This is a genomic window from Streptomyces silaceus (genome assembly GCF_001419745.1).
Taxonomy (GTDB): domain Bacteria; phylum Actinomycetota; class Actinomycetes; order Streptomycetales; family Streptomycetaceae; genus Streptomyces; species Streptomyces silaceus.
In genome coordinates this window covers 1-43,300 of sequence record NZ_LIRJ01000283.1, presented here as the reverse complement: position 1 = coordinate 43,300, position 43,300 = coordinate 1, and the positions used below count along the sequence as shown (strand labels likewise).

Genomic DNA, 43,300 nt, shown 5'->3' with positions numbered 1-43,300 from the left:
CGACGGGCCCGTCGCCCAGGCCGATCTCGACGTGCGGATCGCCGCCGTGACGTCCCGCGTCTTCCTCCACCAGCTACGTCTGGCGGGCGAGGAGCACTGCGAGTTGTGGTGCACGACCTTCGACGGCGAGCCCCTGACCCCGGACGAGATCTCCGGACTCACGTCGGCCGTCGGCGACCTCACCGGCCGCACCTGCCATGTCGAGCACCGCGCGCACGTGCCGATCGGGCGCTCCGGCAAGTACGCCTGGCTGACCACGCCCTAGCGACGCCCGCCCCCGACCGGACTTCCCGACAGGACTTCCCATGCACACCACCGCACCGCCCGCCGACACCCACGCCGCTCCCACCGCCGAGGAACTCCTCGGCCCCGCCCTGCACGACGAGGTGGTCCGGCACTTCGCGGCGAAGCCGGACGCCCCGGATCCGGCGTACGTCACCCACCAGGTCCGCGAGTGCCTGCGCTACCTCTACCTGGTCTCCCGCCACTCCGACCGGCTCGCGGGGCTCTTCCTCCCCGTCGAGCAGGACATCGACGAGATCTGGCACTACCTCATCCTGCAGACCCGCGAGTACCGCGAGCTGTGCGAACAGCGGCTCCCCGGCGGGCACTTCATCCACCACCGGAGCATCAGCTACGACGCCTACCAGGAGGACCCGGGGCGCGAGCGGGCGGCCGAGGAGGCGCTGCGGTGGATCCCGCTGTACACCGCCGCGTTCGGGCCGTTCGACGAGGACGCCCTGCCGCACTGGACCGTGGTGCGGTTCCTCCACGACGAGCTGGGCCTGTCCCTCGCGGAACTGGCCGACATGGCCGCCGAGTCAGCCGGCTGAACGGGCCTCGTCCGCGAGGCCGGCCGTCCGGTCGCGCAGCCACGCCACCAGCCGGCCGACCCGCGCGTCCTGCCCGGACGGCCGGCGGCCGAGCAGGTGGTAGGCGGTCCCGTCGGGGACGAAGCCGAAGGGGGCGACGAGCTGCCCCCGTTCCAGGTCGTCGCGGGCGACGGCGTAGGGCGCGATGGCGACCCCGACGCCGGCCGCGGCGGCCTGGAGCGTCAAGTAGAAGTGCTCCAGGGTCTGTTCGGAGGCGGGCCGGGCCGTCAGGCCGGTGATGCCGCGCCAGTCGTCCCAGGCCCGGGGGCGCGTCGCGGTGTGCAGCAGGACGGCGTCCCGTATCCCGTCCGCGGTGGCGAGCCCGGACGCCAGATCGGGACGGCACACCGGTCCGATCCGTTCGCCGAACAGCCGGGTGCGGTCGGCCTCTTCGGGCAGCGGGAAGTCGTCCCTGCGGATCGCCAGGTCGATCCCGTCCCGTTCGAAGTGGACGGGACCGCCGCCCGCCGACAGATGGACGGTCACGTCCGGCACGCTCGCCGTCAGGTCGGGCAGGCGCGGGATGAGCCAGCGCATCAGGAGCGTGGGCTCGCACGACAGCGTGAGCGGTCCGGCGGGCGCGCGCCGCGAGATCTGCCCCGCCGCGCCGTCGATCTGGTCGAGTGCGTCCCTGACGACGGCGGCCAGTTGGCGTGCCTGCGGGGTCGGGCGCAGGGTGCGCGCGCCGCGCTCGAACAGCCGGGTGCCGAGGGTGCGCTCCAGGTTCTGGATCTGCCGGCTCACCGCGCCGTGCGTCACGTGCAGTTCCCGTGCCGCCGCGGTCATGCTCGCGTGCCGGACGGTCGCCTCGAAGGGCAGCAGGGTGTTCAGCGGGGGAAGGGCCGGCCAGCGCATCCGTGAACTCTAGTCACAGCTTCCGTGACAAGGAATCGTTTGTCCTGCGCATTTGACCGCCTCACCATTGATTCCGTCACAGCACGAGCCGACTGACGGAGAGATGGAGCATGACGCTGCTCGACGGTCCCGGGCCGGACATCGCCATCCTGGCGGACGACCTGACCAGCGCCGGTGACGGCGCCGCGCCCTTCCGCCGCGGCGGACTGCCCGCGCGGATCCTGTTCTCCGCCCCCGCCCTCGCACGGGATCAGGGCGTGACCGCGGTCGACCTCGGCAGCCGCGTGCTGGACGAGGCGGCGGCCGCCACGCGCACCGAGCGGGCCGCGCGCCTGTGCGCCGCATCCACCATGCTGTTCAAGACCGTGGACTCCACGCTGCGCGGCCATGTGGCGGCGGAGGTCGGTGCCGCGTGGACCGGCTCGCGGCGGCGCGCCGTCGTCATCGCCCCGGCCTTCCCCGCGGAGGGCCGGGAGACGGTGGACGCGGTGCAGTACGTCCACGGCGTCCCGGTCCACGAGAGCGACTACGCCCACGACCCGGTGCACCCCGTGCGGTGCGCGGATCTGGCCGCGCTGTTCCCGGACGCCGCGCTCGCCGGCCCGGGGCGGGCGACCGAACTGCCCCGGCTCGTGGGCGCGGGCGGCCTGATCGTCTGGTCCGCCCGCACCGACGCCGACCTCGACCGTCTCGTGGCGTCGGTGCCGCGCCCGGACGACGTGCTGTGGGTCGGCTCGCCGGGACTGGCCGCCGCCCTCGCCCGCAGGTACGCGCACCCCGCCGGACACACCGCGCCCGACATCCCCCGGGCCCTGCGTCCGCTCGTCGTCGTGGGCAGCGCCAACCCCGCGACACGGCGGCAGTTGGCGGCGCTCCACGCCCGCGAGGACGTCCAGGGCCTCGCCGTCGGCGACGATCCGGCCCGGACCGCCGAGGCGCTGCGCGGTCTGACGGCCCCGGTCCTCACCTTGCGGACACCCGACGCGCGCCGCCCGCAACGGGACGCCCAGGACCTGGTCCGCTCACTGGCCGCGCACGTGCGGACCCTGATCACGGAGCGCCGCGCCGACGCGCTGGTCGTCACCGGCGGCGAGACCGCGACGACCGTGCTGCGCGCCCTCGACGTCACCGGCATGGACCTTCTCGACGAGCCCGAACCCGGCGTCGCCCGCGGTACTCCGCTCGACCGGCCCGCCCTGCCGGTCCTCGTCAAAGCGGGCGGCTTCGGCGACGACGACCTGCTCCTGCGGCTCTGCCGCCTCGTACGGACCCCCGCCGACCAAGGAGAGCCCGCGTGACCCCGATCGCCCTCACCATGGGTGACCCCTGCGGCATCGGCCCTGAGATCACGCTCAAGGCGTGCGCCGACCCGGGCCGCACGATGCCCGTCGTCGTCATCGGCGACCCGGGCGTGCTCGCCCGCGCCGACGCGGTCGCCGGAACGCGCCTCGCGCTGCGCCCGATCGGCTCGCTCGACGAGGCGGCGTACGCGCCGGGCACCGTGGACGTCCTCGCCGAGACCGGCCTGCCCGCCGATCTGCCCTGGGGCACGGTCGACGCCCGCGCGGGCGACGCGTCCTTCCGCTATGTCCGCCGCGGCATACGACTGGCCCTGGACGGTGCCGTCCGCGCGCTGGTGACCGCCCCGATCAACAAGGAGGCGCTGCGGCTCGGCGGTGTCCCCCACCCCGGGCACACCGAGATCCTGGCCGAGCTGTCCGGCACGGCCGACTACGCGATGATGATGGACAACGGCGAGCTGCGGGTGGTCCTGGTGACCGTCCACCAGTCCCTGCGCACCGCCCTCGACGCGCTGAGCGTCGCACGCGAACTGCGCGTCCTCCGGCTCACCGACCGCACGCTGCGGCGCGGCGGGCTGTCCGCGCCGCGCATCGCGGTCGCCGGACTCAATCCGCACGCGGGCGAGAACGGCCTGTTCGGCCGCGAGGACCTGGACGTCATCGCCCCCGCCGTCCGGGCCGCGCGCGACGAGGGAATCCTCGCCGACGGCCCCTGGCCGGCCGACACGGTCTTCATGCGGGCCCGCGCCGGGGAGTTCGACGCCGTGGTCGCGCAATACCACGACCAGGGCCTCATCCCGGTCAAGTACCTGGGCCTGGAGCACGGCGTGAACATCACCATCGGCCTGCCGTTCGTGCGCACCAGCGTGGACCACGGCACGGCCTTCGACATCGCGGGCCGGGGCACCGCCGACCACACCAGCCTGCTCACCGCCCTGCGGCACGCCGACCGCCTGTCCGCCGCCCGCTGACCGAGAGCCGAACACCGAAAGCCGAGGAACGACCGTGGACTTCATCTTCATGCTGACCCGCGACGACCGGACCGTGACCGACTGCCTCGACGTCCTCGACGCCGTCGGGGACCTCGGCGTCACGCACATCGGGTTCAAGGACGTCGGCGTCGACACCGCCACCCTCGCCCGGCTGCACGCCGCCATCAAGGAGAGGGGGGCCGTTTCCTGCCTCGAAGTGGTGAGCACCGGGCGGGAGCAGGCCCTCGCCTCGGTGCGCACCGCCGTCGGCCTCGGTGTCGACTGGGTCATGGGCGGCACCTGGATCGAGGAGACCCTCGCCCTGCTGGCGGGGACGGGCACGCGCTATCTGCCGTTCGCCGGGGAGCCGTTCGGGCACCCCACGCGGCTCGCCGGTGATCCGGCGCGGATCGCGGACGACTGCCGGCGGGCCGAGGCGGCGGGCTGCGCGGGCGTCGACCTGCTCGCGTACCGCGCCGTCGACGCCGACCCCCTCGATCTGGTGCGCGCCGCGCGGGCCGCCACCTCGGGCCTGCTGGTCGTCGCCGGGTCGATCACCGGCGGCGACCAGATACGGGACCTGGCGGCGGCGGGAGCCGACGCGTTCACGATCGGCTCCGCCGCCTTCGACGGCTCGCTGCGGCCCCGGGCCGGCACCCTCGGGTCCCAGCTGGCCGCGGTGGCCGCCTGGCAGGGCTAGTCCTGGTAGACCCGGTTGGTGCCGGGGCCGCCGGACAGGAAGTCCTGGCCCGCGCCGCCGTGCAGCAGGTCGTCGCCGCTGTTGCCGTAGATCGTGTCGTCGCCGGCGCCGCCGTACAGCTTGTCATTGCCGCGGCCACCGAGGATCTTCTCGCCGTCGGCGCTGCCGTGCACCGTGTCGTCGCCGTCGCCGCCGGTCAGGGTGTGGCCGTCGCCGCCCGCGTCGCCGTAGAGGGTGTCGTTGCCCGCGCCGCCGTCGCAGTCGTAGACGCAGTGGGTGAGGGTGTCGTCGCCGGCGCCGCCGAAGGAGCCCTCGCCGTACACGCCGCCGCCGTTGTCCAGGCGGTCGTCGCCGTCCTCGCCGTACTGCGCGGTGGAGCCGTCGCCCTTGAGGGTGTCGTTGCCCGCGCCGCCGTGGATCTGCAGGTAGGCGTGGTTGTCCGGCGCGATGGTGGCCTTGTCGTTCTTGTCGCCGAGGTAGAGGCCGAGGGTGATCAGGTCGGAGGCCCGGTCACCGGGGTCGGCGATCGTGCAGGTCACACGGGTGCGGTCGGCGCTGTCCGGGTGGGTGCAGCCGGACCCCTGCTTGGCGGTGATGGCGACGCGGTCGTCGAGGGTGACGTCGTAGACGCCCTCCCACTCGTCGACCTGGCGGTAGCGGGTGGTGACGGTGACGTCGTTGACCTGGCCGGGGGCGGCCTCGTAGCTCAGCCGCGAGCCGGAGACGGCGTCCACGGTCGCGGTGGGGGCGGCGGCCACGGCGGGCGTGCCGGTGAGGCCGGTGACGGCGGCCGTGCAGGCGAGCGCGGCGGCGACGCCGAGCGGCCGGATGACGCGCGGCCGTAACGTACGAGCGAACATGCGTGGTTCTCCAGGGAGTTCGGTGATGCGGTCGGCACGTCGTGTGCCGCGGGTGGCGTTCCCACCTCACTCAGGTCAGACGTCCCTCAGCAGACGTCGTTGTGCCCACGCACCACTTGTTCACCAGGGGTTCATCGCTGTCATCACGGGTGGAATCCGGAAGAACCGGTCACCGGAGAGTGGCGGCCCGGTCGTCGAGGGTGCCGTGGTCGACCTTGCCGTTGGGCAGACGCGGCAGCGCGGACACGGCGACGACGCGGGCGGGCAGCGCGGTGGTGGGCAGGCTGCGCAGGAGCTGCGTACGGATCCGGTGGACGTCGAGGGTCTCCTCGGAGGTGACCACGAAGCCGACCGGGCGCGGCCGGGGCGACGCGGTGACGCCGACGCCCGCCTCGACGACGCCCTCGCACGCGGTGAGCGCCTGCTCGATCTCGGCCCGCTCTACGCGCAGACCGCCGAGTTTGAGCTGGTGGTCGCGGCGGCCGTGGAAGAGCAGTGCGCCGTCGTCGCGGACCGTCACCAGGTCGCCGGTGCGAAAGCAGCGGGTGCCGTCGACGGTGACGAACCGGTCGCGCGCGCTCGCGGCGTCGGCCAGCCCCGGGCCGGCGACGCACAGCTCGCCGGGACCGCCGTCCGCCGCCGGGGCCAGGTGCACGGAGACGCCGCTGACGGGCCGTCCGATGGGGACGGTCCGCGCTCGGGCGTCGGCGGCGGTGCAGGTGTGGACGGTGGACCACACGGTGCACTCGGTGGGCCCGTATTCGTTGTGCAGCGCCGCCTGCGGCAGCGCTGCGAGGTGGCGTTCGACCAGGGCGGGCGGACAGGTCTCGCCCGCGACGATCACGGTGGTGAGGGTACGCAGCCGGGGCGCGAGGCCGCCGCGCAGCGCCGCCCCGTACAGCGAGGGGACCAGCAGCAGATGGCTGGCACCGTGCCGTTCGGCCGCGCGGGCCAGGGCCAGCAGGTCGCCGGGGCGCCCCTCGGGGACGACGAGCAGTCCGCCGGTGGCGAGGGTCCACCAGATGCCCGCCATGGAACTGTCGAAGGAGATCGACGAGCAGAGCAGGAAGGCGCCGACCGGTTCCGCGTAGTGCCGCAGGCGCGCGGCGGTGGACCAGCCGAGCGCCGTCGCGGGGACGGTCACGGGCTCGGGCAGTCCGGTCGAGCCGCTGGTGAAGCACGTGTAGGCGAGGGCGCCGCGGCGGGTGGGGAACCCGTTGTCACGCGAGGTGTCGAGGTCGGCGGGGCCGCAGGGCACGCGCTCCAGGTCACCGGTGGCCCGCGCCGCGTCCCGCGGGTCCGTCCCCTGCGGCGGATCGGGTACGAGGGCCAGGCGGGCGCCGCTGCGCCGTGCCATCCGGAGCTGGCGGTCCTCGGGGAATCCGGCGTCGACGGGGACGTAGCGGCAGCCTGCGCGCAGCACGCCGAGCAGGGCGGCGATCGTCCAGCGGGAGGCGGTGGCGTGCACCACGACCGGTTCGTCGCGCCCGGTGCCGCGCGCGAGCAGCAGGCGGGCGACCGCGCGGGACGCCTCGTCGAGCGCGCGGTAGCCGAACAGGCCCTCGGCGTCGGCGACGGCGGGCGCGTCGCGTCCGAGGTGCGGCTCGACGAGATCCAGGATGTGGGGCGGCCGGCCGCCGAAGGGCGGCCCGGTCAACCACCTTCCAGCCGAGGGGAGTTCGGCGCCGGAGGCCGCGTCCGCCCCCTCGTCCGCCTCCGTCATGTCAACGGACCAGTTCCGTCAGGGCGTCGAGGTAGGTCGCGACGGCCCGCTCCATCCAGGCGGCGCCGAACAGGTGGGCGTCGTAGGTGACGTACCCACCCGGCTCGTCGTCCCAGCGCATCGTCCAGAGGAAGGGCAGCGGGATCGGCAGCGGCGGCTGGGTGTCCAGCGGCATCCGGTCCAGGGCGAGGGCGGAGGGTTCCCGGGAGGCGCGGGCCGGCGGGCGGACGATCATCTGGAACGCCGGGGCGACGCGGTCGCGCGCGGTCATGCGGCCCAGCAGCTGCGGGTTCTGGCGCAGTACGGGGATCAGCGGGATGTCGTTGGCGTACGCCTCGCGGCACCGGCTGTCGACGCGCGGGCGCAGCTCGGCGAGGCCGCCGGGGCCCGGGTTGTCGACGCGGATCTGCAGGACGTTGAGGAGGAATCCGACGGTGTGCCATTCGGAGGGGATGCGGCCCGCGGTGATCACCGGCACCATCGCGTCGCCCGGCGGCAGGAGCGCGCCGACGAAGGCGGTCAGGAGCAGCGTGAACGGCGTGGTGCGCCCGCGTCGGGCGGTGTTCCGCACGGCGTCGCGGAGTCCGTCGTCGATGCGGAAGGGGTGCACGGCGGTCGGCCCCGGGGCGGCGTCGGGGTGCTCGGCGGGCAGTCCGAGGCCTTCGGCGCCGGTGAGCCGGTCGCGCCAGTACGGCAGGGCCTCGCCGATGCGGGCCTGCCACTTGTCGCTGCGGTCCTCCACCGCGATGTCGGCGTACTGCATGACGTCGACGGGCAGCGCCCCTCGGCCGTGGAGCCGCGCGGTGTAGGCGGCGGCGAGATCGCGTTCCAGCACGTCCTGCGACCAGGCGTCGGCGGCGATGTGGTGGGCTACGAGGACGAGCACCGCCTCTTCCCGGGCGCCCTGCGCGCCGTCGCGGCGGCCCAGGTAGGCCCAGAGCAGCGGTGGTTCGTCGCTGGGGTGGGGTCGGGTGGTGACCTCGGCGATCCAGTCGTCGACCGATTCGCCGGGGGCGAGGAGGTCGACGGTCAGCCGGGCGGGCATCGGCGGCAGCACGCGCTGGCGCAGGGCGCCGTCCTCGTGCACCAGCTGGGTGCGCAGCGCGCCGTGGCGGGCGACGACGTCGTCGAGGGCCTGCCGCAGGATCCGCTCGTCCACCGGCCCCGGCACGTGGTACGCCGCGCGGACCAGGAAGCCCGGTTGGTGGACGGTGCCGGGCAGCAGGGTCTCCACGAGGTCGAGGAGGTCCTGCGCGTAGGTCGCCTCGTGGGTCTCGTACGCGGCCGGGGCGTCCGCTCCCGGTGCGGCGGGGGCCCCTCCGGCGCGCGGCCCTGGGCCGTGCGTGCTCTTTGATCCCCCTGGCGTGGCTGCCGTCACCGCGCCGCCTCCTTCCGCCTCGGCCGAACGCGTACGGGCAGGTGGGTGATGCCGCTGAGGAAGGTCGACCGGGCCCGTCGTGGCGCGCCGGTCACCTCGATCTCCGCGTACCGGGCGAACAGTTCCGCGAAGAACAGCCGGAGCGTGACCCGGGCGATGCCCGCTCCGGCGCAGTAGTGCGGGCCCGCGCCGAACGCCAGGTGCCGGTTGGGGCGGCGGGCCGGGTCGAAGTCGCCGGGCCGGTCGAAGACCGCGGCGTCGTGGTTGGCGGAGCCGAGCCACGCCACGACGGCCTCCCCCTGCGCGACGCGTACGCCCGCGAGGTCGAGGGGGCGGCGTGCGTGCCGCATGAAGTGGCTCGCGGGCGACGCCCAGCGCAGCGCCTCCTCCACCCCGCTGTCCAGGAGTTCGGGGCGGGTCGCCCAGTGCGCGTACCGGCCGGTGCGGGTGAGTTCGAGGACGGCGGCGGGCGGGACGTGGGCGAGGGTCACGCTCGCCCCGAGGAGCAGGCTGTAGCAGTTGGACAGGACCTCGCCGGGCGTCAGTCGCTCACCGTCGACCTCCATGGTCAGGAGGAGGTCGACGAGGTCGCCGGAGTCGTGCGGGGGCCGCTCGCGGTGGGTACGGCGCCGGTCGCGGACCAGGTCGGCGAAGTACGCGAAGAGTTCGCGGTGTCCGCGTTCCAGGGTCGCCTCGGGGCCGCCGGGGAGCTGGTGCTCCGGGTCGTCCTCGGCGGCGCACATCATCGCGAGCCCGACCAGTCGCGGCCGGTCGGCGGCGGGCAGTCCGAGCAGGGGCCCGAGCACCACCAGCGGGAGCTGCGCGCAGGCCGCGGAGAGGTCGAGGTCCAGGCCCTCGGGCGGGGCCTCGGGCAGCAGGTCGCGGATCCCGGCGCGGATCGGCTCCGCGTGCGCCTCGGCCGAGCGCAGGCGCAGGGCGCGGTGCAGCGGGGCCCGCATCCGGTCGTGGCGGGGCGGGTCGGTGACGGCCATCTGGCGGCCCGCGGCGGGGTCGTCGCGGCCGAGGATGCTGAGCAGGGTGCCGCGTTCGGAGGTGAAGTGGGCGTGGTCCTCCAGGACGCGTTCGACGTCGGCGTACCGGGTCACGGACCAGAATCCGAGGGTGCCCGAGACCGACTGCCAGTGCACGGGGGCGTGTTCGCGCAGGGCGCGCCAGGCCGCGTGCGGGTCTCCTTCGGCGTACAGGGCCGGATCGGCGAGGTCGACCTCCGGGGCCCGGCTGCTCACCGGGCCGGCTCCGGTCCCGGCGCCGCGCCGTTCTTTTCCGCGGCCTCGACGGCCTCGGCGAGGGCGGCGATGGTGGGCGTCAGGAACAGCGCCGCGGCGGGCACCTCGACGCCGAACTCCTGGTCGATGGCGAGTTGGAGCTCGGCGGCGAGCAGCGAGTCGCCGCCGAGCTCGAAGAAGTCGTCCTCGACACCGACCGGTGAGACGCCGAGGCCGGTGTCCCAGAGGACGGCGAGTCTGTGTTCCGTGGTGGTGCGCGGCGCGACGTACCCGGAGCTCATGCCGAGCGCGTCGCGTGCGCTCGCTCCGTCGACCGTTGGACGGTGGTCCACCGGCATCAGCCTCCCCCAAGGCAGAGCAACGCGGCGTCCGTCGATGCTGACATCAGCGCAAGGGGGCGGCAACGATGCTTTCCGGCCAAAGAGTGATCAACCGGACGAGCGCATCACTGGGGCTCGTCGAAGGTCCACACGGCCGAGGACCCCGGGCCGACGGTGAGCGTGGAGCGGCCGATCCGTTCCACATGGCGCTTGACGGACTTGTTGAGCGAGAACGACACCTCCTTCAGACCCGCGTCCGCACGCGAGGTCGCGTCGAGCTTGATCGTGGTGCCGCCCCGCGTCGCCACGAGGCCGTCGCCCGCGGTCCGTACGGTGAATCCGCCGGCCCGCAGCACCGGTTCCGTGCTCGCCACGTCACGCGCGGACATCGCGAGCCGGATCGAGGTCACGTCGCGCATGAGACGGGTGCTGTAGTCGTCGTTGAGGTAGCGCTCCCGGCCCACGTCACCGGGGTGGTTGGGCGGCTCCGTCTTGCCGCGCGGGTCGGCGAAGTACTCCTTCCGGTACTCCATCGTCCAGGCACCGAAGGAGTCGTACTCGTTGGCGGGGAAGGAGAAGAAGCCGTCGAACCACGGGACGGGGACGCCGTCGCCGAAGTCGCGGGTCTGGAGGAACCCGGTCGGGGTGATCCCGAGGTCCCGCACCCGCTTGTCCACCGTCGCGAGGTCGCCCTCTCGCTCGACGGACAGGCCCATTCCGGTGGAGCCGAACTCCCCGTCCTTGCCCGCCACATCACCGACACCGAACAGTTCGAGGTAGGTCTCGCGGCCCATCAGATAGCGGCCGGTCCACACGTTCCCGTCCGATCCGGTGGTGGTGCGGACCTGGAAATTGGCGAATTCGGGCAGGTACGTGGAGTGCTCGATGGCGTCGGCCGTCTCGCGGTCGAGCACGCCGTAGGCATGGTTGTAGAAGAGCAACTGCCGCCCTGAGGGCGGTCTTTCGTTGTCGTCGGGTGCCGCCGACGCGCTGCTCCCCACCGCCCAGACCAGGGCGGCGGCGAGCGCCACGACGAGGGACATGACCATCCGTAACTTCCGGCGCAGCAGCATGCGGGCGATCGTAGGGCGTACGGCGTCGCGGACGCCGTCAGTCCGGGCAGGACACCGGAAAGAACGGCAGAACCAGGAGGGGAAGCTGTCCGTCCGCGTGACTCCTGTGACACATGGGGTCCATGGAATGTGTGCGACGGGTGGTGTCTAGGGTCGCCGTCATGACGAGAACCACGCCGCCCCGCCCGCTCGACGTCGAGGCCCTCTTCCCGGAACTGGCCGCGCACCGCGGGACGACGACCCGGCTGCACCCGAGGCCGGGCAGCCCGACCGCCGCGGACAGCCACGTGGGCGGGCCCCTGCTGTGGCCGGCCGGCGAGCCCTGGCCGGTGTGCACCGAGCCGCACCACCGCGGGCGCGGGCGCCGCGTCGAGGACATCCACCGTGCGCGGCGGATCCTCACCGGGGCACGGGCGGGGGAAGCGCCCCGCGGCCTGACGGACGAGGAGCGCGAACTGCTGGACGAACTCGACAAGGAGCACCGCGTCCCGGGGCTCGCCGACACCGACGCGATCCCGATGATCGGCGTCGCGCAGCTCTACCGGCGGGACGTCCCCGACCTGCGCGCGGGCCCGGACGGCGGCGACCTGCTCCAGGTCTTCTGGTGCCCCTTCGACCGGCACGGCAGGACCGGCCACGGCATGTCCGTGGAGCTGCGCTGGCACCGCTCGTGGGAGATCACCGAGCCGCTGGCGACGGCTCCCCTGCCCGCCGTCGTGGGCTATCCGGGCTATGTGGCGGAGCCGTGCGTGCTGCACCCCGAGCAGGTCACCACGTACCCGTTCGCGGGGCTGCTGCCGGAGGACCTGCGCGCCCGCATCGACGCCTGGGAGGAGGAGCTGGAGGAGGAGGCCGAGGCGGCGCGTGAGGAGTCCGGGGACGAGGAGGGTCCCGAACCGCCCGCCTATCAGTACGACTTGTCGATCCCGCCGGGCTGGCGCGCCGGCGGATTCGCCTCCTGGCACCTGACCGACCCGTCGCGCATGGACTGCCGCTCCTGCGCGACACCGATGGAACTGCTCCTGACGATCGACAGCTCCGAGTGGGACGGCGGCAGCAGGAGCTGGGTCCCGCGCGAGGAGGGGCGGCCGGTCGCCTTCGGGACGGCCACACCCACGGAGGTCGTGGTGGGGCGGGCGGGCGAGCTCAACATCTTCTCCTGCCCCGCCGACCCCGGCCATCCGCACCGCTGGAGCATCCAGTGACCGCCCGTGGGACGCCCTTCGCCCGCCGATTTCCGCCGGGCCCGCCCCCTGGGGTACAGTCGATCATGTGCTCGCCGCCGAACTGACGGTGCCGGGCCCGGCGTTGGTCGTCCAAGGAAAGACGCCCCGCTTCCTGCGGGGAAATGCAGGTGCAAGGCCTGCCCAGCGCTCGTGACGCGAAGGCCCCGGATTCCGATGGGATCCGGGGCCTTCCGCCGTTGTGCCGGTGCGCCTGTGCACGCGAGTACTCCCGCGTGGTGTTCCGGACTTCAAAGGGTGTGGGCCCCACGACACGGGTAGGCGTAGACAACGACGGGGGCTTTCGAACGAGGTCCTCACATGAGGGGCGTCGACCGAATGCTCCTATTGCCCTCGGTGAACTCCCGCGCGCCGAGGCGGTAGTTGAGGCGGGTCGGCCGCGCCATCTGGGGGGAGCCGCGCGGCCGCACCTGCATGTCCGGGCTCCCGGTACGGAGCGCCTCCCGGGCGTCAGCGCAAAAGACCCGGCCGCCCCGCCCGAGCCGTGGAGACGAGTTCGGCGACCGTGGCCAGTTTGACGCGCGGGCGTCCCGCGTCGCGGCCCCGGGCGGTCTCGGCCCGCTCGATCGCGGCGAGCCCCTTGGCGTCGACCACCTGGCGGTTGCGGCGGCGGGCCAGGCGGTGGAAGGCCCGCGGCGGGTGCGCGGGAGCGGGCAGCGCGCCCGCGACGGCGTCGGCCAGCAGCGTGGAGACCGTCTCGGCGGCGCAGGTGCGGTTGGCCCCGATACCGCCGCTGGGACCGCGCTTGATCCACCCCACGACGTAGGTCCCGGGCAGCCCCTGGACGCGGCCGCCCTCGTGCGGGACGGTGCCGGTCGTCTCGTCGAAGGGCAGCCCCGCGACGGGCCGTCCGCGGTAGCCGATGGCGCGCAGCACCAGGCCCGCGGGGATCGTCCGCTCCCCCGACCCGGCCCTCACGCGCACGGCGTCGACCCGGTCCTCGCCGAGCACCTCGACGGGTTCGGAGTGGAAGCGCAGGACGATGCGGCGGCCCGGCGCGGGCGGCCTCTCGCCGTCGATCCGTTCGCGTGCGACGCCCTTGAGGACGCCCGCCTTGTTCCGGGGGCCCGCGGCGTCGACGGCGGACGCGATGCGGGGGTCGTGGTCGTCGACGACCAGCTCCACGTCCGGCAGATGCTTCAGGGCGAGCAGTTCGGACCTGGTGTACGCGGCGTCCTCGGGGCCGCGCCGGGCGAGCAGGACCACCTCGCGCACCGTGCTGTCGCGCAGGGCACGCAGCGCGTGGTCGGCGATGTCGGTGCGGGCGAGGGTGTCGGGGTCGGCGAGCAGGATCCGGGCGACGTCCAGGGCGACGTTGCCGTTCCCGACGACGACCGCGCGCTCCGCGGACAGGTCGATCGCGTCCTGGGCGGCGTCCGGGTGGGCGTTGTACCAGGCGACGAACCCGGTCGCGGAGATGCTGCCGGGAAGCTCCTCGCCGGGGATGGAGAGCCGACGGTCGGCGGAGGCGCCCACGGCGTAGATCACCGCGTCGTGATGGGCCGCGATCTCCTCCGGGGTGACGTCGGTGCCCACGTCCAGGCCCAGGTGCATGCGCACCCTGGGGTGGGCGTGGAAGCGCGCGAAGGTCTCGCCGACCTTCTTGGTGGCGGGGTGGTCGGGCGCCACACCGTAGCGGACCAGACCGCCGGCCACCGGCAGCCGGTCGATGAGCGTCACCTCGGCGCTGGTGTGCAGGAGCAGGTCCTGCGCGGCGTACATGCCCGCGGGTCCGGTGCCGACGACGGCGACCTTCAGCGGCGCGAAGTCCGCGGGCAGGACGCGCGGGAAGGACGGCTCGCCCCAGGCATGGAAGTTCGGCCCGTCGGGGGCGGCTTCGGGGGCAGTCTCGGCCCCCTCCCCCGCGAAGTACGCCGCGTTGATCTCGGCGTACTCCCGCTGCTCGGCGGGCAGCCGGTCCACCGGGAAGATCGCGTCGACCGGGCAGGCGTCGGCGCAGGCGCCGCAGGCGATGCAGGTCGCGGGGTCGATGTGCAGCATCTCCGTGCTGCCGAACGCCCGCTCCTCCGGCGTGGGGTGGATGCAGTTGACCGGGCAGACGGCGACGCAGGTGGCGTCGCTGCAGCAGGTCTGGGTGATGGCGTAGGTCATGGTCGTCGACTCTGCTCGGCTCGGATCCGTCGGCTCAGATGAGGTGGGCGCGCTTGTAGAAGACGAGGGCCGGCCTGGTGAGCAGGCCGCAGGAGGACAGGAACTCCATGAGGCCCGAACAGCTCGACCGCATCATGGACTTGTGGTGCTCGTTGGCCTTCGCCTCGGCGACCGCGCGCTCCTCGTCCAGGCCCGCGTTCACGTACACCTTGCGGTTCACCATGCTGGTGACGATGACGTACGACGCGATGGCGATGATGAGGGCGTTGATCTGGCGCCGGGCCCTTCCCGCGCCCGCCAGCTGCTTGCGCGTCTGGTCGCGGGCGAACTTCATGTGCCGCGACTCCTCGACGACATGGATGTTGTTGATGGTGCGGACGAAGGGCACCACCCGCTCGTCGCGCATCCAGTCGCGCTGCATGACGTCGAGGACCTCTTCGGCCACCAGGATCGCGGCGTACGCGGCCTCGCCGAAGGCGACGGACTTGAAGACCCTGCCCAGTTCGGTGGCGAACCGGTGCGGGCGGTAGGCGGGGGCGCCGAGCTTCTGGGCGCCGCGCGCGAACATGATGGAGTGGCGGCACTCCTCGGCGATCTCGGTGAGCGCCCACTGGACCTCGGCGCTGGTGGGGTCCTTGGCGTAGACGTCGCGCAGGACCATCTGCTGCAGGATCATCTCGAACCAGATGCCCGTGCTGGCCACCGACGCGGCTTCCTGCCGGGTCAGTTCCTTGCGCTGTTCCTCGGTCATCTCCCGCCAGTAGGCGGTGCCGTAGAGCGTGCTCCACTCGGGGCTCGCGCCGTGGCAGTCGCGGTCCAGCGGCGTCTCCCAGTCGACCTCGGTCGCCGGGTCGTACGCCAGCACGGCGGCCGAATCCAGCAGCCGACGCGCCACGTCGCCTTCCGGGGAGCTGTCCTTGGTACTCGGCCGAACAGTGCTGCTTGCCATGCTTCGGCTCCTTGACTCAGAGGTCCGGGCAGCGGGGCACGGCGCTTCGTCGCACGGCAGGCCGCGACCCCCTTGTTAGACAGAACGTATAACAAGGGGGTCGGGTACGCCTACCCTCGGGTAAGTACGAGATGGAACCCGGCTCACTCCGAGAGGGCCGACTCCGCGACGGGCTCGGCGGTCCGTCCGGCCGGGGCCGGCCACCGGATCTGCGTGCTGCACGCGGACACGACGAGCGCCGACGCGGCGACCGCGCCGAGCCCCCACACCAGGGTGCTCGCGTGCGCGATGAAGCCGATGAGCGGCGGCCCGGCCAGCAGGCCCGTCGTCCCCATGGCCGCGACCAGGGTCAGCGAGTCCGAGCCCTGGCCCGCCGCGGCCACATAGACGCACGGGGTGACGGCCGCGATGCCGAGGCCGACGCAGGCGAAGCCGAGCAGCGCCGGCACCAGGCCGCCGACGGCCAGCGCGAGGGCCAGGCCCGCGCCCGCCAGCACGCTGCCGTAGAGCACGACACGGCCGTCGCCCCAGCGGCTGCGCCAGCCGTCGGCGAAGAGCCGGGCGATGACCATCATTCCCGAGACGACGGCGATGCCCAGGGGCGCCATCTCCGCGGAGGCCTCGGCGATCTCCTCCAGATAGAGGGCGGACCAGTCGTTCATGGCGCCCTCGGTGACGGTGCCGAACGCCATGGCGACGCACATCCACAGCGTCAGGCGGGACGGCAGGGTCCAGGAGCGGGGCTTCTTCTCCGCCGTCGCGTCCTGGCCCTTCTCCGTCTCCTTCTGTGCGGCCTGGTCGTCCGCCAGGAGCCCGGTCCGCGCCACCGCCACGAGCACGACCATGATCAGGGCCGCCGCGCCGAAGTGCACGAGGACCGTCGAGGTCACCGCGTTCATGCCGGAGGCCACCAGCGCGGCGAGCAGCGAGCCGGCGCTGAACGTCGCGTGCAGCCGGGCCATGGCGTTGCGTTCGTGGCGGCTTTCGAGCGCGGCCCCCTGGGCGTTCATGGCGACGTTCAGGCAGCCCACGAGGACACCGTCGACGCACATCACGAGGAGCGCCACGGGGTAGTTGGGCGCCACGGCCAGGGCCGGCAGGACCAGGGCGAGGCAGAGCGCCGACAGCAGCGAGAGCCGCTGCGAGCCGAGACGCCGCATCAGCACCGCCACCACCGGGAACGACACGGCCGCGCCGACGCCTGCGGCCATCAGGAGGACACCGACCTCCGCCGCGCTCAGGTCGAGGTCCTCCTTGATGGCGGGGATCCGCGCGGCCCAGGTGGCGTACTGGAAACCGAGCGAACAGAACAGGGCGGCGATCGCCAACTGGCCCCGGTGGAAGGGGTCACGCACGCGGAGCACCGGCATCAGCCCACATTTCTGGTTCTTCCGGCGACGGCGCCTCCGCCGTCACCGCCTTGGACATGTACACGGCTGTCGGGCCGTAGCCGGCCGGAGGAACGCCCCCGCGGCGGGCCGTGAAGCCGCGGGCCGACCAGAACGTCTCGCTGCCGCCGACGGCGACCAGGGACAACTTCTCGTACCCGTGCTTGAGGGCCGTCCCGGTGAGCTGCCGCAGCAGGTGCCGCGCCAGGCCCCGGTGCCGCAGATGCTCGGCGACGACGATGTCGTGCAGATGCAGGTTGCGCGTCGGCAGCGGGGCGGGCCCGCTCTGCCGCTCGCGCTCGCCGAGGTCGGGGTAGGCGGACTCCGGGTAGGGCAGCGCCAGCAGGTAGCCCGCCAGCTCGCCGTCCAGATCGAGCGCGAAGCAGGTGGCGGGCGAGGCGCGCATCCTGGACTCCAGGGCGGCCCTGCCCTCCGACAGGCCGAGGGGGGCGTAGGCGCGGGACTCCAGCGCCACGATGCCGTCCCAGTCGCCGTCGGCGATGCGGCGCACCCGTATGTCGTCGGTCATGCGCCCTCTCCGTCGATCCAGGTGTACGGCAGCGGGCTGAAACCGTTGAAGCCCTGCGTCATGTAGCTCGTCGCGTACGCGCCGCTGGAGAGCACCCACACCGGGTCGCCCGACGCGAGGTCCTTGGGGACCGGCACCAGGCCGTCCTCGTGGGAGAACGCGTCGTCGCTGTCGCAGCTCGGTCCCGCCACCACGGCGGGCACGGACTCGGCGCCGGGGTGCGAGGGGAAGACCAGGCGGTACTGCAACTGGTCCATCTCGTAGAGGCCGTTGAACTTCCCGCAGCTCAGGTAGAGCCAGTGCTGGCGCTCGCCGTTCGGCCTGCGGCGCGCGGCCAGCCGGGAGACGTGCGCGCGGATCGCCCCGTGGTCGGCGACGAGATGGCGCCCCGGCTCGATGACGAAGCCGAGCCGGTGGCCGGGGATCCCGCCCAGGCGTGCCATGCCCTCGCGGATGACGGTGAAGATCTTGTCCAGGGGCGGGTCGAGCGGGGTGCCGTGCTTGTCGCGGTAGCCGAGCGCGGGCAGACCGCCGCCGAGATTGACGTGGTCCAGGGCGATGCCGCGCGGGGCCAGTGCGGACAGGACGTCGGCGATGCGGTCGAACGCGCCCTGCCAGGCGTCGGCGGTCATCTGCTGGGAGCCGACGTGCACGGAGAGTCCGGCGGGGACGAGTCCCAGGTCGCGGGCCGTCTCCAGGATGGTCACGGCGTCCTCGGGCGAGCAGCCGTACTTGTTGCTGAGCCCCCACAGCGCGCCCTCGCCGGTGGTCGCGAGCCGGCAGAACACGCGGCTGCCCGGGGCGTGCGCGGCCAGGGCCCGCACGTCCTCCAGGCTGTCGGTCGCGTAGTCGCGGATGCCAAGCCGGAACGCGTCGGCGATGTTCCGGTCGGACTTGACGGTGTTGCCGTAGTGCATCCGGCCGACCGGGACACCCGCCGCCAGCGCCTGCTCGACCTCCCGGGGGCTCGCCGCGTCGACCCCGCAGCCGCGCGCGGCGAGCCGGCCGAGGACCTCGTCCACCGGGCAGGCCTTCAGGGCGAAGCGGACCGCGACGCCCGGGAGTTCGCGGCAGAGCGTGTCGTAGCGCGCCTCGATGCCGGGCAGGTCGAAGACGATCTGGTCCTCGTCGGCGGCGGCCAGGGCGTCGAGCAGCAGTGCGGAGTCGTGCGCGGGAGTGGTCATCGTGGCGCTCATGCGGAACTCTCCGCCGCCGCGCGCAGGCCCTCATCAGCGCTCGCGGCCACCAGGGACGCCCACGCCTCGGTCAGCAGGGCGAAGTCCTCGATGTCGCCGCGCGCCTCGTCGAGCAGGCGCTCGCGGCGCGTGGCCAGGTGGTCGGCGAAGTCGGCGTACCGCCCGCCGAGCGTGCGGTACGCGGTGTCGAGCCGGTCGAGGCGGTCCACGTTCTCGGCCTGGTCGAGCACGGCGCTCTCGCGCGCGAAGTCGGCGACGACGGACGCGCGGACGTCGCCCCGCTCGTCGGCCAGCGCCTCGCCGGCCGCGGTCATGCGGTCGTAGATGTGGTTGAAGTAGAGCATCGACAGGAAGAACTTGGCGAAGCGCGTCTGGTACGCGACGAAGCCGGCGTCGGTCCGGCGTTCGCCGGTGTAATAGTTGACGATGTTGCGGTTGTGCAGCACGCCCGGCAGCGCGGCGTCGTGGACCAGGTGGATGAGGAAGTAGTCGCTGCCGATGGTGTCCTTGGCGGGCGGCAGCGGGACGCGCTCGTGCACGCCGTGGAAGGCGATGTTGCACATGTCGACGCGCATCGGGTCGACGAGCGTGAGCTTCGCGTGGTCGCGCGCGAAGGGCTCGGTGCCCGCGCCCCGGAAGGAGTCGTCGACGAGTTCCCGCTTCTGTTCGTCGGACCAGTGGGTGGGCGCCCACAGGCTGACGACGTCGTAGTACACGTCCGGGTCGAGGCGGCTGATCTCGCCGATGTCGACCGAGAGTTCGCCCACGAAGGAGCTGCCGACCATCGCCACGCGCTTGTGCGTGTGCCGTGCGTCCAGGGCCGTCTCGGTGACGCCGTCCGCCGCTTCCGCCGCGGGCTTGCCCAGCGACATCAGCTCGTGGTGGACGGGGAAGACGGGCCGGCCGTCGACGCTCTGGTAGCGGCTGTCGGAGTCCCTGCGGTGGACGGACTCGCAGCCGAGCGCGCTCGCGATGAGGAACGCGCGGTTGGTGCAGGCGCCGTAGGAGAGGCCGTCCGGGAGCATCAGCTCCAGGGTCAGCTCGGGCTTGGCGACCTCGGCGCGGGCGATCACCCGGCGCAGGAAGTCGCGCTGCGCCGCCTCGTCGAGGTGGTGCACGGCGACGCGCGGCAGGACCGGGAGCGCGTGGACGGCCCGGGTGTGCGCGGCGAAGGTGGCGGGGTCGGAGGAGTCGAGGATCAGCAGGTGCACCTCGACGTCGAAGTGCCCGGCCGCGTACGCGGCCTCCTCGCCGATCGCCGCGATGGTCTCGGGGCAGGCCCGGTTGGTCGGCAGCGTCAGGCAGATTCGGCGCACGCGGCATCCCCGTTCCAGGACTTGAGGCCGAGCAGCTTGGCCCCCAGGTCGTTCAGCGCGGCGGTGCCGTAGCGGAGCGACTCGTGCTTGTGGGCGTCCCCGAGGAGGGTGGCGTTCCACTCCGGCGTGCTCAGGTCGCTCCAGGAGTCGACGCGGGAGCGGCGCAGCGCGTCGTGGGACTCCAGCGCGGGCATCATCGACAGGTACTGGACGGCCCGTACGCCCTGCTCGGAGGTGTTGGGGGCCACGCCGTGGGCCAGCATGCCGTTCCAGATCAGCAGGTCGCCCGCCGCCAGTTCGGGGCGGACCACCGGCATGTCGTCACGGTCGATCACGGGGCGTATGGGGTCGCGGTCGTCAGGCTGGGCGACCTTCCACCGGTCGAACCTGCGGAACAGCTCGGGGCAGCACTGGAAGCCGCCGTGGTCCTCTTGGGTGTCGTCCAGGGCGATGATGCCCTGGACCCGCTGGGGCAGCACGCCGAGGGTGGAGTCGACGTCCCAGTGGAGGTTGATGTCGAAGCCGCGCTCGGTGGGCGCGATCAGGGAGCGGGAACGGTTCTTGATGTTGGGCGGGTTGAGGTTGAGCCGGTCGAGGGTGACCCAGAGCTCCTCGCAGTCCCAGACGTCGACGAACGCGTCGTAGACCCGCTGGGTCTGGCGGCTGTCCCAGATGAGCTGGTGGTGGTACGCCTCGACGAAGCCGTAGATGTGCAGCTCACGGTCCAGGTCGGAGCGGAACTCGCGCTCCTCGTACCAGGTGTCGGGGCGGCCGCGGTCCAGGCCCTGGAACTCCCAGGCGAAGTCCAGCAGGTCCTTGGCCGCCTCGGCGGGGATGGCCTGCTTCACGACGACGTAGCCGTACGTCTGCCAGTGCGCGAAGTCCTCCTCGGAGAGGACGCGCAGCTCCCGGGTCTTCTTGAGGTCCCTCAGCGGGGTCTGCGCCAGGTACGTGTCGGCGTCCGCGCTGAAGTACGGGATGTCGGAGGCGGCTCGATGGAGGTAGCGGTCACTCGCTGCCATGTGGTGCTCCAAGGTTCGGTTCTCTCTTCCGGCGGCAGGTCTCCACGCCGGGTTGGGCCGGGACCACTTCAGGTCCGCCGGGGCAGCGCGTGTCGCACCAGCCCCCTGTCGAACTTGCGTACCACCAAAATGGACTAGACCAACTCTCGCTGTCAACAATTGAATTGGGTGCCTTCACGTCCAAAAAGGCGATATTTACGACCAGTTCACTTTGCCGTCACGCGATGCCCACGCAAAGATTCGCCCGGCAACTTCCCTTGGGGCGACGGCAGTTGGTCCAGACCATTCCGGCTCGGGCCGGTCGGCGTCCATGGCCCGTACGGGCCAGACCGAACGGGCGAAATGCGACATGCCCCGCCGCCCTCGAAGGCGCTCAGGGCTGCCCCCATGACTGCCCTCCCGGACCTCTCGGCCCCGCGATGCCGCTCCGCCCCGAGGGATCGGCCCCTCGGCGGGCGGCGAAATGCGCACGCGCGTGCATTGACGCCTTCCCGCGTCCGGTTCAGGGTGTTGCGCACCTCAGGACAGCACCCATCACGCACCGTGAACGCACGCATCCGACGAGGGAAGGCTCTCCCATGCGAAGACGCGACGTATTACGAGGACTGACGGCGACCGGAGCGGGACTGGCCCTGCCGCTCGGCCCGGCCGGTGCCGCCGCCGCCCGCACGCCCGCCGCGACCGCCGCAGGCACCTGGCAGGAGGTCCCCGCGCCCACCGGGCAGCCGGCCGCCCACCTCGTGGCCGTGGCCGCCGCCGGCCCCGACCTCGCCTGGGCCGTGGGCGAGCACCACCGCTACGGCGCGACCGACGGCACGCCGATCTCCCTGAGCTGGAACGGCACCGCCTGGAAGACGGACGACGTCTCCCACCTCGCGTACAAGGGCGCCCTGCGCGCCGTGGCCGTCGACGCGCAGGGCTCGGCCGCCTGGGCCCTCGGCACCGACACCGCCGGGCACCACCAGCTCCTCGCCTGGGACGGCACCACCTGGCGGGAGGCCGGCTTCCCCGGGCGCGGCGAGACGGGAACGGAGCTCACCGACGTGGCGGCCGGTCCCGGCGGCGTGTTCTGGGTGGCGGGGCGGCACGGCGGCCGCGCCGGGCTGCTGCGCGGCAACGGCGGGACGTGGCGCTGGTGCAGGCCGCTGCCGGACGCGGCGGCGCCGACGCCGTACGGGGTCATGGTCACGCCCGGCGGCGAGGTGTGGGTGTTCGGCGACGTCATCGCCCGCTGGGACGGCGCCTGGACGGTGGTGCCCCACACGGTCGGGCTCCGTGCCTCGGTGACCGGCCTGCTGCCGGTCGCGCACGACGACATCTGGCTGACCGGCTTCGCCTACGGTCCGGGCGGACCGCCCGGAAAGCCGCCCGGCATCCGGCTGGAGCACTGGAACGGCACGGAGTGGACCAGCCCGGGAGCACCGTTCGGCGTCGGTCTCCTCGGCGGCATCGCGGGCGACGCGCAGGGGCGCCCCGACCGGATCTGCGGCTGGGACTTCTGGGACCAGAAGCGCGCCCACTACCTGCGCTGGGACGGCACGACGTGGGTCAGCGAGCGAGGGCCCGAGACCTCGGCGTACCTGCCGGAGGCCATCGCCCGGATCCCCGGGACGACCGGCTTCTGGTCGGTGGGCACGACGTCGTTCTCGCCGTACCCACCGGCCCAGCTCCGCGTGGAACGCTTCGGCTAGCGTCCGGCCGCGCGGCGCGCCCCGCTACCTCCCGTCGACGCCGCGCGGCACGACGCCGAAGTCGAACGCGACCGTGCCCGGGTCGACCGCCGTCACTCCGCCGTCGACGGTCAGCGCCGCGCCGTTGACGAACGAGGCGGCGGGCGAGAGCAGCCAGACGATCGCCTCCGCGACCTCCTCCGGCTGCCCCGGGCGGCCCGTCGGGACCAGCCGCGTCGCCTCCTCGTACGCCGCGTCGGCGCCGCCGTCGCCGAGCCCGGCCTCCTCGGCGAACCGGGTCATCCGCCGGTCGGCCATCTCGGTCCGCACCCAGCTGGGGCAGACCGTGTTGGCGCGCAGCCCCGCCTTGCCGTAGTCGACGGCGACCGACCGGCACAGCTGGAGGAGCGCCGCCTTGGACGTCGCGTACGCGGCGTTGGCGACGCCGTTGCGCAGCGCGGCCACCGAGGCGACCGCCACGACCGCGCCGCGCGTCTCCAGCAGGTGCGGGAGCGCGGCGCGCAGCAGCAGGAAGGGGCCGGTGAGGTTGGTGCGCAGCACCGTGTCCCAGTCCTCGTCGGACAGGTCGCCGACGGCGCCGCCGCGCCCGATCCCGGCGTTGAGCACGAGGCCGTCGACGCGGCCGTACGCCGCCACGGCCGCGTCGACGAGTCCGGCGACCGCCGCCGGGTCGCCCGCGTCGGCGGGGTGGGCCAGCGCCCCGGTCTCCTCGGCGATCCTCTCCAGCGGTCCGGGCCTGCGCCCCGAGATCACCACGCGGTGTCCGGCGGCCCGCAGCTGCCGCGCGGTGGCGGCACCGATGCCGGTTCCGCCGCCCGTGACGATGACGACTCGGCTCTCTGTCATGTCTGTTCAACCTCCTAACGCGGTCGTCAGCACATGCCGCGATCATACGGAGCGGCCCGCCCACGACCGCGTTCGGATGCGGTGGAGGGCCTGCGGCTACTCGTCGATCGCCGCGCCGAACGCCGCGCCCGTGCCGGGCGCGCCCAGCGAGGCGGCGCCGTACGTCCAGGACCCGGAGGCGGTCACGCCGCCGGAGCCCGCGGACAGGACCCACACCACGCCGTCACCGGCGTTCTCGCCGGGCGCGGCGGCCAGCAGGCCGAAGCGGCCGTCGCGGTTGGGGTCCGTGAGCCGCACCTGCGCGCCCCACTTGTCGCCCTTCTCGGGCACGCCGGGGATGTTCGCGGAGTCCTGGTCGAAGGACTTCGCGCCGGTCGCCGTGAGCCCGTACTCCCCGCCGCGCAGCACCCAGACGGCGCCCGCGTCGGCGATCGTGCCGATGTCCTCGCCCGGCGCGCCGATCGCGACGTCCGCGTAGCCGTCGCCGTTGGTGTCCGCGACGGACAGGTCCGCGCCCCAGCCGTCGCCGCGCTCGGCGGTGCCGGGCACGCCGGCGGAGTCCTGGGTCCACCACTTGGCCTCGTCGACGAGGCCGTCCGGGGTGCCGTAGCGCACGCCGACCAGGCCGCCGGTCATCGTCTCGCCGCCGTCGTCGGGCGAGTTCGGCTCGCCGGTCACCAGGTCGTCGTAGCCGTCGTGGTTGATGTCCCCGGAGGCCGCCGCGGGGCCGCCGCGCAGGTCGTTCTTGTACGTGAGGCCGTCGGCGCCGCCCGCGAACTGCACGGACCAGCCGTGACCGGGCTCGTCCCCCTCCGTCACGCCTGAGGCGACGAGGTCGGCGTAGCCGTTGTCGTCGTAGTCGCCGGTGGTCAGCGACTTGGACACGATCTGGCTGGCGTCGGCCGACCTGCCGAGCCGCTCGGTGGCCTGACGTCGCAGCGGCGCCTCGCCGCGGGCCTGCGGAGCGGGGTCGTACACGAAGAGCTCGACGTTGTCCCGGTCGAGCACGGCGAGGAGGTCGCCGGGAGTGTCCGCGGTGAAGTGCGCCGCGGCGAGGCTGAGTCCGAACTGCTGGCCCGCGGCGGCCTGCTCGCTCTGCAGCCAGCTGCTGGCGGATCCGGTGAGTCCCGACTTCGAGCCCCAGAGGACGGCGACGCCACCGGCGTCCGCCCCGGCGTCGAGGTCCTCGCCCGGGATGCCGATGATCGCGTCGTCGTAGCCGTCGCCGTCGAGGTCGCCGGTGGCGACGGCCTTGCCGAAGGCGTCGCCCGCCTCCGCGGCACCCGCGACACCGGCCGTCGACTGGCTGAATCTGGCGACGTCGCTGGTGCCGATGCCTCTGGTGGACCCGTACTGGACCGTGACGAGTCCCGCGCCCTTCTTGCCGCTGACCGTCGCGCCGGGGGCGCCGACCAGGACGTCTTCGTATCCGTCGCCGTTGAAGTCGCTGTTGCGGTCGTCGGCATGGGTCCCCCCAGGGGTGCCGGCGTAGGCGGAGGGGGCGGCGGCGATACCGGCCCCGGTCAGCAGGAGGAACGATGCCGCGGCGAGGGCGGCCGAACGGTTCTTGCGCACGAGCGGCTCCTGTGAAGGAAAGGTGGCCGGGCAGCGCGGGGGGTGTCCGGAAAGGGCCCGTTCCTTGTCCGGCGCCCTGTTCGACACGGGATGGGGCGCGAGGGTTGTACGGGGTTCACGAATCGGCGCGGGAGCGCGAACTCGCAGGTGTCGTGCTCCACTTGTGGCCGAGGTGGCGGGCGCCTCGCCGAGGGTGCGTGCCGGGCGTCACTTCCAGCCGTACGCGTACGCGGCGACCCACGTGATCTCCAGCTGGGCGCTGCTGCCGGGCGCCGCGCCCGGCCCCTCCAGGGCGCTCTCGTTCTGCAGGACCCAGGACAGCGGCCGGTCCGGCACGCCCCGCGTGTCGTGGCCCGTCTCCCGTCCGTCGACGAAGAAGCGCACATGGCCGGGGGTCCACTCGGTGGACACGGTGTGCCACTCGGTCCAGTCGTCGGCGCCTTCGTACGAACCCTGTTCGCCGCCGCCGCAGGGGTGGTGGAAGGCGTTCAGGGTGCCGGTCCACTCGCCCTCGGGGTGGTCCATCTCGCAGCCGCCGCCGTAGTGCAGCCACGCCGACTTGTAGCCCGGGGCCTGCTTGGTCACCTTGATGCGGGCGCTGTACTTGCCGTACTTCATCTGCATGACGGCACGCGGTACGACCGCCGACGCGTGCACGGGTCCTCCGTCGGCGGGCCGCCACATGCGGATGCGCATCCGGCCGTCGCCGTTCTCCGCAGGGCGCACGCTCACGGTGTCCTCGGGGTGGTAGACGCCGGCGACGTCGCGTGCGCGGTCGTTCGCGGTGTCGCGCCAACCGGTGGGGTAGGCCCACCAGTTGTCGCGGTAGGCGCCGTCGAGGCCCGCGCAGTACGCGGCGGAGGTGTCCACGTGGTGCTCGCAGTCGCTGAACGCGCCGAGCGGCACCCGGTCGCCGGTGAAGTCCTCGGCGAGGACCTGCCAGAACGGCCCGCAGTCGCCGCGCGGCAGCTCGGCGCCCGCGTCCCGGCAGGCGTCCGCCGACACCGGGGCTCCGCCCGCGCTCGGGATGCTCAGCAGGGCGGCGAGCAGTGCCGCCCCGAGGGCCCCGAACACGACCGGCCGTCTGCGCCGTCCCGTCGCCGCATGTGATCCCATCGCGCTGTCTCCGTTCCACGAGGACGCCCCACAGGAAGGGGTCATCCTCGTGGAGCGCGCGGTGTCCCGGAAGGCCCCCAGGCCGTCCGCCGCCCGCCGTGTCCGCTACAGCCTCGCCGCCAACAGCTCCTTGGTGTAGGGCTCTTGGGGGTTGTCGAAGACCTCGTCCCGGCTGCCCGTCTCGACGATCCCGCCGTGGTGCATCACCGCGACGCGGTCGCAGAGATGACGGACCACGGCGAGGTCGTGCGAGACGAACAGGAGCGAGAGCCCGAGGTCGTCCCTGAGGTCCATGAGCAGGTTGAGGACCTGCGCCTGCACCGAGACGTCGAGGGCGGAGACCGGTTCGTCGGCGATGATCAGGCGCGGCCGGGGCGCGAGCGCGCGGGCGATCCCGATGCGCTGGCGCTGGCCTCCGGAGAACTCGTGCGGGTAGCGCGGGAGATGGCCGGTGCTCAGGCCGACCTGTTCCAGGAGTTCGGCGGCGCGGTCGCGGCGCTCCTGGCGGCTCAGGTCCGTGTGCACCCGCAGCGGGGTGGTGACGATCTCCTCGACGGTGCGGCGCGGGTTGAGCGAGGCGTACGGGTCCTGGAAGACGAGCTGGACCTCGCGGCTGAGGGCGCGGCGCAGGGCGGTCTCCTCGGCGGCGCGCGTGATGTCGCGGCCGTCGAAGCGGACGGTGCCGCCGGTCGGCTTCTGGAGTCCGGCGAGGACGCGGGCGGTGGTGGACTTGCCGGAGCCGGACTCGCCGACCAGACCGAGGGTCTCCCCCTCGGCCACCCGCAGGCTCACGCCGCGCACGGCCTGCGTCCCCGGGCGCCGACGGCCGAGGAGGGTGCGCCCGCCGCCGAACTCGACGCGAAGGTCGCTGACTTCGGCGAGCGTCGTCCGCTTCCCCTCGTCCACGGCCCCCCATACGCGCGCGTTCGTGCGGGCGGTCGGCTCAGGGGCGTCCACGGTCGGCAGCCGGGTACCGGGCACCGTCTCCAGGGACGGCGCCGCGCCGATGAGGGCGCGGGTGTAGGGGTGGGTGGCCGCGGTGAGCAACTGATGCGTGGACCCCTGTTCCACGGTGCGGCCGTGGCGCATGACGAGCATGCGGTCGGTGGCGGCGGCGACCATGTCGACGTCGTGGGTCACCAGGACCACGGCCGTACCGTACTCCCGCTGCAGCTCTCCCAGCAGGTCGAGGACTTGGCGCTGCACGCGGGCGTCGAGCGCCGTGGTCGGCTCGTCGGCGATCAGGACGTCCGGGTGGTTGATCAGCGCCATGGCGATCATCACGCGCTGGCGCATGCCGCCGGAGAACTGGTGCGGGTAGTCGCGGGCACGGGCCGCCGCGATGCCGACCCGCTCCAGCATCTCCACGGCCCTGGCCCGCGCCTCGCCGCGCCCCGCGTCCTTGTGGTGCAGCCGGTAGGCCTCGGCCAGCTGGGCGCCCACGGCGTGGAAGGGCGAGAGCGAGGCGAGGGCGTCCTGGAACACCATCGCGATGCGCCCGCCGCGCAGCTCCTTCAGCCGTGCCTCGCCCGCGCCCACGACGTCGGTGCCGCCGACCTCGACGGTGCCGCGGATCGTGGTGCGCGCGGGGTCGTGCAGCCCCATGGCGGCGAGCCCGACGGTCGACTTGCCCGACCCCGACTCCCCCACCAGGCCGAGGACCTCGCCCCGCGCCAGGTCGAAGGAGACGCCCTCGGCCGCGGTGACGGTGCCGCGCGGACCGGTGAAGGACACGGTCAGGTCGCGCACGCTCAGCACGGGCGCCCCGGTCTTCTCGTGTGCCGTCATGCCGGCCTCACCCTCGGATCGAGCCAGGCCACGACCAGATCGGCGACGGCCACGAACACCACCACGAAGAACGCGGCGATCAGTACGGTGCCGACGACGGTCGGCAGGTCGTTCTGGGTGACGGCATCGACGGCGAGCTTGCCGACGCCGGAGAGCCCGAAGACCGTCTCGGTGATGAACGCGCCCCCGAGAAGCGCCCCGACCTCCAGGCCGAGAAGCTGCACGATCGGTGCCGCGGCCCCGCGCGCCGTGTACGTGAGGTGGGTGCGCAGGACGCCGAGGCCCTTGCCGCGCGCGGTGCGCACGTACCCCTCGTGCATCACCTCCAGGAGCTGGGCGCGCGAGAGCCGGGCGAACACGGCGGCGTTCACGAAGCCGAGGACCAGGCAGGGCAGCAGCAGCCCCGCCGCCCAGGCGGCGAGGTCCTCCCCCGGCGGCGTGTAGCCGGGCAGCGGCAGCCAGCCCGTGGAGTAGACGAGGAGGTACTGCAGCGCGTAGCCGAGGAAGTAGATCTGCACGCTGGCGCCGATCAGCGTGAAGCCGGACAGGAGCCGGTCGCCGAGGCTGCCGCGGCGCAGCGCGGAGACGAAGCCCGCACCGATGCCCGCCACGACGATGACCGCGAGCGCGCCACCGGCCAGGGACAGCGTGACCGGGAAGCGGCCGGTGATCGCGGAGAGCACCGGCTCGTGCAGGGCGTAGGAGTAGCCGAGGCAGGGCGCGTCGCAGGCGATGGCGCTGCCGTCGACGTCGCGGATGGTGCGGCCGGCGACCAGGCCGCGCAGATAGTCGGCGTACTGCGCGAGGACCGGCTGGTCCAGGCCCATGCTGTGGCGGACGGCCGCGATCTGCGTGGCGTCGCACTTGGGGCCGCAGGCGATGGCCGCGGGGTCGGACGGTGCCGCGTAGAAGAGGGCGAAGGCGGTGGCGGAGATGGCGAACAGCACCACCACCGCCTGCACGCCGCGCCGCGTCAGATAGGTGAGCATGGGTCAGGACTTCTTCAGGTACAGCCAGGCGGGGCTGATGGTGCCGTAGATGGGGTGGATGAACGCGCCGCCGACGTTCTCGCCGCGCGCCTGCTGGACGCGCTGGTGCAGGAACGGCACGAGCGGCACGTCCTTCATGATCGTGTCCTTCTCCAGCGCGACGAGGGCCTTGGCCTTCTCGGTGGCGTCGCCGATCCTCGCGATCCGGTCGAGCTCCCTGTCGACGGCCGGGTTCTTGTAGCGCGGGTCGTTGTCGAGGCTGTCCCGGCGGCTGTCGAAGCGGTAGGGCACGCCGGTGGCGGGGGTCGGCCAGTCGACCGAGCTGCCGGACATCCACAGGTCGTACTTCGGGTCGGCGTTGCGTGCGACCTCGTTGGTGTACGCGGGCAGCGGCATCGGCTTGGTCACCAGGGTGATCCCGGCCTTGGCGAAGGCCTCCACGAGGACCTGGGCGACGCGGTCGTTCGCGGCGGTCGACTCGTAGGCGTAGCTGAGGCTCTTGACGGGCTTCTCGGCCTTGGCGAGGTGTTCCTCGGCCTTCTTGATGTCGCCGGTCGGGGCGACCGGATAGGCGTCGTACTTCTCGTATCCGACGATCGCGGGCGAGGAGTACGTCGAGGCGATGTCGCCGACGCGCGGGCCGCCGAGCGCCTGGCGCGCCTGCTGCCGCGGGAAGAGGTAGTGGATCGCCTTGCGGACCTCCGGGTCGGCGACGCGGTCGTTCCTGATCACCAGGTGGTACGTGAACGCGCCGCGCCGGCCGTCGACGACGAGCCGCTTCTTCTTCGGGTCGCGGTTGGCCTCGCCGTACAGCTCGGGGGGCAGCTCGTTCTTGGTGGTGACGGTGTTCGCGCCGTCGCCGCGCCCGTTGAGGATCTCCTGGGCGGTGTTGAGCTCCTTCTTCTCGAAGGTGAACGCGAACCTGTCGGCGTACTGGTGGCGGATCGGGTCGGTCTCCGCCTTCCAGTGCGGGTTGCGCTCCAGGGTCATGCTCTGGTTCTGCTGGTGCTCGACGATGCGGTAGGGACCGGTGGCGAACGGCTTGAGGTCGTACTTCGTGCCGGTGTCCTTGTCGGGGCGCACCGGCGACGAGGACGACTGCGCGGCCATGAACGGCACGTCGGACTGCGGCTTCTTGAAGTGGAGGACGATGGTCTTGTCGTCCGGCGTCTCGATGCCCTTGAAGTCGCCGTCCTTCTTCGGCCCGCCGTAGACCTTGCGGGCCTGCGCGAGGTCCTGCTTCCCGGTGAGCCACTGCGGCCAGTAGGGCGGGCCGAGCTCGAAGCCGGGCGCGAAGGTGCGCTCGATGCCGTACTTGACGTGCTTCGAGGTGATCGGCTTGCCGTCCTCCCAGGCGATGCCGTCCTTGAGGGTGTACGTCCAGGTGCGGCTGCCGTCGGAGGGCCTGCCGGTGTCGGTGGCGAGGTCGCCGACCAGCTTCGCCTTGCCGTCGACGACCTGGTACTGGGTCAGCTGGCGGCCCCACAGCAGCGAGGTGTTGTAGGCCTCGCCCGCGTAGATCTTCTGCGGGTCGAGGTGGGAGGCGTCCCGGAGGTTGGCGACGTGGATGGTGCCACCGCGCCGTGCCCCCCTGACCTCGGGTGCCGGGCCCGCGCTGTCCTCGGCGGTGCCGATGCCCGCGGTGAGGTTCGGCTCGTCGCTCACCGAGGGCGCGTCGTCGCCCTGCGCGCCGGCGCCCGACGAGCACGAGGAGAGCACGAGCAGGGCGGAGACGGCGGCGGCCGGCACGGCCAGGGTGCGCGGGCTGATTCTGGGCATGGCGAACTCCCTTGGGAGGCTGGTGAGTTGATGTGCGGGGTGAGGCGAGGGGAACAGCGACTCAGCGGTGCGTGCGCGGGTCGAGCGCGTCGCGCACACAGTCGCCGAGCAGGTTGAAGGCGACGACGAAGACGAGGATCGTGACGCCGGGGAAGAACATGTACGTCGGGTCGTCGTAGAAGACCTCGGCCCCGCGGGCGATCATGCGCCCCCAGTCGGGGATCGGCTCGCTGATGCCCACGCCGAGGAAGGAGAGCGCGGCCTCGGCGGTGACGATGCCCGGCAGGGCGATGGTGATGTGCACCAGGACGGGCGCCCAGACGTTCGGCAGCAGCTCGCGCAGCACGATGTGGCGGCGGCTCGCGCCCACGGCCCGCGCGGCGTCCACGAACTCCCGCTCCCGCAGGGACCGGACGGTGGTGCGCAGCATCATGGCGAGCGGCACCCAGCCGAAGGCGGCGAAGACGAGGACGAGCACGGTGAACTGCATCCACGCGGGCTCGTTCTCGCCCGGCGACACGAACCGCGTCTGGATGACGGGGCTCAGCGCGAGGAGCAGCAGCAGCGTGGGGAAGGCGAGCAGGACGTTGCAGACGAAGGTGAAGGCCCGGTCGGCGAGCCCGCTCAGATAGCCGACGGTCACCCCGAGGACGACGCCGACGACGGCGATGAGGACGATCGCCGCGACGGCGACGAGCAGCGAGGTGCGTATCCCGTAGAGGAGCTGGGTCAGCACGTCGCGCCCGAGGCCGGGCTCGAGGCCGAACCAGAACTCGCCGGACATCCCGCCGTTGGGCAGCACCGGCAGCCCCTCCGCGCTGAGCAGGCCCGGTTCGTTCTGGCCGTAGTGCTCGGTGGGGTTCTTGCCGTAGAGGACGGCGATCAGCGGCGCGGCGAGCGCGAGCACGGCGAAGAGGAGCACGACACCGAGCGAGGCGAGGCCGAGCCGGTCCCTGCGGAACGCCCTGAGGGCCACCGCGAACGGGCCACGCGGTTCCTGCGTCTGTACGTCGGCCATGGCGCTGCCGTGCTCCTGGTGCTCATGCCCGCGCCGGGTCGCGGAGGCGGGCCTCGGAAATCGTTCCGGCTGGGCGGAAAGGGTGGTCCGCGCCGGGTTGCGGAGAATTACAACACCGTCGAAAGCGGCCCTGCCACATGCGTGATCGCCGTTCCCGGCGAACGTGTTCGATACGTTTCGGGAGCCTTTCCCGGAGCCGGGGATTGTTCATGCGGCGGCAACAACCAAGGGAATACTTCATGACGAACCCGGACGTAGAGATGCCTGACCGCACACCCTCTCGTTACCTTGTGAGCTCCCCCACAATCCTTCGCTTGACAGACAGCGACATCAACTGACCGATGATTCGAAGATCACAAGCGGATTTCACCTTGCCAAGCGCACACATCCGGAAGGGCCTTCCCAGATGGCCCAACACTCATCCTTTGCAGTGCTCTTCTTATGAAGCGCCGTTCGGTTGAAAGGCCACCGGCGCCATTCGTGCGAGCCTCCTCCACGTCTCTTTGACCATGTGAGGAGCCGATGTGCACGTGACCCTCCCCTCCCTCGTCCATTCCGGAATGAGGTATCTCTGTCTCCTCGGCATCGTGGCCGGGACCGGGCTCAGTGCCGCCCCCGCGAGCGCGCACACCTTCCAGGGCTCGGCACCCGCCGCGCCCGCCGCCGCGAAGCCCCTGCCGGGCGGCCTCGGCCCGTGCGTGCCGGGAACCTGCCCGAGCGGCGACTACCCGCCCATCAACAACGGGTCGATCCAGTACCGCGACAACGCGATCAACATCTACGTCGGCAGCGACTTCCTCGTCCGTGAGCGGGCCGCGGAGGCCGAGGGCCGCGTCGTGGTCCTCGGCGACTTCGACCAGGACAAGGCGGACGGCGTCAGCGGGATCTACAACGTCGGCGAAGCCGGTGTCGGCTCCCGCGTGGCGCCGCCCGTGGGCGCGGACTGGCTCACCACGGGCGGCGACGTCACGGTCGCCACCGGCGAGCGCCTCCTCGCTGACGACGGTGTGGTGCGGCACGCCGGGGACGCCACCGGCACCATCGTCGGCACCAAGACGAAGGACCCCGACGCCGCCACGCCCTACATCCCGCTGCGCGACCAGCTGACGGAAGCCAGCCAGTGCTACGCCCACCCGACGGGCGGCTCCAGCACGCGCACGCCCACCGGCACGGCCACGCACGCGGGCGGCGAGACGCTGTTCAGCGGCGACAACACCTCCAAGCTCCAGGTCTTCAACGTGGACTTCGACCTGATGGGCGGCAGCGGCGGCCAGGAGGGCATCCGCTTCGAGGGCATCCCCGACGACGCCACCGTGCTGGTCAACATCCTCGGCACGAACCGCACCATCAACACCTATGCCGGCACCATCGACGACAGCAGCCCGCTCAACAAGCTGCGCAGCCGGCTGCTGTGGAACTTCCCCGACGCCACGTCCGTGGAGATCAAGGGCACCGGCCAGTTCCAGGGCAGCGTCCTGGTCGGCGACCAGGGCTCGATGACCACCGTCAGCGTGCCCGGCATGAACGGCCGGTTCTTCACCACCGGTTCGCTCACCCACACCAGCTCGGCGTCGGGCGGCGGTGGCCAGGAGTTCCACAACTACCCCTTCCTGGGTGACCTGCCCGACTGCGCCGTCGCACCCACCTCGGGCGAGGTCAAGGTCGTCAAGAAGGACGAGGACACCGGCAAGGCGCTCGCGGGCGCCGAGTTCGAGCTGTGGCGGGAGACCAACGGCACCGCAGGCCTGCAGACCGGCGGCGCCGACCCGGACACGCAGGTCGGCAGCCCGTGCGTCACCGAGGCGCAGGGCGAGTGCGCGCAGTCCACGGCGCTCGGCACGTACTACTGGCGCGAGACCAAGGCCCCGAACGGCTACGAACTGCCGTCGCCGAACGTCTTCGGCCCCCTTGAACTGACGGCGGCCAACGCCGACAAGGGCGTGTCGGTCACCGCGACCAACAAGAAGAAGGCCCCGGTGGTCGTCAAGGGCGACGTCTCCGTGGTCAAGAAGGACAAGGACACCGGCAAGCCGCTGGCCGGCGCCGTCTTCCAGCTGTGGCGCGAGACCAACGGCGTCGACGGCCTGCAGCGGGGCGGGGCCGACCCCGACACCGCGACGGGCTCGCCCTGCACGACGCCCGCGAACGGCGTCTGCCGCACGAACGTCGAGGTGGGCACGTACTACTGGGTCGAGACACAGGCCCCGCCCGGGTACCAGATGCCCCGGACGACGGTCTTCGGACCGCTGGTCCTCACCAAGGCGAACGCCTCCAAGGGCGTCACCGTCGAGGCACGGAACGTCATCCAGAAGCACCCGGGCGTCACGGGCGCGCTGGCGGTCCTCAAGCAGGACCAGAAGACGGGCAAGCCGCTGGCGGGCGCCGTCTTCCAGCTGTGGCGCGAGAGCAACGCCAGGCCGGGTCTGCAGACCACCGGCGCGAACCGGGACACCCTCGTCGACGGGGGCTGCGCCACCGACGGCCGGGGCCGGTGCGACTACCGGGACCTGGCGCTCGGCTCGTACTACCTGAAGGAGACCGCCGTACCCGACGGGTACGTCCTGCCGAAGAACACGGTCAGCGGCCCGCACCGGGTCATCGCCGGCAGTGCCGACAAGCCGGTGACGGTGAAGCTCACCAACCAGCGCGGCGGGGGCAAGAAGGGCAAGTAGCACCCACTGCCCCCTGCGCACCGGGCACGGACGGCGTCAGCCGCCCGTGCCCGGCTTCGTTCCCCAGATGTAGAGGCGGTCGCCCTTCTGCAGCAGGGCATAGAGCCGCTTGGCATCCCCGAGCGCGAGGTTGACGCATCCGGCCGACCCCGAGGAGAACAGGTCGGCACGCGTGCCGTGCAGCGCCTGTCCGCCGTTGAAGAACTGCGCGTACGGCATGGGCACGTGGTAGATCGTGGAGAAGTGGTCGCGGTTCTTCCAGTAGATCCGCTGCCAGCCGCGCCGGGTCTCCAGACCGTCGCGGCCGCTGCGGATCGGGACCGGGTCGAACACCAGCCTGCGGCCCGTCTGCACCCACAGGATCTGCCGGTTCAGGTCCACGCACGTGACACGGAAGGACTTCACCGGACAGCCGCGCCGGGCGGCCGGATCGCGGCGGACGTGGTCCGCGACGACCAGGCGGTAGGTGCGCAGGGACGCGCTGCCGTCCGCGGGGCGGATGCCGAGACGCTGCTGGAGGCGCCGGATGGCGACGCAGTCGGCGGCAGACTGACGGCCGTCGACCGGCAGGCGCAGCTCGCGCTCCAGCTCGCGCTGGTAGGCGGCGGTGCCCGCACGGCACGGTGGTTCGTCGGGGCCGGGGGCCGCCATCGCGTACGACGGCGGAGCGGCCAGGGACAGGGCGGCGATCGACGTGAGGAGCCAGCGCATCGCCCCAGCTTCACCGCAGGACGCTCCCACGCCCGGCGACACGACCCGCCGGTCACACAATTGATCCATGTGGGGGTACGGCGGCCCGCGTGTCGCTCCGCTGCTCCGCGTGTCGCCCTGGTGATCCGCCTGTCGCCCCGGCGGTCCGCTCGCAACCCTGTTGCAACGTGCCGGGCGGGAGAGTGGCCGCATGGACCGCCATGAGACGAAGGACGGCGCCGCACGGGTGGAGCTGACCGACGCGGCCGCCCGGCTGCTGCGGCGGCTGCGGGAGACCCACGGGCCGCTGATGTTCCACCAGTCCGGCGGCTGCTGCGACGGCAGCGCGCCCATGTGCTACCCGGCGGGCGAGTTCCGCACCGGGGCCTCCGACGTCCGCCTCGCACGGCTCGCCGTCGAGGGGGTCGCCGAGCCCGTCGACTTCTGGATGTCCGCGAGCCAGTACGAGGTGTGGAGCCACACCCGGCTGATCGTGGACGTCGTGCCGGGCCGGGGCAGTGGCTTCTCACTGGAGGCCCCGGAAGGCGTCCGTTTCCTCATCCGTTCCCGGCTCGTCGGGACATAGCCACCGCGCTCTGGTGAACTCCCCTGGCCACTGGGACAGTTGGGTGGCCCAGCCGACACCAGGGGGGATCTGTGACACGGCACGAGCAACGCAGTGGACGGTTCAGAACGGCCTGCACCCTCATCACCGCGCTCGGCACGCTGGCCGGTGCCGCTCTCATGGGAGCGGCACCGGCCGGTGCCGTCCAGGGCACCGGGCGGACGGCGCTCACCGAGATCGCGCCGGGGGTGGAGTACGGCTACTTCGACATACCCGCCTCGCACGGCACGGCCCGCGCGCACGTGCTCGACGTCGACCTGCGCGATCCGCGCACCGGCGTCGACCTGCTCCATCCGGGCAAGGTCGCCGCACGCGCACCCGTCTCCGCACTGGCCGACAGCGTCGGTGCCGTGGGCGGGATCAACGGCGACTTCTTCAACATCACCGAGACCCAGCATCCGGGCGTCGAGGCGACCGGTGCGGCCGTCGGCCCGGCGATCGCGAGCGGTCGCACGCTCAAGGGCGCGGTGCCCGACGGCCAGCGCTTCGGTCCGGCGATGCCGCCGGGCGTGACCACCAAGGCCGTGCTCGGCGTCGGGTACGACCGCAGGGCGCGCCTCGACGACCTCGCCCTCGACGGGCGGATACGCACGCCCGAGTCCCGTCTGCCGCTGGGCGGGCTCAACCAGTACGCGCTGCCGGTGGGTTCCGTCGGCGCGTTCACCGAGGACTGGGGTGCCGTCTCGCGGGTGCGCGCGACCTGCGGCACCGACACGAGCCGCGGCGCGCCGTGCAGCGCCGACACCCATGAGGTGACGCTCCGGCACGGGCGTGTCGTGTCGTCGGTGAACACGCCGGGCAGCGGTCCGATCGCCCGGGGCACCACGGTCCTGGTGGGCCGCGAGGCGGGCGCGCAGGAGCTGCGCAAACTGTCCGTGGGCGACCGGGTGCAGGTCACCCACCGTCTGGTGGCCTCCCGTTCGCACGTTCCGTTCCGGTTCGCGCTCGGGGGCTGCCCCGTGCTGCGGGACGGGGTGCCGCTGCCCGGCCTGGACCCCACGACGTCGGCGGTGCGGACCGCCGCCGGGATAGCGGACGACGGCCGGCGTCTGCTGCTGCTCTCGCTCGACGGATCGCCGGAGTTCCGTGCCGGTCTGACCATCGCCGAAGTGGCGGACACCTTGCGGCTGTTGGGCGCGCGGGACGGCTTCAGCCTGGACGGCGGCGGCTCCTCCACGCTGGTCTCCGCCACGTCGACCCTGGTGGCCAGGTCCCCGGGGGCCGATGCCGTGACCGTGCGCAACAACCCCAGCGGCGGGGCCGAGCGCCCGGTACCGAACGGCATCGGCGTGTTCTCCCGGACCTGACGGGCCTCACGGCGTGTCGCGCACCGCCACGAGACCGTTGAAGACGCCCACGTAGGCGGTCCCGTCGGGGCCGAGCGTCACGGGCGCCCAGTTGTTGTCGTACGCGAGGCCCGTACCGGCGAGCCGCTTCCACTTGGTCCCGCCGGTACGGAAGTCGACCGCGGTCAGGTACCAGGCGTCGATGCCGAGGCTGTTGGGCTCCTTCGTGTAGAAGTACAACAGGCCGTTGGCGGTGGAGAGTTTGGGCACGGTGGACGGGGAGCGCACGTCGCTCTCCCAGGCCGTGTCGCAGCCGCTGCCGTCCTCGCGCACGTCGATGCGGCTGACACCGCCGACGACGCTGCGGCCGAGGGTGAGCGAGGCGACGTTCTCGTAGCCGTAGTTGTTCTCGACGACGAGGCTGTCGCCCCAGGTGATCAGGGAGTTGTCGGTGGTGGAGGCGCCGGAGCCGAAGACCGGGACCTTGCAGACGAGCCGCTTCTCCTCGGGCACGTCGGCGCCGCGCCGGTAGACGAGGACGTTCATGCGGTCGTCGGCGTTGTCGGTGATCGCCACGTAGTCCCCGTGCTCGCCGAACAGGTCGGGCGTGGTGCCCGAACCCTGGTTCACCGAGCCGGGCTTGGTGCCCGTTCCGCGGTCGTAGGTCTGGCGCCAGACGGCCTCCGGCGTGCCGTCCGCGGCGGCCCGGAAGCTGTAGAGGGCGTGGTCGGAGACGATCGACACGCCGTCCTCCGCCACGGAGAAGGAGTTCTGGATCTCCTCGCCCTTGAGCCGGATGGAACGGATCTCGTCGGTCCTCGGGTCGACGGTGCCGATGCGGCCCTGCCGGGTGACCCACCAGATGCGCCCCTCCCAGTCCGGCATCACGGACGTGACCGGGTCGCATTCACCGCTCGGGTAGAGGTTGGTCCAGCTGACGCAGTCGTGCGGGACGTGCGCCGTCAGGTCCCACTCCTTGTCGACGACGAAGCGCCAGGTGCCGTCCGGCGCCTGCTCGTGCGCGAGACGCACGACGTGCTGGCGCGAGTCGGCGAGGACGAGCCGGTCCTCGTTGTCGAGGTAGGAATAGGCGCCGCCCGACGTGTCCTTGAAGATCTTCGAGAAGTCGAGCCGGGTGATGGCCTCGACGGTCGAGGGGCGCTGCGGCAGCTTGTACTCGGCGAGCGTGTCGAGCGTCTTCGGGTCGAGCAGCTTGACCAGGAAGCCGGTGAAGGTGCCGCACACGGTGACGATCCGTCCGGCGCGGTCGAAGGTGACGGTCGCGCACTCGCCGCCGAGTGCCGCCATCTTCTCGCTGTCGACGGCCGGCCGCTTCCCGAGCGGTCCGCTCCAGGGGTACGTGCCGCTGCCGGCCGCGTCCGCGTGCATCCCGCTCCGTCCGTTGGCGGCGAGGTAGGGGTGCTGGGGCGGTTTGGTGCCGGGGAGCGGGCGGGCGTCGGCGGGCGCGCCCTGATAGCCGTCGACGAGCCGGTGCCCGGGGGCCTTGGGGATCTCGTCGGCGTACGCGGGGCCCGCGAGGGACACCGTCAGGGCCACGGCGCTGAGGAGGGTGAGGCGGCGCAGTCTGCTGGACATGCGCCGAAGCTAGGGCCGCCCTCTTGAAGTGTCCATGAAATGGCGTCAGTTGTTCATGAACCCGCAAAGAACGATCACGTCAGGGGCCGGTGCGCGCCGGTCACGGCCGGAATCCGCTGACCAGTTCGGTGGTGGCCGTCACTCCGCTGTGGATGGTCGGCGCCACGCCGGTGCCCGCCAGGTAGAAGCCCAGCAGGGCACAGACGACGGCATGCGACATCTTCAGCCCGCCGTTGCGCAGGAACACCACCGCGAGGATCAGGAGCAGCAGCACGACAGAGATCGACAGGGCCATGGGAATTACCTCCTCCGCCACGTGACACCGCGGCTTTCGGCCGTCAGTGTGGCGTAGCGGAGGGGGCGTCCGGGCCCGTGACCTGTGCTCCGAACGGGTGCTCTGTACGCGGGCGTTGATCCGCCGAGGTCAGCGGCCCGTCAGCCGCCGTGCGCGTCGAGAAAGGCCTCGAGGCCGGCGAGGTCGTCCGAGTTGAGGTGGTCGACCCCGGCGGCGAGCAGCTCGCCCCAGACCGCGTCGCGCTGCGGGCCCGGCAGGTCGGGCGTCGCCCAGAAGCGGACCCGCTGCCCGCGCGCGTGGGCGCGGGAGACGATGCCGCGCAGCTTGTCGCGCTCGGCGGGCGGGATCGGCCCGGTGCCCTGCCAGGTGAAGGCGAGCGACCAGTTGTCGCTGATCAGCGGGATGAGCGAGGCGGGCGCGGCGGTGCCGAGGTCGGCGAGCCTGCCGTCGTAGAAGGCGTGCCGCACGCGCTGCGCCTCCATCGGGGCACGGGCCGCACGGTCTCCGGAGACCACGGCGGTGACCGCTCCGCGGCGCACCTTGCCGTAGGTGTAGGTCGTGAACAGCCGCCGGTAGGGGCGCAGATGGCGGTGCAGCTCGGCGTAGGTCGACGCGCCCTCGGTCTTGATGTCGATGAGCAGCTGGAAGGGGACGCGGTGGTAACCCCGGTATACCGAGCCGTGGTTGGCGCGTATCCGCTCGGCCAGCGGCTCCAGGTAGAGCGATTCGAGGGTGCGGCTCGGGTCGAGGTCCACCGGGTCGTGGGCGACGAGGAGCTGTCCGTCGACGAGGTAGATGTCGGCCTCGACGCTGCCGAAGCGGTGGTCGAGGGCGTCGAAGAGGGGCCGGGGGTGCTCGTAGTCGTTGTGGGCGTGGGCCCGGACCAGCGGGCGGGGGTGGTGGCCGCGCCCGCTCGCGTGCGCGTACGCGGGCAGCGCGACGCTGCCCGCGAGGGCGGCACCGAAGGTGGTGAGGGCTCTGCGACGGGTGGTGAGGGCCATGTCTGCCTTCCGGGACGGGTGGTCGGGGCCGCCGGGGTGCGGCGCCGGGCGGGACGAAGTGAGTATGAGCCCCCGCCCGCGTCAGGAGACCCGGCCGTTCCGGGAGTTGGCGCTATCGACGTCATGTGTTCACGCCCGGCGGCGAGGGCGAGGGCTTGACCCTCACGTGGCGTCATGCCGCATGGTCGACGGCGTGGAAGAGCACTTGACCGTGGGACGCGTCGCCGAACTGGCCGGGGTGAGCGTCCGCACGCTGCATCACTACGACGAGATCGGGCTCGTGCGGTCGTCCGCGCGGACCGCGGCCGGCTACCGGGCCTACGCGCCCGGGGACGTGGAGCGGCTGCGGGAGGTGCTGGCCTACCGGCGGCTGGGCTTCGGGCTGCGCGAGATCGCGGATCTGGTCGACGACCCGGCCACCGACGCGGTGGCGCGTCTGCACCGGCTGCGCGGCCTGCTGCGGGAACAGCGCGACCGCGCCGCCGCGATGGTGGCGGCCATCGACGAGGAACTGGAGGCACGGGCCATGGGGTTCAGGACGACGCCGGAGGAGCAGCTGAGGGTGTTCGGCCCGCAGTTGTACGAGACGATCGGGTCCGCCTACCCGGCGACCCGGCGCACCGAGCCGCGCATCGCCGCGCGCATCTGGGACGCGCTCGGGGACGCGCGGACGGTGCTGAACGTCGGGGCCGGCACCGGCTCCTACGAGCCCACCGACCGCGACGTCACGGCGGTGGAGCCGTCGGCGGTCATGCGGGCCCAGCGCCCCGCGGGCGCGGCGCCGTGCGTGGCCGCCGGTGCGGAGAGCCTCCCGTTCGAGGACCGGTCCTTCGACGCCGCGATGGCGGTCAGCACGGTGCACCACTGGCCGGACCCGGTCGCCGGGCTGCGGGAGATGAAACGCGTGGCCCGCCGCGTGGTGGTGTTCACGTACGACGCCAGTGCCCCCGGCTGGCTGGAGCGGTTCTGGCTGACCCGCGACTACCTGCCCGAGTTCGCCGGCCTCCTCACCGACTGGCCGTCCCTGGCCGATCTGACGAAGGCGATCGAGGGCCGTGCGGAGCCGGTGCTCGTCCCGTGGGACTGCGCCGACGGCTTCTTCGAGGCCCACTGGCGCCGCCCCGAGGCCTATCTGGACGACCGTGTGCGCCGCGCGGTCTCGGTGTGGACCAGGGTCGGGCAGGAGGCCGAGCGGCGGGCGGTGGACGGGCTCCGCGACGACCTCGCCTCGGGCCGGTGGGCCGAGCGCAACCGCGACCTCGTCGCGCTCGACGCGGCGGAGCTCGGCCTGCGCCTGCTCATCGGCTGAGCGGGCGCCGGGTGGTCAGGCCCGGTCCGCGAAGACCTCGGGGTTCGCGCAGTGGGCGAGCGGCTCGCCGCGCAGGAAGCGGCCGACCTCGCCCGCGACGATCCGCGCGGCCTTGTGCGCGACCTCCTGGCTGCCGCCCGCGATGTGCGGGGTCATGACGATGCCGGGCGTCTTCAGGAGCCGCGATCCCGCGGGGACGGGCTCGTGGGGGTAGACGTCGAAGGCGGCACCGGACAGCTGTCCCGCGTCCAGGGCGTCGCACACGGCGTCGTAGTCCAGGAGGGCGCCGCGGGCGCAGTTGACGAGGACGGAGCCGCGGGGCATGCGGGCGATCTGGGCGGCGCCGATCATGCCCCGGGTCTCGTCGGTCACGCGCGCGTGCAGGGAGACGATGCGGGAGCGGGTGAGGAGGTCGTCGAGAGGGACCTGCTCGGCGACGCCCGCGAGGGCCTCGGGGCGCACGTAGGGGTCGTGGACCAGGACGTGCGCGCCCATGGCCGCGAGGACCTTGGCGACGCGGCTGCCGATCGCGCCGTAGCCGATGAGGCCGACGGTGGCGCCCTCGATCTCGATGCCGCAGTTGTCGTAGTCGTAGTAGTCGCCGCGCCACACGCCGCCGCGCAGGTCGCAGTGCGTGTCGCCGACGCCGCGCGCGGCGGCGAGGAGCAGGGTGAGGGTGTGCTCGGCGGTGGCGACGGCGTTGCGTCCGGGGGCGTAGCAGACGGCGACGCCGTGCCGGGTGGCCGCTTCCAGGTTGGCGTTGACCGGCCCGCCCCGGCTGACGCACATCAGCTTCAGGTCGGGGCAGTTGGCGAGGATGCGCTCGGTGAGGGGGGCCATCTGCGTGACGCAGACCTCGACGCCCTGCAGGGCGTCGATCAGCTCGTCCTCGGTGCCGGAGGCCTCGTCGACCTCGCCGACGGGGCCGAAGGGGGTGTGCGGCCAGGGCAGGGTGAGTTCACGGACGTCGACGGCGCCTTCGGTGGCCGTGCGGACCTCTTCGGTGAGCAGGCGCGGGAGGACGAAGTGGTCGCCCGCGGCGAGGACGGTGGTGCTCATGAGGGGCTTCTTTCCTGGTGGGTTACGCGGTGGGTACGGGGGCGAGCGCGGCCGGCGCGTTCAGGCGCAGCAGCGACATCCGGCCGTCGCGCAGCCGCAGTTCGGTGAGCGCGCCGTTGTGCAGCGCGGGGAAGACCCGCCGGTAGTCGGCGAGCGGGATGCCCAGCTGACGGCAGAGGACGAGGCGCACGAGGGTGGAGTGGGCGACCACGAGGACGCGTCCGTCGGGGAACGCGTCGCCGAGGTCGAAGAGGGCGGCGCTCGCCCGGACGGCCGCCGCGCGCGGGTCCTCGCCGCCGGGCAGGTGGTGGGCGACCGGGTCGCGCAGGAACGCGTCGAGCTCCTCGGGGAAACGCTCCCGCATCTCGTCGCGGGTCAGGCCCTCGCCGCGCCCGAAGTCGACCTCCACGAGCCGTTCGTCGACGCGCGGGACCAGGCCGAGGGCCCGCGCCGCGGGCTCCGCGGTGAGCCGGGCGCGGCTGAGCGGCGAGCTGGCCACGGCGTCGATGCGCTCCCCCGCCGCCCACGCGCCGAGCGCGGCGGCCTGGAGCAGGCCGCGCGAGGTCAGCTCCACGTCGGTGCGGCCCGCGTAGCGGTTGCCGTCGTGCCAGACGGTCTCCCCATGGCGTACGAGGATGAAGTCGGTCACTGCCCTGCCCTTTCGTGGTCCTGCGTGCCGGGCGCGCGGCGGGCGCGTTCCCGTGCGTGGTGTGCGACGGTCTCGTCGAGCCAGCCCCGGGCGGCCAGGGCGTCGACGAAGGCGAGGTAGACGGGGGTCCAGCGCGCCGTGCGCGCCGGGTCGGGGAGGATCTCCTCGCCGATGCGGACCATGTCGGCCGCGGCGTCCTGGACGGACACCCCCGCGGAGGTGGCCGCCAGGACGGCCATGCCGAGGGCGCCCTCGGCCTG

Annotated in this window: 37 protein-coding genes and 2 pseudogenes; 11 read left to right on the top strand and 28 right to left on the bottom strand. The window is 72.8% G+C overall.

Annotated elements, in window-relative coordinates; genetic code table 11:
- Together AOK22_RS24895 and AOK22_RS24890 are read left to right on the top strand one after the other, a co-directional pair.
- A pseudogene (locus AOK22_RS24895) lies at window positions 1–265 on the top strand (hypothetical protein); the annotation flags it as partial.
- Window positions 266–305: 40 nt separating this feature from the next.
- Complete coding sequence (locus tag AOK22_RS24890; protein WP_055700943.1) at window positions 306–833, top strand: glycine-rich domain-containing protein; 528 nt, start codon at window positions 306–308, stop codon at window positions 831–833.
- Here the strand turns inward: AOK22_RS24890 and AOK22_RS24885 are convergent.
- Window positions 822–1,727 carry a LysR substrate-binding domain-containing protein gene (locus AOK22_RS24885; RefSeq protein WP_055700942.1) on the bottom strand — a complete coding sequence of 302 codons (906 nt, stop codon included), beginning with the start codon at window positions 1,725–1,727 and terminating at the stop codon, window positions 822–824. The two genes, AOK22_RS24890 and AOK22_RS24885, sit on opposite strands and share 12 nt — an antisense overlap.
- Window positions 1,728–1,837: 110 nt before the next feature.
- On the opposite strand from AOK22_RS24885, the gene AOK22_RS24880 reads away from it, so the two are divergent.
- From AOK22_RS24880 to AOK22_RS24870, 3 genes are read left to right on the top strand one after another with little or no spacing between them, the layout of a single operon-like run.
- Window positions 1,838–3,025, top strand: a complete 1,188-nt coding sequence (locus AOK22_RS24880) for a four-carbon acid sugar kinase family protein (protein WP_055700941.1) — start codon at window positions 1,838–1,840, stop codon at window positions 3,023–3,025.
- Entirely contained in the window at window positions 3,022–3,999 is a 978-nt protein-coding gene (gene pdxA / locus AOK22_RS24875; RefSeq protein WP_244164974.1) for a 4-hydroxythreonine-4-phosphate dehydrogenase PdxA, read from the top strand. Before AOK22_RS24880 ends, pdxA begins: the two co-directional genes overlap by 4 nt.
- Before the next feature lie 34 nt (window positions 4,000–4,033).
- Entirely contained in the window at window positions 4,034–4,699 is a 666-nt protein-coding gene (locus tag AOK22_RS24870; RefSeq protein WP_055700940.1) for a HisA/HisF-related TIM barrel protein, read from the top strand.
- Here AOK22_RS24870 and AOK22_RS24865 read toward each other — a convergent pair.
- The 6 genes from AOK22_RS24865 to AOK22_RS24840 all read right to left on the bottom strand — a co-directional run bounded on the left by AOK22_RS24865 (window position 4,696) and on the right by AOK22_RS24840 (window position 11,276).
- Entirely contained in the window at window positions 4,696–5,559 is an 864-nt protein-coding gene (locus AOK22_RS24865) for a calcium-binding protein (protein WP_055700939.1), read from the bottom strand. The two genes, AOK22_RS24870 and AOK22_RS24865, sit on opposite strands and share 4 nt — an antisense overlap.
- 169 nt (window positions 5,560–5,728) lie before the next feature.
- Window positions 5,729–7,282 carry an amino acid adenylation domain-containing protein gene (locus AOK22_RS24860; protein ID WP_055700938.1) on the bottom strand — a complete coding sequence of 518 codons (1,554 nt, stop codon included), beginning with the start codon at window positions 7,280–7,282 and terminating at the stop codon, window positions 5,729–5,731.
- A 1-nt stretch (window position 7,283) separates the two neighbouring features.
- Window positions 7,284–8,660, bottom strand: coding sequence for a condensation domain-containing protein (locus AOK22_RS24855; protein ID WP_079036792.1), 1,377 nt, complete (start codon window positions 8,658–8,660; stop codon window positions 7,284–7,286).
- Window positions 8,657–9,907 (bottom strand): cytochrome P450, encoded by a 1,251-nt coding sequence (locus tag AOK22_RS24850; protein WP_055700936.1) that lies wholly within the window; start codon window positions 9,905–9,907, stop codon window positions 8,657–8,659. Before AOK22_RS24850 ends, AOK22_RS24855 begins: the two co-directional genes overlap by 4 nt.
- Complete coding sequence (locus tag AOK22_RS24845; RefSeq protein WP_237773056.1) at window positions 9,904–10,239, bottom strand: phosphopantetheine-binding protein; 336 nt, start codon at window positions 10,237–10,239, stop codon at window positions 9,904–9,906. Before AOK22_RS24845 ends, AOK22_RS24850 begins: the two co-directional genes overlap by 4 nt.
- A gap of 113 nt (window positions 10,240–10,352) precedes the next feature.
- On the bottom strand, window positions 10,353–11,276 hold the full coding sequence (locus AOK22_RS24840) for a DUF5829 family protein (RefSeq protein ID WP_055700934.1): 924 nt from the start codon (window positions 11,274–11,276) through the stop codon (window positions 10,353–10,355).
- A 185-nt stretch (window positions 11,277–11,461) separates the two neighbouring features.
- On the opposite strand from AOK22_RS24840, the gene AOK22_RS24835 reads away from it, so the two are divergent.
- Window positions 11,462–12,505 (top strand): hypothetical protein, encoded by a 1,044-nt coding sequence (locus tag AOK22_RS24835; RefSeq protein ID WP_055700933.1) that lies wholly within the window; start codon window positions 11,462–11,464, stop codon window positions 12,503–12,505.
- Between the two features lie 489 nt (window positions 12,506–12,994).
- Here AOK22_RS24835 and AOK22_RS24830 read toward each other — a convergent pair whose 3' ends face one another.
- The 7 genes from AOK22_RS24830 to AOK22_RS24800 all read right to left on the bottom strand — a co-directional run bounded on the left by AOK22_RS24830 (window position 12,995) and on the right by AOK22_RS24800 (window position 21,056).
- Window positions 12,995–14,656: an FAD-dependent oxidoreductase gene (locus tag AOK22_RS24830; protein ID WP_055700932.1), complete on the bottom strand. Its 1,662-nt coding sequence runs from the start codon at window positions 14,654–14,656 to the stop codon at window positions 12,995–12,997.
- Between the two features lie 34 nt (window positions 14,657–14,690).
- The gene (locus AOK22_RS24825) at window positions 14,691–15,605 is read right to left on the bottom strand and encodes an AurF N-oxygenase family protein (protein WP_055700931.1); all 915 of its coding nucleotides are present in this window, start codon (window positions 15,603–15,605) and stop codon (window positions 14,691–14,693) included.
- A 143-nt stretch (window positions 15,606–15,748) separates the two neighbouring features.
- Window positions 15,749–16,975 (bottom strand): MFS transporter, encoded by a 1,227-nt coding sequence (locus tag AOK22_RS24820; RefSeq protein WP_193433108.1) that lies wholly within the window; start codon window positions 16,973–16,975, stop codon window positions 15,749–15,751.
- A complete protein-coding gene (locus AOK22_RS24815; protein WP_055700930.1) occupies window positions 16,953–17,522 on the bottom strand; it encodes a GNAT family N-acetyltransferase in 570 nt (189 codons plus the stop codon). Before AOK22_RS24815 ends, AOK22_RS24820 begins: the two co-directional genes overlap by 23 nt.
- On the bottom strand, window positions 17,519–18,718 hold the full coding sequence (locus AOK22_RS24810; RefSeq protein WP_055700929.1) for a type III PLP-dependent enzyme: 1,200 nt from the start codon (window positions 18,716–18,718) through the stop codon (window positions 17,519–17,521). The genes AOK22_RS24815 and AOK22_RS24810 overlap by 4 nt, the downstream gene beginning before the upstream one ends.
- Complete coding sequence (locus tag AOK22_RS24805; protein WP_055700928.1) at window positions 18,715–20,034, bottom strand: DUF6271 family protein; 1,320 nt, start codon at window positions 20,032–20,034, stop codon at window positions 18,715–18,717. The genes AOK22_RS24810 and AOK22_RS24805 overlap by 4 nt, the downstream gene beginning before the upstream one ends.
- Window positions 20,016–21,056 carry a phytanoyl-CoA dioxygenase family protein gene (locus AOK22_RS24800; protein WP_055700927.1) on the bottom strand — a complete coding sequence of 347 codons (1,041 nt, stop codon included), beginning with the start codon at window positions 21,054–21,056 and terminating at the stop codon, window positions 20,016–20,018. The genes AOK22_RS24805 and AOK22_RS24800 overlap by 19 nt, the downstream gene beginning before the upstream one ends.
- 578 nt (window positions 21,057–21,634) lie before the next feature.
- On the opposite strand from AOK22_RS24800, the gene AOK22_RS24795 reads away from it, so the two are divergent.
- The gene (locus AOK22_RS24795; RefSeq protein ID WP_055700926.1) at window positions 21,635–22,747 is read left to right on the top strand and encodes an NHL repeat-containing protein; all 1,113 of its coding nucleotides are present in this window, start codon (window positions 21,635–21,637) and stop codon (window positions 22,745–22,747) included.
- A 24-nt stretch (window positions 22,748–22,771) separates the two neighbouring features.
- On the opposite strand, the gene AOK22_RS24790 is transcribed toward AOK22_RS24795, so the two are convergent.
- The 7 genes from AOK22_RS24790 to AOK22_RS24760 form a co-directional block, all read right to left on the bottom strand.
- Window positions 22,772–23,593, bottom strand: a complete 822-nt coding sequence (locus AOK22_RS24790) for an SDR family NAD(P)-dependent oxidoreductase (RefSeq protein WP_055700925.1) — start codon at window positions 23,591–23,593, stop codon at window positions 22,772–22,774.
- Window positions 23,594–23,689: 96 nt separating this feature from the next.
- Window positions 23,690–25,168 carry an integrin alpha gene (locus AOK22_RS24785; protein WP_055700924.1) on the bottom strand — a complete coding sequence of 493 codons (1,479 nt, stop codon included), beginning with the start codon at window positions 25,166–25,168 and terminating at the stop codon, window positions 23,690–23,692.
- A gap of 207 nt (window positions 25,169–25,375) precedes the next feature.
- Window positions 25,376–26,284 (bottom strand): glycoside hydrolase family 16 protein, encoded by a 909-nt coding sequence (locus AOK22_RS24780; protein ID WP_055700923.1) that lies wholly within the window; start codon window positions 26,282–26,284, stop codon window positions 25,376–25,378.
- 105 nt (window positions 26,285–26,389) lie between these two features.
- Window positions 26,390–28,072 carry a dipeptide ABC transporter ATP-binding protein gene (locus AOK22_RS24775; protein WP_237773055.1) on the bottom strand — a complete coding sequence of 561 codons (1,683 nt, stop codon included), beginning with the start codon at window positions 28,070–28,072 and terminating at the stop codon, window positions 26,390–26,392.
- Complete coding sequence (locus AOK22_RS24770; protein WP_055700922.1) at window positions 28,069–29,061, bottom strand: ABC transporter permease; 993 nt, start codon at window positions 29,059–29,061, stop codon at window positions 28,069–28,071. Before AOK22_RS24770 ends, AOK22_RS24775 begins: the two co-directional genes overlap by 4 nt.
- Window positions 29,062–29,064: 3 nt before the next feature.
- Window positions 29,065–30,840: an ABC transporter substrate-binding protein gene (locus AOK22_RS24765; RefSeq protein ID WP_055700921.1), complete on the bottom strand. Its 1,776-nt coding sequence runs from the start codon at window positions 30,838–30,840 to the stop codon at window positions 29,065–29,067.
- Between the two features lie 61 nt (window positions 30,841–30,901).
- Complete coding sequence (locus AOK22_RS24760; protein ID WP_055700920.1) at window positions 30,902–31,858, bottom strand: ABC transporter permease; 957 nt, start codon at window positions 31,856–31,858, stop codon at window positions 30,902–30,904.
- 530 nt (window positions 31,859–32,388) lie between these two features.
- On the opposite strand from AOK22_RS24760, the gene AOK22_RS24755 reads away from it, so the two are divergent.
- Window positions 32,389–34,530 carry a choice-of-anchor A family protein gene (locus tag AOK22_RS24755; RefSeq protein ID WP_237773054.1) on the top strand — a complete coding sequence of 714 codons (2,142 nt, stop codon included), beginning with the start codon at window positions 32,389–32,391 and terminating at the stop codon, window positions 34,528–34,530.
- 36 nt (window positions 34,531–34,566) lie between these two features.
- On the opposite strand, the gene AOK22_RS24750 is transcribed toward AOK22_RS24755, so the two are convergent.
- Complete coding sequence (locus AOK22_RS24750) at window positions 34,567–35,241, bottom strand: L,D-transpeptidase (protein WP_055700918.1); 675 nt, start codon at window positions 35,239–35,241, stop codon at window positions 34,567–34,569.
- A gap of 190 nt (window positions 35,242–35,431) precedes the next feature.
- On the opposite strand from AOK22_RS24750, the gene AOK22_RS24745 reads away from it, so the two are divergent.
- Window positions 35,432–35,806, top strand: a complete 375-nt coding sequence (locus AOK22_RS24745) for a DUF779 domain-containing protein (RefSeq protein ID WP_055700917.1) — start codon at window positions 35,432–35,434, stop codon at window positions 35,804–35,806.
- A 158-nt stretch (window positions 35,807–35,964) separates the two neighbouring features.
- Window positions 35,965–37,152 (top strand): phosphodiester glycosidase family protein, encoded by a 1,188-nt coding sequence (locus AOK22_RS24740; RefSeq protein ID WP_055700916.1) that lies wholly within the window; start codon window positions 35,965–35,967, stop codon window positions 37,150–37,152.
- A gap of 6 nt (window positions 37,153–37,158) precedes the next feature.
- On the opposite strand, the gene AOK22_RS24735 is transcribed toward AOK22_RS24740, so the two are convergent.
- The 3 genes from AOK22_RS24735 to AOK22_RS24725 form a co-directional block, all read right to left on the bottom strand.
- Window positions 37,159–38,727: a hypothetical protein gene (locus AOK22_RS24735; RefSeq protein WP_055700915.1), complete on the bottom strand. Its 1,569-nt coding sequence runs from the start codon at window positions 38,725–38,727 to the stop codon at window positions 37,159–37,161.
- Window positions 38,728–38,827: 100 nt separating this feature from the next.
- The gene (locus tag AOK22_RS24730) at window positions 38,828–39,022 is read right to left on the bottom strand and encodes a hypothetical protein (protein WP_055700914.1); all 195 of its coding nucleotides are present in this window, start codon (window positions 39,020–39,022) and stop codon (window positions 38,828–38,830) included.
- 140 nt (window positions 39,023–39,162) lie between these two features.
- Window positions 39,163–40,023 (bottom strand): phosphatidylinositol-specific phospholipase C/glycerophosphodiester phosphodiesterase family protein, encoded by an 861-nt coding sequence (locus AOK22_RS24725; protein WP_055700913.1) that lies wholly within the window; start codon window positions 40,021–40,023, stop codon window positions 39,163–39,165.
- Window positions 40,024–40,204: 181 nt separating this feature from the next.
- Between AOK22_RS24725 and AOK22_RS24720 the strand changes: the two genes are divergently transcribed.
- A complete protein-coding gene (locus AOK22_RS24720; RefSeq protein ID WP_055700912.1) occupies window positions 40,205–41,332 on the top strand; it encodes a MerR family transcriptional regulator in 1,128 nt (375 codons plus the stop codon).
- A 15-nt stretch (window positions 41,333–41,347) separates the two neighbouring features.
- Here AOK22_RS24720 and AOK22_RS24715 read toward each other — a convergent pair whose 3' ends face one another.
- The 3 genes and pseudogenes from AOK22_RS24715 to AOK22_RS24705 form a co-directional block, all read right to left on the bottom strand.
- Window positions 41,348–42,391: a 2-hydroxyacid dehydrogenase gene (locus tag AOK22_RS24715; RefSeq protein WP_055700911.1), complete on the bottom strand. Its 1,044-nt coding sequence runs from the start codon at window positions 42,389–42,391 to the stop codon at window positions 41,348–41,350.
- Between the two features lie 22 nt (window positions 42,392–42,413).
- Window positions 42,414–43,040: a histidine phosphatase family protein gene (locus AOK22_RS24710; RefSeq protein WP_055700910.1), complete on the bottom strand. Its 627-nt coding sequence runs from the start codon at window positions 43,038–43,040 to the stop codon at window positions 42,414–42,416.
- Window positions 43,037–43,300 (bottom strand): annotated as a pseudogene (locus tag AOK22_RS24705) (hypothetical protein); the annotation flags it as partial. The pseudogene AOK22_RS24705 and the gene AOK22_RS24710, both read right to left, overlap by 4 nt.

What these genes read in the sequence shown, in the direction of transcription:
- AOK22_RS24890 (WP_055700943.1), top strand. Translation starts at nt 306, where the DNA reads ATGCACACCACCGCACCGCCCGCCGACACCCACGCCGCTCCCACCGCC.
- AOK22_RS24885 (WP_055700942.1), bottom strand. Translation starts at nt 1,727, where the DNA reads ATGCGCTGGCCGGCCCTTCCCCCGCTGAACACCCTGCTGCCCTTCGAG.
- AOK22_RS24880 (WP_055700941.1), top strand. Translation starts at nt 1,838, where the DNA reads ATGACGCTGCTCGACGGTCCCGGGCCGGACATCGCCATCCTGGCGGAC.
- AOK22_RS24865 (WP_055700939.1), bottom strand. Translation starts at nt 5,559, where the DNA reads ATGTTCGCTCGTACGTTACGGCCGCGCGTCATCCGGCCGCTCGGCGTC.
- AOK22_RS24860 (WP_055700938.1), bottom strand. Translation starts at nt 7,282, where the DNA reads ATGACGGAGGCGGACGAGGGGGCGGACGCGGCCTCCGGCGCCGAACTC.
- AOK22_RS24840 (WP_055700934.1), bottom strand. Translation starts at nt 11,276, where the DNA reads ATGGTCATGTCCCTCGTCGTGGCGCTCGCCGCCGCCCTGGTCTGGGCG.
- AOK22_RS24835 (WP_055700933.1), top strand. Translation starts at nt 11,462, where the DNA reads ATGACGAGAACCACGCCGCCCCGCCCGCTCGACGTCGAGGCCCTCTTC.
- AOK22_RS24830 (WP_055700932.1), bottom strand. Translation starts at nt 14,656, where the DNA reads ATGACCTACGCCATCACCCAGACCTGCTGCAGCGACGCCACCTGCGTC.
- AOK22_RS24825 (WP_055700931.1), bottom strand. Translation starts at nt 15,605, where the DNA reads ATGGCAAGCAGCACTGTTCGGCCGAGTACCAAGGACAGCTCCCCGGAA.
- AOK22_RS24820 (WP_193433108.1), bottom strand. Translation starts at nt 16,975, where the DNA reads ATGCCGGTGCTCCGCGTGCGTGACCCCTTCCACCGGGGCCAGTTGGCG.
- AOK22_RS24815 (WP_055700930.1), bottom strand. Translation starts at nt 17,522, where the DNA reads ATGACCGACGACATACGGGTGCGCCGCATCGCCGACGGCGACTGGGAC.
- AOK22_RS24810 (WP_055700929.1), bottom strand. Translation starts at nt 18,718, where the DNA reads ATGAGCGCCACGATGACCACTCCCGCGCACGACTCCGCACTGCTGCTC.
- AOK22_RS24800 (WP_055700927.1), bottom strand. Translation starts at nt 21,056, where the DNA reads ATGGCAGCGAGTGACCGCTACCTCCATCGAGCCGCCTCCGACATCCCG.
- AOK22_RS24795 (WP_055700926.1), top strand. Translation starts at nt 21,635, where the DNA reads ATGCGAAGACGCGACGTATTACGAGGACTGACGGCGACCGGAGCGGGA.
- AOK22_RS24790 (WP_055700925.1), bottom strand. Translation starts at nt 23,593, where the DNA reads ATGACAGAGAGCCGAGTCGTCATCGTCACGGGCGGCGGAACCGGCATC.
- AOK22_RS24780 (WP_055700923.1), bottom strand. Translation starts at nt 26,284, where the DNA reads ATGGGATCACATGCGGCGACGGGACGGCGCAGACGGCCGGTCGTGTTC.
- AOK22_RS24775 (WP_237773055.1), bottom strand. Translation starts at nt 28,072, where the DNA reads ATGACGGCACACGAGAAGACCGGGGCGCCCGTGCTGAGCGTGCGCGAC.
- AOK22_RS24770 (WP_055700922.1), bottom strand. Translation starts at nt 29,061, where the DNA reads ATGCTCACCTATCTGACGCGGCGCGGCGTGCAGGCGGTGGTGGTGCTG.
- AOK22_RS24765 (WP_055700921.1), bottom strand. Translation starts at nt 30,840, where the DNA reads ATGCCCAGAATCAGCCCGCGCACCCTGGCCGTGCCGGCCGCCGCCGTC.
- AOK22_RS24760 (WP_055700920.1), bottom strand. Translation starts at nt 31,858, where the DNA reads ATGGCCGACGTACAGACGCAGGAACCGCGTGGCCCGTTCGCGGTGGCC.
- AOK22_RS24750 (WP_055700918.1), bottom strand. Translation starts at nt 35,241, where the DNA reads ATGCGCTGGCTCCTCACGTCGATCGCCGCCCTGTCCCTGGCCGCTCCG.
- AOK22_RS24745 (WP_055700917.1), top strand. Translation starts at nt 35,432, where the DNA reads ATGGACCGCCATGAGACGAAGGACGGCGCCGCACGGGTGGAGCTGACC.
- AOK22_RS24740 (WP_055700916.1), top strand. Translation starts at nt 35,965, where the DNA reads ATGGGAGCGGCACCGGCCGGTGCCGTCCAGGGCACCGGGCGGACGGCG.
- AOK22_RS24735 (WP_055700915.1), bottom strand. Translation starts at nt 38,727, where the DNA reads ATGTCCAGCAGACTGCGCCGCCTCACCCTCCTCAGCGCCGTGGCCCTG.
- AOK22_RS24730 (WP_055700914.1), bottom strand. Translation starts at nt 39,022, where the DNA reads ATGGCCCTGTCGATCTCTGTCGTGCTGCTGCTCCTGATCCTCGCGGTG.
- AOK22_RS24725 (WP_055700913.1), bottom strand. Translation starts at nt 40,023, where the DNA reads ATGGCCCTCACCACCCGTCGCAGAGCCCTCACCACCTTCGGTGCCGCC.
- AOK22_RS24720 (WP_055700912.1), top strand. Translation starts at nt 40,205, where the DNA reads ATGGTCGACGGCGTGGAAGAGCACTTGACCGTGGGACGCGTCGCCGAA.
- AOK22_RS24715 (WP_055700911.1), bottom strand. Translation starts at nt 42,391, where the DNA reads ATGAGCACCACCGTCCTCGCCGCGGGCGACCACTTCGTCCTCCCGCGC.